The 55361-nt window shown below is 69.2% G+C and carries 52 protein-coding genes, 1 tRNA gene and 1 other RNA gene (2 of these 54 cut by a window edge); 26 read left to right on the top strand and 28 right to left on the bottom strand.

The features are described 5' to 3' along the window. On the bottom strand, nt 1-1044 hold the 5' portion of the coding sequence (locus tag ML539_RS15715) for a nodulation protein NfeD (protein WP_243324320.1). The gene continues 285 nt to the left of window position 1, outside the view; 1044 of the gene's 1329 nt are visible here — the first part of the coding sequence; its start codon is at nt 1042-1044; its stop codon lies off the left edge, out of view. A gap of 83 nt (nt 1045-1127) precedes the next feature. Here ML539_RS15715 and ML539_RS12495 point away from each other — a divergent pair, with 83 nt between their 5' ends. Together ML539_RS12495 and ML539_RS12490 are read left to right on the top strand one after the other, a co-directional pair. Next, nucleotides 1128-1874 (top strand): hypothetical protein, encoded by a 747-nt coding sequence (locus ML539_RS12495; protein WP_243324318.1) that lies wholly within the window; start codon nt 1128-1130, stop codon nt 1872-1874. After that, nucleotides 1875-2747 (top strand): radical SAM protein, encoded by an 873-nt coding sequence (locus tag ML539_RS12490; RefSeq protein WP_243324315.1) that lies wholly within the window; start codon nt 1875-1877, stop codon nt 2745-2747. It abuts the gene before it with no gap. A gap of 4 nt (nt 2748-2751) precedes the next feature. Here the strand turns inward: ML539_RS12490 and ML539_RS12485 are convergent, their stop codons facing one another. Genes ML539_RS12485 through ML539_RS12475 form a run of 3 tightly spaced genes read right to left on the bottom strand, consistent with a single transcriptional unit; the run spans nt 2752 to nt 5319 of the window. After that, a complete protein-coding gene (locus ML539_RS12485) occupies nt 2752-2895 on the bottom strand; it encodes a hypothetical protein (RefSeq protein ID WP_243324314.1) in 144 nt (47 codons plus the stop codon). Between the two features lie 7 nt (nt 2896-2902). Then, on the bottom strand, nt 2903-5074 hold the full coding sequence (gene feoB, locus ML539_RS12480; RefSeq protein ID WP_243324312.1) for a ferrous iron transport protein B: 2172 nt from the start codon (nt 5072-5074) through the stop codon (nt 2903-2905). Next, nucleotides 5074-5319 (bottom strand): FeoA family protein, encoded by a 246-nt coding sequence (locus ML539_RS12475; RefSeq protein WP_243295881.1) that lies wholly within the window; start codon nt 5317-5319, stop codon nt 5074-5076. The genes feoB and ML539_RS12475 overlap by 1 nt, the downstream gene beginning before the upstream one ends. Before the next feature lie 89 nt (nt 5320-5408). Between ML539_RS12475 and ML539_RS12470 the strand changes: the two genes are divergently transcribed. Genes ML539_RS12470 through ML539_RS12460 form a run of 3 tightly spaced genes read left to right on the top strand, consistent with a single transcriptional unit; the run spans nt 5409 to nt 8041 of the window. Next, on the top strand, nt 5409-5981 hold the full coding sequence (locus ML539_RS12470; RefSeq protein ID WP_243324309.1) for a CDP-alcohol phosphatidyltransferase family protein: 573 nt from the start codon (nt 5409-5411) through the stop codon (nt 5979-5981). Beyond that, nucleotides 5978-7012 (top strand): AI-2E family transporter, encoded by a 1035-nt coding sequence (locus ML539_RS12465; RefSeq protein ID WP_243324307.1) that lies wholly within the window; start codon nt 5978-5980, stop codon nt 7010-7012. The genes ML539_RS12470 and ML539_RS12465 overlap by 4 nt, the downstream gene beginning before the upstream one ends. A 42-nt stretch (nt 7013-7054) precedes the next feature. After that, nucleotides 7055-8041 (top strand): pseudouridine synthase, encoded by a 987-nt coding sequence (locus ML539_RS12460; RefSeq protein ID WP_243324306.1) that lies wholly within the window; start codon nt 7055-7057, stop codon nt 8039-8041. A gap of 7 nt (nt 8042-8048) precedes the next feature. Here ML539_RS12460 and ML539_RS12455 read toward each other — a convergent pair whose 3' ends face one another. The 6 genes from ML539_RS12455 to ML539_RS12430 all read right to left on the bottom strand — a co-directional run bounded on the left by ML539_RS12455 (nt 8049) and on the right by ML539_RS12430 (nt 13447). After that, nucleotides 8049-8840 (bottom strand): SDR family oxidoreductase, encoded by a 792-nt coding sequence (locus ML539_RS12455; RefSeq protein ID WP_243324305.1) that lies wholly within the window; start codon nt 8838-8840, stop codon nt 8049-8051. 55 nt (nt 8841-8895) lie between these two features. Continuing rightward, the gene (locus ML539_RS12450; RefSeq protein ID WP_243324304.1) at nt 8896-9348 is read right to left on the bottom strand and encodes a DUF2721 domain-containing protein; all 453 of its coding nucleotides are present in this window, start codon (nt 9346-9348) and stop codon (nt 8896-8898) included. Between the two features lie 102 nt (nt 9349-9450). Beyond that, nucleotides 9451-10110: a GTP cyclohydrolase II gene (gene ribA, locus ML539_RS12445; RefSeq protein WP_243324303.1), complete on the bottom strand. Its 660-nt coding sequence runs from the start codon at nt 10108-10110 to the stop codon at nt 9451-9453. A 107-nt stretch (nt 10111-10217) separates the two neighbouring features. Beyond that, complete coding sequence (locus ML539_RS12440; protein ID WP_243324301.1) at nt 10218-11213, bottom strand: bifunctional oligoribonuclease/PAP phosphatase NrnA; 996 nt, start codon at nt 11211-11213, stop codon at nt 10218-10220. 437 nt (nt 11214-11650) lie between these two features. After that, nucleotides 11651-12718: an adenosine deaminase gene (gene add, locus ML539_RS12435; RefSeq protein ID WP_243324300.1), complete on the bottom strand. Its 1068-nt coding sequence runs from the start codon at nt 12716-12718 to the stop codon at nt 11651-11653. Nucleotides 12719-12946: 228 nt separating this feature from the next. Beyond that, the gene (locus ML539_RS12430; RefSeq protein ID WP_243295872.1) at nt 12947-13447 is read right to left on the bottom strand and encodes a transcriptional repressor; all 501 of its coding nucleotides are present in this window, start codon (nt 13445-13447) and stop codon (nt 12947-12949) included. A 104-nt stretch (nt 13448-13551) separates the two neighbouring features. Between ML539_RS12430 and ML539_RS12425 the strand changes: the two genes are divergently transcribed. Together ML539_RS12425 and ML539_RS12420 are read left to right on the top strand one after the other, a co-directional pair. Next, entirely contained in the window at nt 13552-14103 is a 552-nt protein-coding gene (locus tag ML539_RS12425) for a hypothetical protein (protein ID WP_243324298.1), read from the top strand. A 110-nt stretch (nt 14104-14213) separates the two neighbouring features. Continuing rightward, nucleotides 14214-14930 carry a class I SAM-dependent methyltransferase gene (locus ML539_RS12420; RefSeq protein ID WP_243324297.1) on the top strand — a complete coding sequence of 239 codons (717 nt, stop codon included), beginning with the start codon at nt 14214-14216 and terminating at the stop codon, nt 14928-14930. Here ML539_RS12420 and ML539_RS12415 read toward each other — a convergent pair. The 7 genes from ML539_RS12415 to recO form a co-directional block, all read right to left on the bottom strand. Further along, nucleotides 14920-16074: an MFS transporter gene (locus ML539_RS12415; RefSeq protein ID WP_243324296.1), complete on the bottom strand. Its 1155-nt coding sequence runs from the start codon at nt 16072-16074 to the stop codon at nt 14920-14922. The two genes, ML539_RS12420 and ML539_RS12415, sit on opposite strands and share 11 nt — an antisense overlap. A 23-nt stretch (nt 16075-16097) precedes the next feature. Then, entirely contained in the window at nt 16098-16856 is a 759-nt protein-coding gene (locus ML539_RS12410; RefSeq protein ID WP_243324295.1) for a GNAT family N-acetyltransferase, read from the bottom strand. A 288-nt stretch (nt 16857-17144) separates the two neighbouring features. Next, nucleotides 17145-17507, bottom strand: an RNA gene (rnpB, locus tag ML539_RS12405) — RNase P RNA component class A. A gap of 45 nt (nt 17508-17552) precedes the next feature. Next, nucleotides 17553-17927 carry a biopolymer transporter ExbD gene (locus ML539_RS12400; RefSeq protein WP_243324294.1) on the bottom strand — a complete coding sequence of 125 codons (375 nt, stop codon included), beginning with the start codon at nt 17925-17927 and terminating at the stop codon, nt 17553-17555. Nucleotides 17928-17934: 7 nt separating this feature from the next. After that, entirely contained in the window at nt 17935-18687 is a 753-nt protein-coding gene (locus tag ML539_RS12395; RefSeq protein WP_243324293.1) for an energy transducer TonB, read from the bottom strand. A 199-nt stretch (nt 18688-18886) separates the two neighbouring features. Then, nucleotides 18887-21454: a methyl-accepting chemotaxis protein gene (locus tag ML539_RS12390; protein WP_243324291.1), complete on the bottom strand. Its 2568-nt coding sequence runs from the start codon at nt 21452-21454 to the stop codon at nt 18887-18889. A gap of 76 nt (nt 21455-21530) precedes the next feature. Then, on the bottom strand, nt 21531-22268 hold the full coding sequence (recO, locus tag ML539_RS12385; RefSeq protein WP_243324289.1) for a DNA repair protein RecO: 738 nt from the start codon (nt 22266-22268) through the stop codon (nt 21531-21533). Between the two features lie 39 nt (nt 22269-22307). Between recO and ML539_RS12380 the strand changes: the two genes are divergently transcribed. Further along, nucleotides 22308-24068, top strand: coding sequence for a transglutaminase-like domain-containing protein (locus ML539_RS12380; protein ID WP_243324287.1), 1761 nt, complete (start codon nt 22308-22310; stop codon nt 24066-24068). Here ML539_RS12380 and ML539_RS12375 read toward each other — a convergent pair. Further along, entirely contained in the window at nt 24038-24544 is a 507-nt protein-coding gene (locus ML539_RS12375; RefSeq protein ID WP_243316939.1) for a MarR family transcriptional regulator, read from the bottom strand. The two genes, ML539_RS12380 and ML539_RS12375, sit on opposite strands and share 31 nt — an antisense overlap. A 74-nt stretch (nt 24545-24618) precedes the next feature. Between ML539_RS12375 and ML539_RS12370 the strand changes: the two genes are divergently transcribed. The 3 genes from ML539_RS12370 (at nt 24619) to ML539_RS12360 (ending at nt 28506) form a co-directional block, all read left to right on the top strand. Further along, nucleotides 24619-26532, top strand: coding sequence for an ABC-F family ATP-binding cassette domain-containing protein (locus ML539_RS12370; protein WP_243324286.1), 1914 nt, complete (start codon nt 24619-24621; stop codon nt 26530-26532). An 80-nt stretch (nt 26533-26612) separates the two neighbouring features. Further along, nucleotides 26613-27617 carry a DUF3450 domain-containing protein gene (locus ML539_RS12365; protein ID WP_243324285.1) on the top strand — a complete coding sequence of 335 codons (1005 nt, stop codon included), beginning with the start codon at nt 26613-26615 and terminating at the stop codon, nt 27615-27617. 31 nt (nt 27618-27648) lie between these two features. Beyond that, on the top strand, nt 27649-28506 hold the full coding sequence (locus ML539_RS12360) for a hypothetical protein (RefSeq protein ID WP_243324284.1): 858 nt from the start codon (nt 27649-27651) through the stop codon (nt 28504-28506). A 60-nt stretch (nt 28507-28566) separates the two neighbouring features. On the opposite strand, the gene ML539_RS12355 is transcribed toward ML539_RS12360, so the two are convergent. Continuing rightward, nucleotides 28567-29217, bottom strand: a complete 651-nt coding sequence (locus ML539_RS12355; protein ID WP_243324283.1) for an outer membrane beta-barrel protein — start codon at nt 29215-29217, stop codon at nt 28567-28569. Between the two features lie 210 nt (nt 29218-29427). On the opposite strand from ML539_RS12355, the gene ML539_RS12350 reads away from it, so the two are divergent. From ML539_RS12350 to ML539_RS12340, 3 genes are read left to right on the top strand one after another with little or no spacing between them, the layout of a single operon-like run. After that, nucleotides 29428-30204, top strand: a complete 777-nt coding sequence (locus ML539_RS12350) for a Smr/MutS family protein (protein ID WP_243324596.1) — start codon at nt 29428-29430, stop codon at nt 30202-30204. A 37-nt stretch (nt 30205-30241) separates the two neighbouring features. Further along, complete coding sequence (locus ML539_RS12345; RefSeq protein WP_243324282.1) at nt 30242-31153, top strand: PfkB family carbohydrate kinase; 912 nt, start codon at nt 30242-30244, stop codon at nt 31151-31153. A 31-nt stretch (nt 31154-31184) separates the two neighbouring features. Next, nucleotides 31185-32345: a LysM peptidoglycan-binding domain-containing protein gene (locus ML539_RS12340; protein WP_243324280.1), complete on the top strand. Its 1161-nt coding sequence runs from the start codon at nt 31185-31187 to the stop codon at nt 32343-32345. Nucleotides 32346-32388: 43 nt separating this feature from the next. On the opposite strand, the gene ML539_RS12335 is transcribed toward ML539_RS12340, so the two are convergent. Beyond that, complete coding sequence (locus tag ML539_RS12335) at nt 32389-32973, bottom strand: RsmG family class I SAM-dependent methyltransferase (protein WP_243324278.1); 585 nt, start codon at nt 32971-32973, stop codon at nt 32389-32391. Between the two features lie 233 nt (nt 32974-33206). Here ML539_RS12335 and ybeY point away from each other — a divergent pair, with 233 nt between their 5' ends. The 3 genes from ybeY to ML539_RS12320 all read left to right on the top strand — a co-directional run bounded on the left by ybeY (nt 33207) and on the right by ML539_RS12320 (nt 35591). Then, on the top strand, nt 33207-33935 hold the full coding sequence (ybeY, locus tag ML539_RS12330) for an rRNA maturation RNase YbeY (RefSeq protein ID WP_243324276.1): 729 nt from the start codon (nt 33207-33209) through the stop codon (nt 33933-33935). Between the two features lie 85 nt (nt 33936-34020). After that, nucleotides 34021-34740, top strand: coding sequence for a hypothetical protein (locus ML539_RS12325; protein ID WP_243324265.1), 720 nt, complete (start codon nt 34021-34023; stop codon nt 34738-34740). 119 nt (nt 34741-34859) lie between these two features. Further along, nucleotides 34860-35591, top strand: a complete 732-nt coding sequence (locus ML539_RS12320; RefSeq protein WP_243287541.1) for a YebC/PmpR family DNA-binding transcriptional regulator — start codon at nt 34860-34862, stop codon at nt 35589-35591. 51 nt (nt 35592-35642) lie between these two features. On the opposite strand, the gene ML539_RS12315 is transcribed toward ML539_RS12320, so the two are convergent. Next, nucleotides 35643-37292 carry a M14 family zinc carboxypeptidase gene (locus ML539_RS12315; protein ID WP_243324263.1) on the bottom strand — a complete coding sequence of 550 codons (1650 nt, stop codon included), beginning with the start codon at nt 37290-37292 and terminating at the stop codon, nt 35643-35645. A 3-nt stretch (nt 37293-37295) separates the two neighbouring features. Then, nucleotides 37296-37766, bottom strand: coding sequence for a hypothetical protein (locus ML539_RS12310; RefSeq protein ID WP_243324261.1), 471 nt, complete (start codon nt 37764-37766; stop codon nt 37296-37298). A gap of 67 nt (nt 37767-37833) precedes the next feature. Between ML539_RS12310 and ML539_RS12305 the strand changes: the two genes are divergently transcribed. From ML539_RS12305 to ML539_RS12290, 4 genes are all read left to right on the top strand, one after another. Next, nucleotides 37834-38799 carry a Gfo/Idh/MocA family oxidoreductase gene (locus ML539_RS12305; protein ID WP_243324260.1) on the top strand — a complete coding sequence of 322 codons (966 nt, stop codon included), beginning with the start codon at nt 37834-37836 and terminating at the stop codon, nt 38797-38799. Beyond that, nucleotides 38796-39752, top strand: a complete 957-nt coding sequence (locus ML539_RS12300) for a serine hydrolase domain-containing protein (RefSeq protein WP_243324258.1) — start codon at nt 38796-38798, stop codon at nt 39750-39752. The genes ML539_RS12305 and ML539_RS12300 overlap by 4 nt, the downstream gene beginning before the upstream one ends. Further along, a complete protein-coding gene (locus ML539_RS12295) occupies nt 39749-41854 on the top strand; it encodes a SpoIID/LytB domain-containing protein (protein ID WP_243324256.1) in 2106 nt (701 codons plus the stop codon). The genes ML539_RS12300 and ML539_RS12295 overlap by 4 nt, the downstream gene beginning before the upstream one ends. 77 nt (nt 41855-41931) lie before the next feature. Beyond that, the gene (locus ML539_RS12290; RefSeq protein ID WP_243324255.1) at nt 41932-42885 is read left to right on the top strand and encodes a hypothetical protein; all 954 of its coding nucleotides are present in this window, start codon (nt 41932-41934) and stop codon (nt 42883-42885) included. A gap of 29 nt (nt 42886-42914) precedes the next feature. Here the strand turns inward: ML539_RS12290 and ML539_RS12285 are convergent, their stop codons facing one another. The 3 genes from ML539_RS12285 to ML539_RS12275 are packed head-to-tail and all read right to left on the bottom strand — an operon-like array spanning nt 42915 to nt 46764. Beyond that, complete coding sequence (locus ML539_RS12285; RefSeq protein ID WP_243324253.1) at nt 42915-43577, bottom strand: DUF2238 domain-containing protein; 663 nt, start codon at nt 43575-43577, stop codon at nt 42915-42917. Between the two features lie 8 nt (nt 43578-43585). Continuing rightward, nucleotides 43586-46276: a formate dehydrogenase subunit alpha gene (gene fdhF, locus ML539_RS12280; RefSeq protein ID WP_243324251.1), complete on the bottom strand. Its 2691-nt coding sequence runs from the start codon at nt 46274-46276 to the stop codon at nt 43586-43588. A 56-nt stretch (nt 46277-46332) separates the two neighbouring features. After that, nucleotides 46333-46764 (bottom strand): deaminase, encoded by a 432-nt coding sequence (locus ML539_RS12275; protein WP_243324249.1) that lies wholly within the window; start codon nt 46762-46764, stop codon nt 46333-46335. 169 nt (nt 46765-46933) lie between these two features. Between ML539_RS12275 and ML539_RS12270 the strand changes: the two genes are divergently transcribed. Beyond that, complete coding sequence (locus ML539_RS12270) at nt 46934-48025, top strand: hypothetical protein (RefSeq protein ID WP_243324247.1); 1092 nt, start codon at nt 46934-46936, stop codon at nt 48023-48025. Between the two features lie 97 nt (nt 48026-48122). Here ML539_RS12270 and ML539_RS12265 read toward each other — a convergent pair. Then, nucleotides 48123-48199: transfer RNA gene (locus ML539_RS12265), tRNA-Arg, on the bottom strand. A gap of 162 nt (nt 48200-48361) precedes the next feature. Between ML539_RS12265 and ML539_RS12260 the strand changes: the two genes are divergently transcribed. The 3 genes from ML539_RS12260 to ML539_RS12250 all read left to right on the top strand — a co-directional run bounded on the left by ML539_RS12260 (nt 48362) and on the right by ML539_RS12250 (nt 51369). After that, a complete protein-coding gene (locus ML539_RS12260; RefSeq protein WP_243324244.1) occupies nt 48362-49690 on the top strand; it encodes a hypothetical protein in 1329 nt (442 codons plus the stop codon). A gap of 222 nt (nt 49691-49912) precedes the next feature. Then, nucleotides 49913-50626, top strand: coding sequence for a TatD family hydrolase (locus ML539_RS12255; RefSeq protein WP_243324242.1), 714 nt, complete (start codon nt 49913-49915; stop codon nt 50624-50626). After that, complete coding sequence (locus ML539_RS12250) at nt 50623-51369, top strand: tRNA threonylcarbamoyladenosine dehydratase (RefSeq protein WP_243324241.1); 747 nt, start codon at nt 50623-50625, stop codon at nt 51367-51369. The genes ML539_RS12255 and ML539_RS12250 overlap by 4 nt, the downstream gene beginning before the upstream one ends. Here ML539_RS12250 and ML539_RS12245 read toward each other — a convergent pair. Beyond that, nucleotides 51360-52895: a PAS domain S-box protein gene (locus ML539_RS12245; protein ID WP_243324239.1), complete on the bottom strand. Its 1536-nt coding sequence runs from the start codon at nt 52893-52895 to the stop codon at nt 51360-51362. The two genes, ML539_RS12250 and ML539_RS12245, sit on opposite strands and share 10 nt — an antisense overlap. 277 nt (nt 52896-53172) lie before the next feature. Between ML539_RS12245 and ML539_RS12240 the strand changes: the two genes are divergently transcribed. Then, nucleotides 53173-54051 carry a DUF817 domain-containing protein gene (locus ML539_RS12240; protein ID WP_243324237.1) on the top strand — a complete coding sequence of 293 codons (879 nt, stop codon included), beginning with the start codon at nt 53173-53175 and terminating at the stop codon, nt 54049-54051. 16 nt (nt 54052-54067) lie between these two features. On the opposite strand, the gene ML539_RS15570 is transcribed toward ML539_RS12240, so the two are convergent. Continuing rightward, a protein-coding gene (locus ML539_RS15570) for an ATP-binding cassette domain-containing protein (RefSeq protein WP_279341641.1) crosses the window boundary here: on the bottom strand, nt 54068-55361 show its 3' portion. Its footprint extends 332 nt past the window's final position; only the last 1294 of its 1626 coding nucleotides appear in the window; its start codon lies off the right edge, out of view; it ends in the stop codon at nt 54068-54070.

The raw sequence follows: 55361 nt of genomic DNA, 5'->3' as shown, positions 1-55361 counted from the left end.
CACCAGCCACATCAGCGAGAGCCGCAGGAAGGGCTCGCTCCGGTCGAACAGCATGAACAGCCCGAGGAAGAACGCGATCACCCCGCCCCCCGTGAGCACCCCATGGGTCGGCGCGAAGGCGTCGATGGTGAACAGCACAAGGGCCACGGCGACAAGCGCCAGGCCCGTGATGTTCAGCGGCAGCACCGAGGACAAGTACAGCAGCAGGAGCAGGGCGATCACGCCCACCACGCCGGGCAGGATCGCGCCGGGGCTGGTCAGCTCCCCGATGATGCCGTACACCACGACCAGCATCAGGATCAGCATCACCTGGGGATGCGCGAGGCCCTGGAAGGCCCTCTCCCGCAGCGAGAGGGGGATCTCGACGACGGTCGCCCCGGCCGTCTCCAGCCGCCGGGCCCCGACCTCCCGGCCATCCAGCCGCCGCAGCAGGTCAGGCAGGTCCTCGGCGATCAGATCGACCACATTCAGCTCCAGGGCCTTGTCGGCGGGGATGGCGGCGCTCTCGCGCACCGAGGCCCGGGCCCATTCCATGTTGCGGTGCCGCTTGCCGGCGATGGCCTCCAGGTAGCTGGCGGCGAAGTTCTCCAGCTTCTGCTTCATCACCTCGTCCTGCTTCTCGCCCCCGCCGATCCCCACGGGATGGGCCGCGCCGATGCTGGTGGAGGGCGCCATGACCGCCACGTCGGCGGCCATGGTGATGAAGCAGCCCGCGCTGCCGGCCCAGGCTCCCTGGGGGGAGACATAGACGACGGTGGGCACCGGGGATCGCAGGAAGCTCTGGATGATCTCCTTCGTGGAGTCCAGGAGCCCGCCGGGCGTGTCGAGCTGGAGGACCAGGCACTGGGCCTCCTGGCCCGCAGCCTCACCGATGGCCCGCGCGACGTAGGTCGCCGTGGCCGGCCCGATGGTGCCCTGGATCCGGGCTACGCAGACACGCCGCTCCGGCGCACCGGGAGCCCACAGCATCGATGCGGTCAGGGCGACGAGCGCCGAGGCGGCCACCCGACGGAGCCGGGCCGCCAGGCACGCCGGGGATCTCACCCTTCCGCGACCAGTTCGCACAGCGACCTCGCGGGAACGCATCCAGTTTATCAACCGGGTCCAGCCGGCCTCATACTCGTCCCATGTTCGTGGCGGTGGGTCGGATTCCTGGAACTCCCGAGGCCGTGGCCCGGGCGGCGCGCCTGGCAGGCCTCGCCCTGCCGGACGCGGCGCGGATGCTGGCGGGCACCCTGCCCCGGATCCTCGCTCGGGCCACGCCGGACGGCGAAGGCCTGGCGGCGGCCCTCGTGGCGGAGGGCTTCCTTGCCTGGGCGGCCGAACCCTCCGCCGTTCCCACGGACGGAACCCGCCTGGTGGTGCGGAGCCTGGACTGGGAGCCGGGCGGCTTCCGGGCCGTGGATGCGAAAGGCCAGACCCACCCCTGCCCCCTGGACGCGGTCCGCCTCCTGCAGCGGGGAGCCCGGACCCAGAGCACCACCGAGGTCCTCAAGACCAAGGAGAGGCGCTTCGACCTGGGCAAGGCCGTCCTCAGCGGAGGGCTCCTGCTGACCAAGAAGGTCGAGAAGGTGGAGGAGCGCACCACCCACGCCAAGGAACCCTTCCTCCTGGTCCAGCGCGGGGATGGCCACCCGGACCTGATGGTCTACGAACACGGCATGGACTACCGCTGCCTCGGCGCGGACATGCGCCCCGCGACCCTGGCCAACCTCGCCCTGCTCTCCGCCCGGTTCCAGGCCCTCTGCCCGCAGGCGCCCCTCGATGACCGCGTGGGCCGCCCGGGCTTCGTGGCCGGCCTGCCCCACCTTCCCGTGGACCCGGTGGACCTGGCCCTGGACCTGGTGTCCGAGGCCCGGCGGAGGGGCTGCTGAGTGCGCTACGACGAGCCCCTCTTCCGCCCGCCCAGCGAAGCCGAGTCGTTCATTCTCCAGGCCACCCTGGGCTGCTCCTGGAACGCCTGCACCTACTGCGCAATGTACCGCGGCAAGCGGTACCGGGAGCGGCCCCTGGAGGATGTACTGGCCGACATCTCTGAGGCCGGGGCCCGCTTCGCGGAGGACGTCCGGCATGTCTTCGTGGCCGACGGAGATCCCCTGGCCATGGACATGGACTACTGGGAGCCCATCCTCCGGGCCCTCGCCGCGGCCTTCCCCCGCCTGCGGCGCGTGAGCACCTACGCCACGGCGCGTAACCTGCTGGAGAAGTCGCCCGGTGAACTGACGCGGCTCCGGGAACTGGGCCTGTCCCTCCTCTACCTCGGCCCGGAGTCCGGCGATGACGAGACCCTCCGCCGCATCGCCAAGGGGGCCACGGCAGAGGAGCACGCCGAGGCCGCCCGCAAGGCCCGGGAGGCGGGAATGGACCAATCCCTGATGTTCCTCCTGGGCGCGGGTGGACGCGAACGCAGCGAGGCGCACGCCCGCGCCTCGGGCCGCCTGGCGACGGCCATGGACCCCCGCTTCCTCTCCACGCTGACCCTGGCCGTGGTCCCCCACACCCCCCTCGCCGCGCTGGAGGACCAGGGACGCTTCGAACTCCCGGACCTGCCGGGGCTCCTGAGGGAACTGCGCTGGTTCCTGGAGGAGGCCCGCCCCGGCAACGCCATCTTCCGGTCCAACCACGCCTCGAACCACCTGCCCATCGGCGGCCGCCTGCCCCGGGACCGGGAGGCCATGCTGGCCGCCGTCGACGCCGCGCTCGAAGGCCACATTCCGCTCCGGCCCGAATGGGCGCGAGGACTCTAGCCCCTCAGTGCCGCCGGGCGGCGGGACAGCCGCCGGAGCTGCAGTGGGAGCACGCGTTTCCCGCCTTCAGGTCCCGGTAGGCGCCGCGCAGGAAGTAGAAGGCCGACCAGCTGACGGCGGAGGCGACGAGGACGAGCTGGAGGTTCATGGGCACCTCACGCGAAGCCGAGGGCGCGGCCGGCGACCACGGTGACCCAGGCCAGGCCCCAGCCCAGGACCAGGCCATAGGCGATGGTGAAGCCCGCCCAGCCCCAGCTGCCCGCCTCGCGGCGGATCATGGCGACGGTGCCCAGGCAGGGCGTGTAGATGAGCGTGAACACCATGAAAGCCAGGGCCGTGAGGGGGCTCAGGCCCGAGTTGTCGCGCAGGGACACCTGGAGCGGGCTGAGGCGCTCGCCCGCCTTGGGCTCGTCGCTGGCCTGGTGGATGACCGCCATGGTGGAGACCACGATCTCCTTGGCGACGAAACCGGCGGTGAGGGCGATGACATCCTTCCAGGCCTCGGCGCGCTTGTGCTCCGGATCGAGGATGGGCCGAAGGAGGGGGGAGGCCTTCTGGCCCAGCCGCGCGGCCAGGCTCGTGTTCACGATGCGGCTCTCGTGGGCCAGCTGGAGGGCCCGGAGGCGGTCCTCCTCCTCGGCCCCGGGCAGCTTCAGGGCGGCCACGGCCTGCCGCTGCTCCTGGTACTGGGCGGTCCACTCCTGGTTGGCGATGCCGGGATAGCGCGAGAGGAACCAGATCAGCGTGGCGCCCGCGAAGATGGTCGTGCCGGCGCGGGTGAGGAAGACCGAGCCCTTCTCCCACATGTGGATGAGCGTGGCCTTCAGGACCGGCAGCCGGTAGGGCGGCAGCTCCATCACGAAGGGTGAACTCGGGCCGGCGAACAATGCGCTGCGCAGGATGCGGCCCATGAGGACAGCCAGGCCCAGGCCCAGGAAGTGCATGGCGATGATGGCCAGGGCCGCCTTGAAGGGCGTGAAGAAGGTCCCCGCGATGACGATGTAGACCTGGAGGCGCGCGGAGCAGCTCACCAGGGGCGTGACGAGGATGGTGATGAGACGGTCCTGCCGGCTCTCGATGGTGCGGGCGGCCTGGATGGCCGGCACGTTGCAGCCGCTGCCCATGATGAGGGGGATGAAGCTCTTCCCGTGGAGGCCCATGACATGCATGAGGCGGTCCATGATGAAGGCCGCCCGGGCCATGTAGCCCGTGTCCTCCAGGAAGGCGATGCAGCCCATGAGGATCATGATCACGGGCACGAAGACGATCACCGCGCTCACGCCGGGGATCACGCCATCCACCAGCAGGCTGGTCAGCTCGCCGGCGGGCAGGTGGGCCCCGGCGAAGTCGGACAGGGCCTTGAAGCCCTCGGCGATCCAGTCCTGGGGGATCTTCCCGAGGATGAAGGACACCGAGTAGACCAGGGCCAGGATGCCCACGAAGATGGGGATGCCCAGCCAGCGGTGGGTGAGCACCGCGTCGAGCCTCGCGGTGGGAGTCCTGCCCTCGTCCGGCGCCGTGGCCACCTCCTTCACCAGGCCGTGGGCGAAGCCGTAGCGGCGCTCGGCGATCAGCGTCGCGCCATCGGCGCCCAGGTGGGGCTCCAGGAAGGCGAAGCTCTTCGTGAGCTGCTGGCTGATGGCTTCGCTGGCGTGGCTCTCCGCCACCCGCCGCTTGGCCTCGGCATTGTTCTCCAGCAGCTGCAGGGCCAGCCAGCGGGGCGGCATGGCTTCCTCGAGCTTCTCATCGCGGCAGATCTCGGTCTCGAGCTTGGCCAGCTCGCCCTCGATATCGTGGCCATAGTCCACAGTGATGCGGCGGCAGCGGGTGGACTCGCCGCGGGCCAGCACCGCCAGGAGGGCCTTGAGCTCGGGGATGCCCTGGGCCCGGTTGCCCACGGTGGGGATGACCGGGCCGCCCAGCAGGGTCTCCAGGGCCGCCACGTCGATGTGGACGCCCCGGCTTTCAGCGTCATCCACCATGTTGAGGACGAAGGCCACGGGCTTGCCCAGCTCCAGGAGCTGAGTGCTGAGGTAGAGGTTGCGCTCCAGGTTCGAGGCGTCCAGCACGTTCAGGACCAGGTCCACCTCCGGGGAGGCCAGGAACTGGGCGGCAACCCGCTCATCCTCGCTGCGAGCCGCCAGGGAGTAGGTCCCGGGAAGGTCCACCACCTCCAGGGTCAGGCCGTCCTGCTCGAAGGCGCCGCTGCGCCGTTCCACCGTGACGCCGGGCCAGTTGCCCACGTGATGGCGGGACCCGGTGAGGGCATTGAAGAGCGTGGTCTTCCCGCAGTTGGGATTGCCCGCCAGGGCGATGGTGAGGGACATCAGGCCACCCGGTGCACGAGGATGCAGGCGCTCTCGTCCCGTCGCAGCGACAGGTGGTAGCCCTTGATCACGAGTTCCATGGGATCGCCCAGGGGGGCCAGCTTCTCCACCCTCAGGCGCGCGCCCCGGATGAAGCCCATCTCCAGCAGGCGCTGACGGATCTGACCCTGCGCCTTGACCTGGATCACCTCCCCCTGGTCCCCCGGTTGGAGGTCGCTCAGCGGGATTGATAGATTCTGAGTCATAATCTCAACTCCAGACCATAGTCTAACTCCCCATTAGGGTGCTACAAGGTCTAAGTCAAAGGATGTGATCTCCGTCTAAACTGGATCCGATGCCCACGACCAGCCCCCTGACCCTGCCCAATGCACTGACCCTGCTGCGGATCCTGGCCATCCCCTTTTTCGCCATCGCGGTCTGGTACGGACACCACTGGCAGGCCTTCATCATCTTCGGGGCGGCGGGGCTCACGGACCTGCTGGACGGGCTCATCGCCCGGGTCTTCGACCAGGGGTCGGACCTGGGCGCCGTGCTGGATCCGGCCGCCGACAAGCTGCTCATGACCACGGCCTTCGTGCTTCTGGCCTGGCGCACCCAGGGCATGGCCGCGCCCATCCCCGTGTGGGTGGCGATGCTGGCCATCACGCGGGACCTGGTGATCTCCTTCTACGCCTTCGCCTCCGTGGACCGTCTCAGTGACAGCAAGTTCCACCCCAGCCTCCTGGGCAAGGTGAGCACGGCGGCCCAGCTCGTGGCCGTGTCCCTGGGCCTGCTGTTCAATGCCCTGGGCTACCGGCCCTGGATGGACCCCTTTCTGCCGGAGATGTACTGGGTGGTGGCGGGCCTGGTGCTGGCCTCGGGCATCCACTACTTCGTGCGGGCCACCCGGACCGCCGCCGCGGGATGACGGACCGGGGCCGGATTCCCCTCCGCTTCGCCCTGGCCGCGGCAACGGCCCTGCTGGCCCTCTGGCTGCTGCGGCGGGCCCTGGCCCCCTTCTTCTTCGCCATGGTTCTGGCCTACCTGCTGGGCCCCCTGGTGGACCGCCTGGCCGGGCGCCTGGGCCGACCCTGGAGCGTGGTGGCGGTGCTCAGCGGCTTCGTGGTCGTGGTCGGTGGCCTGTTGATGATCCTGTTGCCCTGGCTGGCGGACCAGGGCGAGCGCCTCGCCACCTCCCTGCCGGGCTGGAAACAGGCCCTGGAGGCAAGGCTGCTGCCCTGGTTCCAGGCCCACCCGGCCTGGCAGGCCCGCCTGGAGCGCGGCCTGGAGGGCCTGGATCCGGGACTGCTGCTCCGCGGCCTCCGCGCTACGGGCGGCGGCCTCCTGGGGTGTTTCCTCGACCTGCTGGCCCTCATCCTCGTCCCCCTGATCCTCTACTACCTGCTGCTGGAGGGTCCCCGGCTCGTCGCCAACCTCCGGGGCCTGGCGCCCCCGCGGCACCGGGAGCGCATGGACCGTATGGCCGGAGCCATCCACCAGCGCCTGGGCGGCTACATCCGCGGCCAGGCCGCCGTGGCCGCGGCCATGGCTCTCCTCCAGGGAACCGCCTTCGCCCTGCTCGGCGTGCCCTACGCCTGGCTGCTGGGCCTGGTGGCCGGCGTGTCCAACGTCGTGCCCTACTCACCCTACCTGACCGCCCTGCCGCCGGCCCTGGTGCTGGCCTACCTGGACGGAGGGCGCACGGGGCATCTCGTGACCCTGGCCCTCGTGTTCATCGCCGTGCAGAAGGCCGAGGCCTTCTACTTCACGCCCGTCTGGGTGGGGCGCGCCAGCCGCCTGCATCCCCTGGAGGTGCTGCTGGCCCTCACGGCCTTTGGCTTCTGGTTCGGTGTGCTGGGGCTCATCTTCGCGGTGCCCCTGGCGGTGGTGCTGAAGGTGGCGGCCGAGGAGCTGCTGGCGGACTACCGGGCCCATCCCTGGTTCGGCGAGGAAGCCTGATAGACTGGGCCTTCCGCGTCGGGAGACGCCGAAGGAGCCGCCATGAGAAAGCCCGCCCCGAAGGGGCCCCGCACCGCGCCCGCCACCCGCAAGCCCGCCGCTGGCCGGCCAGCCCGGCCCTCAGCGCCAGCCCGGCCGGCCGCAGGTCCCAGCCGGTCTTCGTCGACCGTTCGGTCCGCCTCGGGCCCTGCCGGCCGTTCCGCTTCCGGCGCTCCCACGCGCAGGCCGGCCAACGACAAATCCCGGCCCGCGGCCAAGCAGGCCCCGCGCAAGGCCGTGGCGCCCCGCGCCGGCGGCGCTTCACGCCGCCCTCCGCAGGCCGGCCAGGAGCGGCTCCAGAAGATCCTCGCCGCCGCCGGCATCGACAGCCGCCGGGCCTGCGAGCAGATCATCCTCGACGGCCGCGTGCAGGTGAACGGGAAGACCGTCGCTGAGCTGGGCGCCCGCGCCGATCCGCGCCGGGACGAGATCACCGTGGACCTCATCCCCATCCACAAGGAGGCCCCGGTCTACATCCTCATGAACAAGCCCAAGGGCTACGTCACCACTGTGAAGGACGACCAGGGCCGGCCCACGGTGATGGCGCTCCTCAAGGGCGTGCCGGGCCGCCTCTACCCGGTGGGCCGCCTGGACTTCAACTCCGAGGGCCTGCTGCTCATGACCAACGATGGCGCCCTCGCCCAGGTGCTCATGGGCCCCGAGCACGAGATCCCCAAGGTCTATCTGGTCAAGGTCCACCGCACCCCGAAGCCCGAGCTGCTGAAGGAATTCGAGGCCGGCTTCCTGCTCAGCGGGCGCCGCCTGAAGCCCTGTCACATCGAGATCGCCGAGAAGGGGGACAACCCCTGGCTGAAGGTGACCCTCACCGAGGGCAAGAACCAGCAGATCCGCCGCATGTTCGCCGCCGTGGGCCATCCCGTGAGCAAGCTGCGCCGGGTGCAGTTCGGTCCCCTGGCGGACCCGCTGCTGAAGCCCGGCGCCTGGCGCTTCCTGAACCCGCAGGAGATCGCGGCGATCAAGAGCCTGTAGGCCCGCTCTACAGCAGCGAGGAGATCGCCCCGCCATCCACGGCCAGGGTGCTGCCGGTGATGTAGGAGGCCCCGGGTCCCGCCAGGAAGGCCACGGCCTCGCCGAATTCCCTCGGCTCGCCGTAGCGTCCCACAGGGATGCGGGCGCCCTGCTCCGCCCGGATGTCCTCCATGGTCTGCCCGCTGGCCTTCGCGGCTTCGCCGTCGAGGAAACGGACCCGGTCCGTGAAGATGCGCCCCGGAGCCACGCAGTTCACAGTGATGCCATCCTTCGCCACCTGCCCGGCGAGGGTCTTGGCCATGGCCGTCACCGCGGCCCGCAGCGAGTTGGAGAGCACCAGCGCGGGAATGGGCTGCTTGACCGCGCTGGAGGTGACGAAGAGGATGCGGCCCCAGCTCCGTTCCTTCATGCCAGGCACGACCGCCCGCGCCAGGCGCACGGCGGGCATGAGCAGGCTGTCGAAGGCCCCCTGCCAGGCGGCGTCGTCGAAGGCCATGAAAGGCCCCGGCTGCGGTCCACCTGTGTTGGAGACCAGCACGTCCACGTGGGCGTAGGCGGCCAGGGTGGCCTCCACCAGCCGCTGGATGTCCTCGGCGCGACCCAGGTCCGCCACCACCGGCAACACCGCGCGCCCGGTGGCCCGACGGATCTCCTCCGCCGCCTTCTCCACGGCTGCCTGATCCCGACCGCAGATGGCCAGGTCGCAGCCAGCCCGCGCCAGGGCCTCGGCCGAGGCCCGGCCCAGGCCCCTGCTGGCCGCCGTCACGAGCGCCACCTTGCCTTCCAGTTCCTGCCCCATGGGTGCCCTCCTGCGGGGCATTGTGGCATCCGGGAGCCGGGGAAAGGTCAGCGAATCAGGCCAGGTGCAGGCTCCGCACTGCCAGCAGGATCTCCCGCAGGAAGAACACCAGGGCCGCCACGAAGGCCGCCATGGCCAGGATGAAGAGCAGGGCCACGGGCACCGCCACGCTGGCCTTCAGCACGGCCCCCAGGAACACGGTGGCGATGCTGACGCAGACCAGCAGTGCCGCGGTGGTGCCGGAGGTGATGGCGAAGTTGATGAAGCGCCGCCGCCGGGCCAACGTCTGCATCTCGTCGTGGATGGCGGAGTGCCGACGTTCCGGTACCTCCTCCAGGAGGTCCTTCAGCGCCCGGGCCCGGTCCACAATGCGCGCCAGCCGGGTGGACAGCACGCCGAGGATCGTCCCGATGGAAGTGAGCAGGAAGACCGGCGCCACCGACAGCTGGATGACGTGGGAGATGTCAGTGATGGTCTGGGCGGAAACGGGGGGCGCGGGGGCGGGCATGGCTTTATTGCTATCAGCTCTCAGCTGTCGGCTGTCAGTAAAAAAATGCCGTGCCCCCCTTGAGCTGAAAGCTGAGAGCCGACAGCCGACAGCTGACAGCTCCTACAGCGCCTCTTCCTCGAAATCCAGCATGTGCCCGCTCTTGCGGGCCTTGGTCTTGAGGTAGCGCAGGTTGTGGGGGTTGGAGGCCAGCTGGTGGCGCTCCCGCTCGACCTCAATGCCGGCGGATTCCAGAGCCCCGATCTTGCGGGGATTGTTGGTCAGCAGCTTGACCTTGGTGATGCCGAAGAAGTTGAGCATCTCCACGGCACAGTCGTAGGTGCGCAGATCGTCCGGGAAGCCCAAGGAGTGGTTGGCCTCCACGGTATCGAGCCCCTGCTCCTGGAGGGCGTAGGCCTTGAGCTTGTTCAGGAGTCCGATGCCGCGGCCCTCCTGGCGGAGGTAGAGGACGATGCCGCCGTGCTCGGCCACGTGGCGGAGACCCTCCTCCAGCTGCTGGCGGCAGTCGCACCGGAGGCTGCCCAGCACGTCGCCCGTCCAGCACTCGGAGTGGATGCGCACCGGAATGCGGCGGCGGGCATCGATCTCGCCTGCCACGATGGCCAGGTGCTCCTTGCCCGTGGCGTGCTCCAGGAAGCCGTAGACCGTGAACTTGCCGAAGATCGACGGCACGTTGGCCTTGGCGATGAAGGGCACCTTCTCCGCCTGGAGCTTGCAGAACAGTTCGAGTTTCGGGGCGCTGCTGGGTTCTTTGGGCGACATGGGGGTCCGGGAGAAAGTGCGGCTGATCCATTGGATGCCGCCCGGGAGGAAAATGAAGTCTGGGACCTGGATCTTTTCGGGGCAACCGGTTCCCGGCCCGTCCTGCACTAGACCATATCGCGTTCCATCTGGGCCAGCACCGCCGTCTCCACCTGGGTGATGAAGGCCTCCAGCGGCAAGGAGGCCTTGGCGCCGGACGCGAGACGGTGGCCCCCGCCCCCGAACAGGCGGCAGACGGCGTTCACGTCCACCTTCTCGCGGGAGCGGAGGCTGACCTTGGCCCGGCCGTCCGCCGCCTCCGAGAACAGGGCGGCCACCTCGACGCCCTTCAGCTTCCGCGGTTCCTCCACCAGCTCGTCCAGGTCCTCGTGGGTGGCGCCGCAGGCGGCCAGGTCGGCCCTGGTCACGGCCACGTAGGCGAAACGACCGCCATCCCTCATCTGGAGCCCGCCCATGGCCCGGCCGAAGAGCTTGAGCTTGGCGGGCGTGGCGGTCTGGTAGAGGGCGTTGTAGGTGCGCGCCGGGTGGACGCCCTGGGCGATGAGGTCGGCCGCCGCCTGGTGGATCTTGGGGGTGGTGTTGGAATGGCGGAAGTTGCCCGTGTCGCTCACCATGCCCGCGTAGAGGGCCTGGGCCATCACCGGCGGCAGGTCCCCGCCGATGCGGGGCCGCACCAGGTCGTAGACCAGCTCCGTGCTGGCGCTGGCGGTGGGATCCGTGAACTCATCGTCGAAGCCGTGGGGCGCGTCCTTCAGGTGATGGTCCAGGCAGGCCCGTTCGGCCTTCGTGCCCTCGAAGGCGGCGAAGAGCGCCCCCATGCGGTGGGGCTCGGACGCATCGATGAGGAGCCAGGCGTCCGGCCAGGCGGCGAGGTCCGCGTGGACGCCCGCGGGATCGTAGGCCTCGATCCAACCCTCAGGATCCAGGAACCGCAGGTTCTCCGGCAGGACGGGCGCCACGACGATGCGCGCCTCCTTGCCCTGCCCTTTCAGGTGGCCCGCCAGGGCCACCGCGGCCCCCACGCCATCCCCGTCCGGGTTCTCGTGGGTGGTGAGAAGGACCTTGGCGTGGCCATCGAGAAAGTCGGCAAAGCGATCGAGCATGAATCCTGACCTCGGTAGTCAGGATATCAGAGCTCATTCTTCTTCTCGGTATCGGCTTCGCCGATACGCGAGACCGCGCCGACCCATTGAGGCCTCACAGCTACGTCTTCTTCTCGGTATCGGCTTTGCCGATACGCGAGACCACGCCGACCCATTGAGGCCTCACAGCTACGTCTTCTTCTCGGTATCGGCTTTGCCGATACGCGAGACCACGCCGACCCATTGAGGCCTCACAGCTACGTCTTCTTCTCGGTATCGGCTTCGCCGATACGCGAGACCGCGCCGACCCATCGAGGCCTTACAGCTGCTGCTTCTTCTTCTCGGTATCGGCTTTGCCGATACGCGAGACCGCGCCGACCCATCGAGGCCTCACAGCTACGTCTTCTTCTCGGTATCGGCTTCGCCGATACGCGAGACCGCGCCGACTCATCGGGGCCTTACAGGTGCTCCTTTTTGCTCTCCAGGCTGCCCGGCTTGAAGGCCTTCAGCTCGTGGACCACCTCCGCCAGCAGGGCCCGCTTGAGGGCATAGGGCAGGAAGGCGCTCTTGAAGCCCATGATGATCAGGTCCTTGATCTCCTCAAGGCTGAAGCCCAGGTCCTCGTGGATGACCTGGAACTCGCGGCTCACGGTGGTGTTGGTGACCATGCGGTTGTCCGTGTTCACGGTGACGCGCAGGCCCAGGTCGTAGAACAGGCGGATGGGGTGGTCCGCCATCTTCTTCACGGCCTTGGTCTGCACGTTGCTCGACGGGCAGCACTCCAGCGGGATGCGGTGGTCGTTCACGTAGTTCAGCAGGTCGCCGTCCTCGATGAGCCGCACGCCGTGGCCGATGCGGTGGGCGCCGCAGAGGTGGATGGCCTGGTGGATGCTCTCCGGGCCGTAGGCCTCGCCCGCGTGCAGGGTGCAGTTGATGTTGTTCTGGAGCACGCGGCCGAACGCGTCTTTGTGGCGCTTGGCGGGGAAGTTCTCCTCGGCGCCCGCCAGGTCGAAGCCCACCACGCCCTTGTTCTTGAAGGCCACGGTGAGGTCCGCCAGGCGCAGCGAGATGTCGGGCGAGATGTGGCGCATGCCGCAGAGGATGACGCCGGTCTTGATGTTGTACTGCCGTTCGGCCTGGGCCAGGCCCTCCAGCACGGCCTGGACGATGCCATGCAGCGTGAGCCCCTTCTGCTGGTGGAGGATGGGGCTGTAGCGCACCTCCATGTAGCGGACGTTCTCCTTGGCCGCGTCCTCCGCCAGCTCGAAGGCCGTGCGCACGAGGCTCTCATAGGTCTGCATCACCGAGAGGGTGACGTCGAAGGCCTTGAGATACTCGACGAGGGACTTGCACTCCTCGCCCACCTGGACGAAAGGCCGCAGGCCTTCAGGCGTGTCCGCGGGCAGCTTCACCTTCTGCTGCTCCGCCAACTCGAGGATGGTGGTGGTCCGGAGGCTGCCGTCCAGATGGACATGCAGATCCGTCTTCGGGAGGCGCTGGAGATCCTGGATCGTGAGTTTCGGCATGGCCTAGCCTAGCGCTTCGCGGGGCGGGCGACCATCCGATGAGGACGTTGGAATAAGCAGAAGCCCGGCTTCGCCGGGCTTCTGCGCGGGGGTCCGGGGGGAGGCTCCATCTCCATGAGCCCTGGAAGGGCGAATGGGAGCGGCGCCCCGCGCCGCATCAGATGGAGGGGCGCCGCTCGCCCTTAGATCCGCGCAACGCATGCGTTGCGCGGGGAACCCCGGAAAGCGTCATACGTTCAGCTGGCTCATCCGATGCGCCAGCGTCGGCGCGTCCGTCTCGCGGCTCTGGCACTCCTTGCACAGGCCGAAGATCTGGTGGCTGTGGTGCATGGGCCGGAAGCCGTACTCGTGGCAGATGGCCTCCTGGAGGGCTTCCAGGTCAGGGCGGAAGAATTCGATGATGGCGTCGCAGTTCAGGCAGATCAGGTGGTCGTGGTGCTCGTTGCTGCGCACGGCCTCGTAGTGCGCGTGCTGGTCGCCGAAGCTGCTCTTCCGCACCAGACCGCACTGCACCAGCAGATCCAGGGTGCGGTACACCGTGGCCCGGCTGATGGCCTTGCCCTTCTGCTTGAGCGCCATGTGCAGCTGGTCTGCGTCGAAGTGGTGGACCTGGCCGAAGACCTCCTCCACCAGCTCGAGGCGCTCACCGGTCAGCTTGAGCTGCCGCGATCGCAGGAAGGTTTCGAAGCGCTGCTGTTCCTCGGGGCGTTCGATCTTGGGTTTGCGCATGGAATCCTCGGTGGCAAGTCTAACCGGTCCAGTCGACAGATCGTATTTTACAGATGAAAACCCAAAGCGTATTATGTATCAACCGTATGCATACTGGAGCCCCTATGGCCATCGTTATTATCCAATCGCCCAATCTGTCGTCGGACCAGAAATCTCGCATCGGGGAGCGGGTCATCACGGCGCTCCAGCAGGAAGGCCTGCCGCCCGGCTCCGTGGTGGTGCTCTTCCGCCCCGAGCGCGGCGACATCTACCTCGATGGCCTGCTGGTGCAGGCCCAGGCGTCCGCGCCCGTCCAGGCCGCGGCCCCGCCGGCGCCCAAGCCCGCTGCCCCCGCGTCCGTGGCCGCTCCGCCGGCCTTCAAGACCAAGGCCCGCCGATCCAAGCCCGAACTGGAAGACCTGAAGGGGGACCTGATGCGCGCCCTCCAGGACAGGGGGTCCCTCAGCAGCTTCGAGGCCCAGGTGGCCCTGGACCTCAAGGATTGCGACTGGGCCCCGGCCACGCTCCGCCGCCTCTTCACCGAGCTGGAGGAGGCCAAGCTGATCACCAAGAGTGGCCAGAAGCGCGGGACCCGCTATGTCTGGAAGGGCATCGTCAACACGCCCCAGTCCACGCCCATCGTGAAGCTCGTGAAGGCGGACACCGACGAAGCGTGATGTTCTCCGGGGGGTCTCCGCGCAACGCCTGCGTGGCACGGATCCATGGGGCCGCTGCGCGCACACCCCCGGGCCTCTGCTTTTGCGCCCGAGCCCTGCCACACTCGGGCATGGACTGGTTCGCCTGGGACTTCGACCACCCCGCCTATTTCCAGATCTACGCGGACAAGGACGCGGAGGCCGCCGCCGAAGGGCCGGCGCTCGCGGCCTTGCTGGACCTGCCTCCGGGCAGCCGGGTCCTGGACCTGCCTTGCGGCTGGGGCCGCCTCCAGCCTCACCTGGTGGCCCGGGGCTGGGAAACTGTGGGGGGCGACCTCAGCCGGATGAACCTGGATCGCCACCGGAAGGATCACCCCGCGACCCTGGCCCGCCTCGACCTCCGCGCCCTCCCCTTCCGGGCGGGCTGCGCGGATGGCGTCTTCTGCGCCTACACCAGCTGGGGCTATTTCGCCACGGACGCGGAGAACCTCCGCCAGCTGGCCGAGTTCGCCCGCGTGCTCCGGCCCGGCGGCGCCCTGCTCCTGGACCTGGCCGGCCGCTCCTCCCTTCGGCGCACCATCGCGGAAGTCGAGGGGCAGTGGCTGGAATTTCCCGATGAAGGCTACGAGGAACGCGCCACCTGGAGTCCCGACGGCCGCCGCATCCGCACGGAGCGCCGCTGCCAGGGCGAGGCCTTCCGCCACGACATCTGGATTCCCACGGACACCGAGGTCCGGACCAGCCTCGCGGCGGCGGGCTTCGAAGTCGTGGCAGCCTATGGCGGCCTGGACGGCCGGTCCTGGTCGGAAGATGCGGAACGCTGGATCTACCGTGGGGTCAGGCGCTGAGGCTCCTCGTGACCAGCAGGTAGGCGCCGAAGCCGAGCCCCGAGAGCCCCATGGCCAGAGGCAGGCCCAGTCCCTGCACCAGGGCGCCGCCCACCAGGGGGCCCACCATCAGGCCCACGGAGTACGCCAGGTTCAGGATGGAGAAGGCGGAGGCGAAACTCTGGCTGCCCTGCCGCTCCACCTGGTCGGCCACCGCGGGGCTGCAGGGGCTCATGATGAAGCTGGCCGTGCTGCCCAGCCCCATCATCGCCAGTACCACCATCCAGGACCGGGGCAGCAGCACCGGCAGGGGGATGAAGACCACCGCCAGCACCAGCCCCATGCGGAGCACCCGCACCCGCCCGATGCGGTCCGAGAGGGCACCCATCAATGGCGAGGTGAAGGTGTGGGCCAGGGCCGCCGCCGCGAAACAGAGACCGATCTGGGTCGGCGACTGGCCCAGGCGCCGGTCCAGGTGCAGCGGCAGGGTGGATTCCAGCAGGGCCCACAGGCAGGAACCCAGGGCCATGGCGCCAGCGAAGACCCGGATGGTCGGATTGGACAGCAGCTGGCGGAAAGGCAGCTGCAGCCCCTGGCCGGATTCGGTCTCCGGCAGAAGGAAGGCGCGACCCGCCGCATCCAGGGCCACCAGGACCGCCCCCAGGACGAAGGGTGCGGTGGGGCCCGCGTGCTGATCGAGGAACCCTGAGAGCGGGGGCCCGATCAGCACGCCGAGGTTCGCGGCGGCGAACGCCGTGCCCATGGCCTTACCCCGGGATTCGCTCGGAAAGATGTCCGCCAGCAACGCCATGCCCGGAAGCCAGGTGGCCGCCCCCGCCACGCCCTGGAGGAAGCGGGCCAGCACCAGCAGCCAGTACTGCTTCGACACGGCGAAGACCAGCGTGGTGATCCCCAGCCCCGCCAGGCCCCAGAGCATGGGCGCACGGCGGCCGAAGCGGTCCGTGAGGCGGGCCACGGGGAAGGTGGCCGCCAGCAGGGCCACGGCGTAGCTGCCGAAGAGGATCCCCACCTCCATCTGGTTCAGATGGAGGTCCCGCGCATACCGGGGCAGCAGGGGCACCAGCAGGTAGTAGAGGAGCATGTCCACGTGGAAGGCCAGGGCCGTCACGAGGAGCGCGGCGGTGGGGGGAGCGGGACGGCGCATCCCCCCACTATCGCATCGGGCTCTCAGCCCCGCGCCATCTCAACCTTGGGGTAGGCGGCCCGGAAGCCGCAGGCCTCGTAGGACCGCTGGCTGGCGGTGCCCGGGGCCGTGGAGGCGCAGGCCAGGTCACAGGCGCGGACCCGCGCGAAGGCCAGCCGCGCAGCGATGAGGGCCTTCTGCAATCCGCGGGCCCGGAAGCGCGGCAGCACCGCATCGCCCGAGAGCAGGGCCACGCCCTCCACGACGCCCAGCAGGCCGCCTCCGGCCAGCTCTCCGTCCACGAAGGCCAGGAAGCCCCAAGCATCCGGCACCTCCAGGGACACCTCGAAAGGCGGCGTCAGGTCCCGCCAGTCATCGCGCTCGAGAAACCCTGCCGCGACCACGCGGTTGAAGATCCCGGCCTCGTCGAGCCGGGCTTGCCGGACCAGGCCTTCCGAACCTGCCGCAGGTGGGCCCTCCAGGGATCGCGCCCACAGCTGCTGGAAGGCGTGGAGGCGGTACCCCCGGCGCGCCAGCAGCGTCCAGAGCGATGGATCGGCGCCGGGACTGAGTTCCAGCACGGTGGGCACGCCGAGGAAGGCCTCGAGGGCCTCCAGCTCTGGTTCGGTGATCGGCTCGATCAGCCCCAGCGCCTGATTGAGGGGGTGGGCCTCGCCGCGAAGGTGCGCGAAGCCGCCGCCCACTGACAGGCTGCGGCCTCCGGCCGCCTGGTTGAATCGTTCGTTCTGGAGGGCCTGGGCGCGCTCGAGACGGCGCGCCAGGCAAGTCAAGTCGTGGAACATGGGAATCTCCGAAAAGGGGGGTCCGCCCGCCCGGAGGCGCGGCGAAAGACACAGGGTCGCGCCCTTGCGTCAGCCCAGGCGCGGGCTCCCGGCGCCAAGTCCAGGCGCGGAACAGGAGCGATGTCGGCAGCGGGTCAGAGGCCTATCCAGAGAAGTCACCAGGGTAGCCGAACCTTCGAGGAAATCGTCAAGCAGGGGCACGGCTCCGCCGAGCCTCTGCTCGGGGGTCCGGGGGTGTGCGCGCGAGCACGGGACCCCCGGTTTGAACCGGCGAAGCCCCCTTGCGGGGGCTCCGGTGGATCGGTAAGCCGGGTTCTGTCGTGGGACGTCATTCCTCTGGGATGGATGTCGCCATCCAACTCAAGCGACCTACCCGCCGGCTCGGTCGGGTCAACCCTCGCCGCTTGCGCGGTGCGCCGGCCTATTTGGTCTTGCTCCCTGGGGGGTTTACCGTGCCCGTCCTGTTGCCAGTCCGGCGGTGGGCTCTTACCCCACCGTTTCACCCTTGCCTGTGATCCGAAGATCCATCGGCGGTCTGCTCTCTGTTGCACTGTCCGTCGGGTCGCCCCGCCCTGGTGTTACCAGGCCCAGCACCCTGTGGAGCCCGGACTTTCCTCTGCCCTTGCGAGCAGCGACGCCCTGATCCACAAGGGTCGAGGCTAGCACGATCCAGGAGGTCGTACCAAAGACCCGCGGCTAGCTGCCCTCCGGCGTGGCGATCAGGGCCGGCAAGGCTTCCGGCCGGCCCGCCTTGACGGCGTCGAGGACGCCCGTGGCCCGGTGGAGGGGCAGCGAAGGGTGGACCCGGAGCACCACCTTCCCGGTCGTCGCGTGGATCCGCGCGGGCAGCTCAGCCAGCGTGACCTTCACGCCATCCAGGTCGAGCGAACCGTCCGCCCCGAGGGTGAGGCGGAGGATCGGTCCCGGGACCCCGGCCCCGGCGCCCCCGGGGAGGGAGGCGTCGAGGGCCCGGGGCAGGACCGGAACGAGGGTGATGAAGACGATCAGGAGCACCAGGACGATGTCCACCAGGGGCGTGATGTTGATGTCGCTACGGATCTTCGTGACCATGGCATCCTCACCTCAACCGGAAGTTCAGGGTGAGCCGGAAGCTCGCCGCCGCCGGGTGGCCATCCATCAGGGCGGGTTCGAAGCGCCACTGGCGGGCGGCCTGCAGCGCGGCATCCTGCAAGGCCGGGTGGCCGTCCAGGACCCGCACCTGCATGGGCACGCCACGTTCATCCACCACCATCATCAGAACCACCGTGCCCTGGACATGGGCCCGGCGAGCCAGATCCGGGTAGATGGGATCCACGCGATGGAGGATCGCCGGAGCGGTGGTGGTGAAGTCGTGGATCGCCGGGCCCGCTGCGGGACCTGCGGGGCCGGTGGCCGGGATGGCGGGGCCCGGAAGCGCGGGCCCTGCCCCGGGGACCTCCAGGTGGCGATCCAAGGTGGGAAGCCCCGCGGCGGGCTCCACCGGATCCGCCCGCGTGGGCGCCCCGGTGGTGACGGCGGCGCTGCCGCCTCCCACGCTCCCGGTGGCTGTGGGCGCCTGACGTTCGACGGGACGCGGGCGCGGAGGCCCGTCGAGCTCAATCGGTCTCCAGGGAGGGGCGGGCGGAAGCGCCGGCGCCAGGACGACCTTCGGCCCGAAGGACGCGATGGCCACGGCCCCGCCGGCGAGCAGGAGGTAGGTCAAGGCGGACAGCGAGGCCGCGCGGAAGGTGTCCGAAGGCGGCGCCGAAGCGAGGATGGCGTGGGGCTGCAGGGTGGGCGGAAGGTCCGGGAAGGCAGGCCCCCGGCCGCGCCGGAGCGCGAGGATGGACATGGGATCTCCTGTGGGTGGCGACTGTGGCCTTCCGCAGAACCCACGCCCACCGAAGGCGGCGGACATCAGGTTGGTGGCAATCCCGGGCCCTGGATCACACACCGTCTGGAGGAGGTCCAAAGATCGCTTGCATCAGGTATCGGCGGTGAAGCACCGCTGTCAAGGCACCTACCTGGATTAGGGTCGGGGATCTTCCAGATCACTCCGCGGAAGGCAGTGGCAGCACCCACCCCTTGCGCTGGAGATCCTCCAACAGCTGCCAGGCCGCGCGGTACGGATCGGGGCTCTGCCCGCCAAGCACCTCCGATTGAAGGCGGGCGCGGAGCGGGGCCAGATCCGGATGGGGCGCGCCGGCCATGCCCGCGCCAGCCTGGAAGAGCCGCAGGAGCAGAGCCTCCGGATGGTCGTGGCCCAGGGCCGCCGCGCAGAGGACCGCTTCCCCCTCTCCTTCCTGCGCCCCGGCCTGAAGCAGGCGGTTCAGGAACGGGCGGAGGCTTGTGGCGTCAGCCCCCAGGCCCAGGCATCGAACCTTCGGCTGGGCCTCGAGGCGCTCACCCGGGTCGCTCCCCGCGAGCCAGGGGCAGGGTGGCCGGTGCCCCTCATAGGGCAACCCCAGCAGGAAGGTCTCATGTTGCGGATCATCCCGGACCCAGGCATGGACCAGGCGCATGAGGCTGCTCCGCCGGACGGGCTCCATGCCCGGACCGCACCAGAAGAACCGCTGCACGGGGGCCATCCGCGGACCCATCTCGCGGAGCGGGGCTCGCCAGGCCGCGGGGTCCACGGTCATGTCGAGCCCGAGGCCTGCCAGGAAGCGGGGAAATCCCGAGTAGGGGAAGGGCAGCCGGACATCGACCCCCTCTGCGGAGACATGGACTTCCGTGCCCGGAAGGCAGGCTCGCAGGGGGCTCTCCCTGAGCGTCTCCTGCAAGGCATGTCGATGGTCCTCGGCGCCGAGGCCTTCGGCGAGGACGAGCCGCCAGGCCTGGCCATCGTCGTCGCAGGACCAATCCGCCACGGCGGAGGGTTCGGGACGTCCGAGGGCATCCAGCCCCAGGACGAGCATCCGGATCCCCCCGGTCGGGTCCGGACGGCCGAAGGGGCGTGCGCGCCCCATGCATTCCAGCAGGCGCGGGCGACGCTGGGCCCTGGCCCAGGCGACCCGGTTCCACGCGGGATCCGTCCGGTCTTCGGGTCCCAGGAGGCTGGCCAGGTCGCCGTGGGCAATCTGGCGGTAGGCCTCGCTCTGGCGGAGGGCCTGGTGGCCTTCGAGGATCCCCCAGATCTCCTCCATGTTCTTCTGGGCGATCCGGGAGAGGTCGCGGCCCGCTTCGGCCATGTGCCTGCCGGTCCTGACCAGCTGATCCATCTCGGCCGCCGCCTTGGCCTCCACGCCCCACTGGCGGCTCAGGGCCGATTGGAGGGCCGCCGAACACTCGCCGATTTGGAGAAGGGACTGTTCCGCGCGATCCGAGGCCTCCTGCACCTGCCCCACCAGGGCCACCTGGGCCTCCAAGGTCCGCTCCAGGTCCTGTCCCTGCTGATCCAGATGGCTTGCCACATGGAGGAGCTCCTGAATGCCCGAACCGAGGCGCTGCGTCACCTCCTGGAGGTCCCACAGTCCCGCGCTCTCCCGCTCCATGCCCTGCTGGTGCTCATCGAGGACCCGCCCCAGGTCCGCCGCCCCCTGCGAAGTCTGGTCGGCCAGGCCGCGGAGGCGCCCGCCGATGGTCTGCAGGCGGGGCCCGCCACCGCCCTGCTGGGCGAGGATCGCAGTGTTCACCGCCAGCAGGCCGGCCTGCTGGGCCGCCTGATCGATGACGTGGATGGCTCCCTGCGCGCCGCCGAAGGATTCGATCCGCCGCTGCGATTCGACTCTGAAGCCTTCGATGCGGCGGGCCAGGGCCTCCGCCTGGTCCCGCAGGTCATCCGCCGAGGTCCGGAAGCGCCGGAGCTGCTCCGCCCGGATCCGGGTCTCCTCCACGAGCCTCGGCGTGTGGGTCGCCAGGCCCTTGACCGCCAGGTCGAGACGCGCGCCCTGACGCACCCCGGCGTCCGCCAGCCGCCCCAGGGATTCCTCGCCTTCCCGCAGGCGGGGGAAGGTCTCCTTCAGGTCGTCCATCAGCCCTTCGACCTTTTCGAGCCGCCCCTGGGCCTGTTCCATGGCGGCCCTGAAAGCCTGTCCCTGGATGCGGTGCTGGTCCGCCCTGAGCCGCAGCTCCAGTTCGATCCGGTCGACCTTCACGGAGCGCTCCACCACGTCCCGGAGGTCGCGGCCGAAGGTCACCAGCCGTTTCCGGACCGCGACCTGCGCCGCCCGATCCTCGCCGGACCGCTGCTGGACTTGCCCCATCAGCCCATCCAGGTCTGCCCACTCGCGGAGGACGGCCCGGTGGAGGGACTCCAGGCGCCCGTCCATCAGGCGGCCTTCCTCCAGGAGGAGGTTGAGCGCCTTCGTCACCTCAAGGTCCCCCGGCTCCATGCCCGCGGGAGGAGCGAGCGGCGCGCGATCGCCCCGGAGGATGCGGCCGGCCCAGTCCGCCAGCAGACTCTCCGGCGCCAGGCTCCGCTGCCAGGCCAGCCACCGGCGTCCCAGCAGCACCAGCCCCGCGGCCGCCATCATCAGAACCGCGGCCTCCGCCGGCCGTAGCGACGCCGAGGCCGTGAAGAGGAGGTAGGCCGCGGCGCCCAGGAGGGGCAACACCGCGAGGTCCGCCAGCCAGGAGCGGATGCCGCCCAATCCCACGAAGACGCTCCCCAACCTCATGCCCATCCTCAAGCCATGAGTTCCCATCGGCCGGCGGCCCCGCCAAGGCAAATTTGGGCCAACAGGAACCGCGGCCTCAAATCGTCCGCCAGAGCACCTCATAGCTCCGGAGGCCGCCCCCCAGCTCCTGGATCAGGCGGGAGCGCAGCAGAGCCGTGACCGCCACCTGGGCCTCGTTCGCGGGATCCAGCCGCGGGGCCGCGTCGGCGCTGCCGGTGCGGAGGCGCCGCAGGTATTCGCGCGTCCCGGGAGGCAGGGCCTCGGCGGGATCCACCGGCGTGCACTCCGCACAGGACCAGCCATGCTCGGGGCTCAGGAGGACCAGCGGCGCCACCTCGTTCCCGCAGCGCCCGCAGACCCGCGGGTGGGGCAGCAGCCCCAGGCAGTGCAGCAGCCAGTGCTCGGCGTAGGCCAGGATGCCGAGGGCGTTGTCCGGGTCGGCCTTGAGGGCCCGCCCGCAGGCGCTCAGCAGCCGGTAGAGGCGGTCGTCCTCCACGCCCTCCTTGGCCACCCGGTCGAAGAGGTCCGCCAGGCAGGCCATGACGAGGCTGCACTCCAGGTGGCCGAGGGTCAGCGGGCTGAAGGCCAGCTCGCAGCGGGTGACCCGCTTCAGCTCGGTCTGCTCCTTGCCGAAGAAGCTCACCTTCACCATGCCCAGGGGTTCGAAGGCCGCCACCCACTTGGCCGTGGGCTTCTTCACTCCCTTGGCCAGGCCCGACAGCCGCTCCCCGTGCTCGGACAGGAAGGACACCACGGCCCCGCCCTCGGCGAAGGGCACGGCCTTGAGCACGATGGCGGCAAAGGTCCGGATCACCCTTCCAGTCTGCCCGGATTCAACCGGTAGACTGGGGAGATGCGCGCCTCCCTCCTTTTCGCAGCCGCCCTCGGCGGGGTCCTCCTCGCCCAGGACTGCCCGGTCCGGACCTACCGCCAATGGGTGGGCGGACAGGAAGTGGGCGGAGCATCCCAGGAGACGAAGACCCGAGGCGGCGTCCGCGAGGTGCGGAACCGCGAGTGGCTGTCCATCTCGCGCCTCGGCCAGGAGATCCGCCAGGAAGTGGACCAGACCGCCCGCCGCGGCACGGACGGCGCCATGACCTTCACCTGGCGGCTCCAGCTCTCCAAGGAGCCCTTCGAGGGCCGGGCGGAGTGGTCGCCGTCGGATCCACGTGCCTTGAACCTGCATCCCCTGAACGGGGCGGCCCTGCGCACCCAGGTGCCCGACGGCGCGCTGCTCTGGCCCGAGGATCTCGATGCCCGCCTCATGGAGGCCGCGCGGCTGCGCCGTCCCGTGAAGGCGATCACCTACTCCTTCCCGGTCCAGCAGTGGAGCACCCTCAGCCTCGAACCGGCGGGGGCGGTGCCGCTTCCCGGCTTTCCCGACGCCGTGCGCTTCACCGGCCAGGAGACCCAGGGCGCGTCGTCGGCGCCGGTGGAAGTCTGGATCTCGCCCACGGCGGGCGAGCTGCGCCAGAAGACCGACCTGGGCGGCCTCGCCATCCTGATGCAGCGTGCGGAGCTTCCCCCGCCCGAGGCCCGCGCCGGCGATGCCACGGGATTCTTCGAGCGCACCCTCCAGACCCTGCCGCCCCACCCCTTCCAGCCCTGGCTGCAGAGCCTGACGCTGCGGGCCGAGGGATCCCCGCCGTCCCTGCCCGAGGACGCCCAGCAGACGCGGCTCCCCGATGGCCGGTGGCGCCTCTCCCAGGCGGTGCCGCCCAGCCCCGCGGAAGCGGCCCAGTCCCCCGTGACGGGCACTCCGGTGCCGGAAGAGGCCCGCTACCTGGCCCCCAGCCCCCTGGTGCCCTTCCGTGATCCCGCCTTCGACGGCCTCCTTCGGCGCATGGCCCTGCCTCCAGGCCTGCCGCGCTGGGAGGTGGCGAAGCGCGTGACCGCCTTCGTCTTCGACTGGATCTCCGACAAGGACTTCACCGTGGGCTTCGCCTCGGCCCTGGAGGTCTGCCGCAACCCGCGGGGCGACTGCACCGAACATGGAGTGCTGGCTGTGGCCCTGCTGCGCCGCCTGGGCGTCCCCGCCCGCGGCGTCACCGGCTGGGTGGGCCTGGGCGAGACCCTTGGCCTGCACTTCTGGGTCGAGGTGAAGCTGAAGGACCGCTGGGTGCCCGTGGACCCCACCTTCGACCAGGCCCCGGCCTCGGCCCTCCGCATCAAGCTCGGGGACACGGATCTCTCCGACCTCGGCAGCGTGGGCTGGGAGGGCGCGGCCCAGGCCTTCTCAGGCGTCCGCTGGATCCCTGAGCGTGAAGGCTCAGCCCCCTGGGGCAAGGGCATCCGAATCGAAGGCGATCAGGTGGCGACCTCCGACGGAAGCGTCCTCCGGCTGCCAGGCGGGCGGTGGGACCTGCGGCAGGGCACCCTCAGTTTGAACGGAACCTGGAAGGTGGAGGCCGTCCCCCGCCCCGGGCAGGCCCAGCTCAAGGGGAACCGGCGGCTGGCGGGCGCCCGCACCTTCCGCCAGGGCTGGTGGGATCCCGCCTCGCGCCTCCTGTGGATGGACCTCGGACAGGGCCGCTGGCTGCGCCTGGACGGCGTGACCGAACCGGCCGCCTATCAGCTGCTGGATCAGTTGATGGCGCCCACCAGGTCTTCCTGAACCGTCTCCTCCTGGTGGAGGCAGTGCTCCCGCAGGCGCTCCAGCCAGACCGACATGTTCAGGCACTCCTGCTCGTCGCAGCAGCTGGTCATCTGGGCGGCCATGCTGCGCACGGGCTCGTCGAGGCGCTCCATGAGCCGCCGTCCCTTGGGCGTGATGACCACGCGGCTGACGCGCCGGTCCTTGGGGTCCGCCACCCGCTTGAGCAGCCCCTGCGCCTCCAGGCGATCCACCAGGCGCGTCACGTTCGCGAAGCGGTAAATCATGCGCCGCTCGATCTCGTAGATGGGGTGTCCCTTGGCCGGGCCGCCCCGGGCGATGCGCAGGACGTTGTACTGCTGGATGGTGAGGCCATGGGCCTCGAAGAGGCGTTCCTGGACCCGGACGACGGCCTCCCGCGTCAGCATCAGCTGCAGCACGAGCTGGACCCCCGGGGACGGGAGCTTCGACATCTGGAGTTCTTCCTGAAGGGACATGGCGACCTCACGGAATTCTTTGCGGGCAAGGATCTCCCCATCCATGGGATTCTGGAAGGTCTTAGGAGCCCTTCTTGCCTTCTATCGCCCTGAGTTTGATCAATGTCACGAAACGCTATGGCGCGACAGCCATTCTGGACGGACTGAGCCTCGGTCTCTTCCAGGGGGAGAAGGTCGGTCTCATCGGGCGCAACGGCGCGGGGAAGAGCACGCTCTTCCGGCTGCTGACCGGGGACGAGACACCCGATTCCGGCGAGGTGGTGATCACCCAGGGACTCCGCGTCGCGCGCTTGAGCCAGGAGCCTCATTTCGCCCCGGGCGCCAGCATCCGGCAGGCCCTGGAAGCCGCCCTGGCGGACCATGCGGCCCTGCTGGCCCGCCACCAGCGGATCCACGAGACGCTCCATGGCGCAACTGGCCTCGAGGAAGCAAGGCTGCTTGACGAACTGCAAAGCGTGGAACATCAGATCGAGCACTGGGGCTGGGATCTCGAGCCGCGCCTCAAGGCGGCGGCCACCACCTGGGGCCTGGAGGACCTGGACGCCGAGGTGGAATCGCTTTCCGGAGGCTGGCGCAAGCGCGTGGCCCTGGCCCAGGCCTGGCTCAAGGAGCCGGACGTGCTGGTGCTGGATGAGCCCACCAACCACCTGGACCCTGACCAGGTGGAGAAGCTGGAAGCCTGGCTCCAGGCCTTCGGGGGCGCCCTCCTCCTCATCACCCACGACCGCCACCTGCTGGACGCCGTGGTATCCCGGATGCTGGAGCTGGAGGACGGCGGGCTCCGCAGCTACGAGGGCGGCTACAGCGACTACCTGCTGGAGAAATCGGACCGGGAGTTCCGCGAGGCCCGCCTCACGGAGCACATGCAAAACCGCCTGCGGCGCGAGATGGCCTGGCTGAGGCGCGGCGCGAAGGCCCGCACCCGCAAGTCCAAGCTGCGCATCCAGGAAGTGCTCGACCTCAAGGACACGGTGGAGGACCGCACCCGCCTGGAGGCGCGCCAGGGGCTCGCCTTCGCCGCCGGCGGCAACCGCAGCGACGCCCTGATCCGCGCCGAGGGCCTGCGCTTCGCCTACCCCGGCGGACCCGAGCTGCTGGATGGCCTCGACCTGAGCCTCCAGCGCGGGATGCGGGTGGCCCTGCTGGGCCCCAACGGCTGCGGGAAGTCCACCCTGCTGAAGGTGCTGCTGGGAGACCTGGAGCCCCTCGAGGGCGAGGTGTACCGCCATCCGAAGCTCGCCACCACCACCATCTCCCAAGGGCGGGGTGAGCTCGACGGCGCCCGCAGCATCCTGGACAACCTGGCGGACCGCGCCGCGGTGGTGGACACCGGCAGCGGCACCCTGCTGGCCCACGTCTACCTCACCCGCTTCGGCTTCCCGGTGGACCAGCAGAACCGGAGCGCGGCCACCCTCAGCGGCGGCGAGCGCAACCGCCTCCTGCTCGCCAAGGCCATGCTCAGTCCGGCCGACCTGCTGGTGCTGGACGAGCCCACCAACGACCTGGACATCCCCACCCTCCAGAACCTGGAGGAGGCCCTGCTGGGCTTCCAGGGCACCCTGCTGCTGGTGAGCCACGACCGCTTCTTCCTGGATCAGGTGGTGACCCACACGCTGGCCTGGAACGGCGAGGGTTCACCCCGCTGGGAACTCTATGAGGGCGCGCCTTCCACCGTGCGCAGCCTGCGGGAGGCCCGGGCGGCCTCCCTGGAGGCGGCCCGCGCCGCGGTGAAAGCCGCGGTGCCGCGGGCCCGCAAGCCGGGGCTCTCCCAGAAGGAGCTGCGGCGTCTCGCCGAGGTGGAACAGGCGATGGACACCCTCCATGCCCGCCTGTCCGAGCTGGATGCGGCCCTGGCCGACCCATCGGCCTTCCTTCGGGCCGACAGCCCGGGCCATCAGGCCCTGAAGGACCGGGACGCGGCCCGCGCGGAATTGGAGGATCTCGAGATCGCCTGGCTGGAGCTGGAGGAAAAGCGGCAGGAAGGCTGATCCCATCACAAGTTGTCCTTGGGGCGGACAGGCCTTGGGCCTTTTCGCTACCCTGGAGCCTGGACTTTTACGGAGTGCCCATGCGCCCGATGCCTCTCATCCTCTTCCCCGCCGTGGCGCTGGTGGCCCAGGCCCCCGCCCCCATCGACCTGACCCAGCGGTTCAATGCCGAGCTGCCCGGGATCAACCAGATGCTCAAGACCTTCCAGGCCCAGGAGGCCATGAAGAAGGTGGAGGGCCTGATCCCCGCCGAGCGCCCCGCGTTCAACGGCGCCAACCTCCAGACCATCGGCCAGAGCATGGACAATGCCCAGGGTCTCCTCTCCTTCTATCGCCTCTGGGCGAACGCCGCCTCCGAGGCCGGCCAGTGGGAGAAGGCCCTGGAGATCCAGGACAAGCGGCTCAGGACCGCCCAGGCGATCAAGGCGGACCTGGAGAAGGCCCAGTCCCCCATCGCCGCCCAGTGGGACAAGGCCGCCAAGGATTCCCAGGAATACATCGCCAAGCACGCGAGCCGCCAGCAGGAGCTGCAGACCGGCCTGAAGGCCCTGCAGGACGAGATCGCGGCCGTGAACTCCAAGCAGACGAAGCTGGATGCCAAGGGCCTGGAAGACCTCAAGGCGCGGGCCGCGAAGGCCCCCGAACAGCAGCAGGAGCTCGACCAGATCAACGCGGCCCTCCCGGTCCACAAGCAGAACATCGCCAACGCCCCCAAGGTGATCAAGGTGCTCGCCGACAACCGCAAGGAAGCCGAGGGCATGGTGAAGGCCGCGGAGACCTCCCTCGCCAAGGCCAAGGAGGTTCTGGCCAGCCAGAACGACGAGATCACCAAGTTCAACACCGAGCAGGCGATGAAGAAGATCAAGATCGTCGGCAAGAAGAACTGGGTGGACGCGGTGCTCCGCAACCACGAGAACGTCACCAAGCTGAACGGCACGCAGACCCAGGCCGCGTTCCTCAACCGCCTGCTGGTGCTGGATCCCGGCAACGCCACGGCCACGAAGGCCCTGGACAACCTGAAGCAGGGCAAGGAACCCTTCGCCAAGGAAGCCAGGCCCACCAAGAAGGCCGGCAAGAAGAAGTGAGCACGCCGCGTACGACCTGGAGGGAGCGACCATGAGCCGCCTCGGAATCCTGTTTGCCTGCGCCCTGGCCGCCAGCCTGGGCGCCCAGAGCCTCACGGATCGGTTCAAGGAGGTCCGGGGCCCCTGGGAGCTCCAGCTGGAGCGGGGTGACGCCTCGACCGTCCGCCGCGGGGTGGAGGCCCTTCTCGGCCGGGAGGGCCTCACGGTCAATCCCTCCGACTACAACGACATGCACGCCCTCGCGGCCCTCCGCAGCCTGGCCGCCCGGGCCTGCGTGGCCGAAGGCAGCTGGGAGGAGGCGGTCCTCCATCTGCAGAAGGCGCAGGCCGCCGCCGAAGAGAACCTGGCGACTGCCGAGCCCCTGCTGGCCAAGACTCGCGCCGAGCATGAGGCCAAGCTCCAGGAATTCCGGAACGCCATGGACAAGCAGGCCCCGCGGCTCAAAGAGCTGGACGAGGCGCCCGGCCTGACCCAGGAACAGATGAAGCTCCGCCAGCAGCTCCGGATCTTCATGGACGAGCAGAAGGCCGCCATCGCCCACAGCGAGCGCGCCCTGAAGGACATTGACGGCATCCTTGAGCGGCTGCGCCAGACCAAGGTGAACACCACCAAGGCTGCCGAGGACTGGAAGGCGTTCCTGGATCGCGAAAAGGCTGAGATCGCCGAGGCCGGCGGCACCGCCCGCTTCGTGGCCGGGAAGGTGGAGCAGGTGAAGGCCGACGATGCCCGGCCCCAGCAGGAGCGCCTGGCCTATGCCCGCCGCCTCCAGAAGCTCGATCCCGCCAACAAGGATGCCACCCGCCTCGTGAACACCCTCCTGGGCAAGGACGAGCCGGCCGAGCCGGCCAGGCCCAAGGCCCGGAAGAAGAAGGCCGCTCCCAAGAAATGAGCCCTGCCCTGAATGAAGAAGCGGCCCGCGAGGGCCGCTTCTTCGTCGGTGGAAGAAACCCTAGAACACGAACCCGAACCCGACCTTCACGAAGTCGGTGGCGGGGGGATCGCCGGCATCCACGTCGTGGGAGGTGAGGGTCTTGTGGTAGGTGGCCTCCAGCGTGAACCGCAACCCCGCGTCATAGCCGAAGCTGTGGCCGAAGCCGAGGGAGCCGCCCATGCGGCTCTTGCGGGTGGTGTCAGTGTAGTCGTAGAGAGGATCGCCAAAGCTGCGATCGAACTGCTCGAAGTCCGCCGAGAGCCCCGCCACGAAGTAGAAGCCGCGGTGGCGGTAGGCGGTCCCCTCGGGGAAGATCTGCAGGTCCCCACCCAGGTTGAACATGGAATGGCGAAGGTTGATGGTGGTCTCGCCCGGGGCGCGGTTGGTCCCGTTCTCGGCGGATCCGCTGACGTTCAGGCGGATCGCCAGGCTGCGGTCGACGGGGAAGCTGACCGTGAAGCTGCCGCCGAGGCCCACGTCGTAGGTCTCCTTCTGGGGGGGGATCACGTAGCCCGCGGAAGGACTGTAGTAGGCCGGGTAGGTCTTGCTGGAGAACTCCCCGGTGGGGATGGTGAGGTTCAGGCTGAAGCCCATGTGCGGGGACTGGGCGTGTAGCGCTGCGCCCGAAGCGAGGAGCGTGGGCAGCAGGAGCATCGAGATTCGGCGCATAGGGCCTCCAATGGATGGTGCTGGAAAACTACGGAGCGAACGGCATGCCAGCTTAGGGCAAGCCCCGTCAATCCTTGGATCCAGCGCAGAATACTCCGGTTGAGGCCCTGGCGCGATCGCGGCGTTTTGCCTCGGTCGCGTGCCGGATTGCAACAGCAGGCTTTGGGCCGGGACCGCGATGGCCTACTCTGGACAGGACGAGGATGGTTCATGGCGTGGAAGCAGGATCTGGCGAAGTTGAAGCAGCAGCTGGGAGCGGAAGGGGTCCCTGCCCCTGCGCCGAAACCCGCTCCCAAACCCGCCCCGAAGCCATCGGCCCCCACCAGCCTGGATGACGAAGACGAGGTCTTCCTGTCGGCCATGGGCCTGAAAGCCAAGACCCCCCGCCCGGCCAAGGCCTCCCCCGAACCCCCGGCCGCGCCGTCCGAGGCCCCCGTCGCACCGCCTCCGCCCGAGACCTTTGAAGAAGCCCTCAAGGACCTGAAAGGCCTGAAGCCGATTCCGCGCGGGCCCATGGCCCAGGCTTCCCCAGCCCCAGCCCCGGTCACGGTCCCGGCGATCAGGCCAACTCAGGTTCCGCCGCCCCCCCCAGCGGAGAAGGCGCCCCCGGCTCTTCCCCCGGAGCCCCCCACAGCCATCGAAGCGGCCACTCCCGCCGGCACGCCGGAGGTGCCCCCGCCCTCTCCGATGCGGTTCCAGCTGGCGGCGGGGATGGCCATCGATGTGGACGGCGTGCTGGACCTCCGCGGCCACACGCTCCAGGACGCCATGGACCGACTGAAGGACCGCCTGGAGGACGGCCTCGTGCTGGGCTGGCGCAGCCTCCAGGTCATCCTGGGTCCGGAGCCGGCGCTCCATGAGGGCCTGCTGGCCCTGTTGGCCTCCGGCAAGACGCCCATGGTGGCGCGGTTCGCCCAGGCGCCGGTGCCCATGGGCGGCAGCCAGGCCTGGCTGCTCTATTTCACCCCATCCCAGCCCCAGTCCTGATCCGGTTGCCTGGTTCGAATCACATGGAGTTCCCCCGATGAGTCTGTTGGTGGTTGGCAGTGTGGCCTTTGATGACCTGGAAACACCCTTCGGCAGCCGCGAGCACGCCCTGGGCGGCTCCGCGACCTACTTCTCCCTGAGCGCCAGCCGCTTCCATCCCGTCCGCATCGTCGCCGTGGTGGGGGAGGACTTCGGCCCGGACCAGATGCGTGTCTTCGAAGGACGCCCCATCGACCTGGCGGGCCTGTCGAAGGTCAAGGGCCTGAGCTTCCGCTGGAAGGGGGCCTACGGCTATGACCTGAACGAGGCCCAGACCCTGGCCACGGACCTCAATGTCTTCGCCGACTTCAAGCCGGTCCTGCCCGGCGGCTACCGGGAGTGCGAGTACCTGTTCCTCGGGAACATCGATCCCGTCCTGCAGCTGGACGTGGTGCGCCAGATGGCGAAGCGGCCCAAGTGGATCGCGCTGGACACCATGAACTACTGGATCCGGGGCGCCCGTCCGGCCCTGGACGCGGTCCTGAAGGAAGTGGACATCCTCCTGGTGAACGACGCCGAGGTGCGGGAACTCACCCAGGAATACAGCCTCATCAAGGCCTACAAGAAGGTCCGGGCCCTCGGCCCCAGCACCCTGGTGGTCAAGCGCGGGGAGTACGGTGTGGCCCTCTTCACGCCCGAGGGGATCTTCGCCGCTCCGGCCTACCCCCTCGAGAACGTGTTCGACCCCACCGGGGCCGGGGACACCTTCGCCGGCGGCTTCCTGGGCTACCTGGCCTGGATCGAACGGGCAGATGTGACCGCCCTCAAGCACGCCACCCTGGTGGGCTCGGTCATGGCCAGTTTCACAGTGGAACAGTTCTCCACGGAACGCCTCGAGCAGATATCCCAGGATGAAGTTCGCAACCGCTTGGCATTATTTTCAGATATGATCCGCGTCGAAGACCTATAATCAGCACCACCTAATCCCCTGGGGGTCCCTGATGCACCAGCCCAATCGTCTGCCTGTCGGTCGGCGGCGCGCCCTCGCGCTGGCACCCGGTCTCTTCATGGCCCTGACCTTCGCTGTTCCCGCGCTTGTGGCCCAGGAGCCCGCTGGCACGATCAAGGTCGAGACCCACAGCTCGAAATGGGATTATCCCAAGGAAATCCAGGTGCCAGAAGGCTCCCGCACCCACACCGTGGAGAAGGGGGACACCCTCTGGGATCTGTCTGGGAAGTACCTGGGCAATCCTTACGCATGGCCCCAGATCTGGGAGCTGAACCAGTGGATCAAGGATCCGCACTGGATCTACCCCGGGGATCCCCTGATCATCGACCTGACCCGCGCCGTGGCGACCGCCGCCTCCGTCCCAGAATCCGTCTCCGGGCTCCAGCCCGACCGGCGCGGCTCCTACACGGCCGCCAGGCGGCCCGAGCTGGGCTTCGCCTTCCAGGACTTCATCCAGCTGCCCTTCTTCGCCCCCGACGGCGCCGAGGCGCACTACAAGAACCAGGGCGCCTTCACCCTGACCGGGAACCGCCGGGATGACCGCCAGCACCTCGCCGAGGGCGAGACTGTCTATATGAACGGCGGCAGCGAGCAGGGCGTGAAGGTCGGCGACCGCTTCCTCATCCTCAAGACCGTGGCCCGCAAGGTCAAGCACCCCACCACCAAGCACAAGATGGGCGACGTGGTGCAGCAGGTGGGCGTGCTCCGGGTGGTGACGCCCCAGCCCAAGGGATCCGTCGCCATCATCGAGCGCTGCCTCGACGGCGTGGAGGTGGGCGATCATCTGGTGCGCTTCACCGAGCCGGCGAACCTGCCCCTCCAGCTCCGGACGGACACCACCGATCCCGTGAAGATGGCCCCGAACTCGGCCGTGGTCGTCTTCGCCCGCGATGCCCACCAGCACACGGCCATCGGCGACATGGTGATCGTGGACAAGGGCACCAACGACGGCCTGAAGGTGGGCGACGTGCTGCTGGCCGTCCGCACCAAGACCTTCCCCGTGGGCCCGGACGACGACCGGAAGAAGGCCACGGAGACCACCACCCACTACATCGGCCAGGCCCTGGTGGTCCGCACGGACGCCCAGACGGCCACCTGCCGGCTGCTCAGGACCACCGAGGAGATCCTCCTCGGCGACACCCTCACCCGTTGAACCCTTGAACAGACTGGCGAAGACCGGGGCCCCTTCGGGGGCCTCAGTCGTTCCGGCGCTTCAGTTCCAGCACCACACGCCGCCCCCGGGTGGGCAAGGCATAGGGATGGGGGGTGGCCTCCCAACCGGGGGGGAGGACCTCCCCGGACCAGTCCGACCCCTTGAGCGCCAGAAACGGAGCGTCTGGTTTTCCGTGCCGGTCCCACCAGGCCGTCAGCTGCCCCAGGGATCCGAGGGCCTTGGCGGTCCCGAGGTCCGCCTCGAGGGGGGACAGGTCCTCCAGGCGGCCATGCACAGGCCGGAGGTTGGGCAACGGCAGCTCCAGGGCCACCTGGCGGACGAAAGCCAGCTTCTTGGCGGAGGCATCCACCGCGAGCACCTCCAGGTCGGGGCGGGCCAGGGCCAGCACCACCGCAGGGCAGCCCATGCCGGTTCCCAGATCCGCCACCCGGCCTCCCGGGGGGAGGGCTTCGAGGAAGGGAAGGAGCGCCGACGCATCCAGCAGCAGCTCTTCCCGCCGCTCGGATGGGGCGAGGGAGGTCAGGGCGTGCGTGCGGTTCCACCGCTCGAGCAGTTCCAGGTAGCGGCCCAGGGGCGCGGACAGGGAGGCGGGCAGGTGAGGCTCCATGCCTCAAGGATGCCAGGGATCGGCCCAGGGGATTGAATCCTTGCTGGGCCGATCACTTCTCTTTTATATTCAATATTTTTAAGACATTTTGGTTCAGCTTGGCCAACACCCCGGTCTATCATCTGAATGGGGAACATTGATGCATTTCATGCCTCTAGAATGAAAACATTGACGAATGGCTCAATAGCCCCCATGATGTATTCCCTTTGACTGATCTTCCACAGGAGCCGGCCATGACTGATACCAAGCTGCCCTTCCAGATCGATTGGTCGAGCCGGAGCAAAATGCGTGGGCCTGGCGAGCAGTCCCTCGGGAAGCTGCTTCATAGCCTTCGGGATCGGCTTGCCCCAAATGCTCAGGGCGTATCGCTGACTTATGTCGATGATCGCGGCATGAGAAAACTCAACCGAGAACATCGCGGGAAAAACATGACGACGGATGTGCTGAGTTTCCCCTCAAGCGCTGAAAAGGGGGCGTTCCCGCACCTTGGCGACATCGTGATCAGCCTTCCCACTGCCGAGAAAATGGCCAAGAAGTTCGGTGTCAGCCGGCGCCGTGAAGTCGAGACGCTGGTGATCCATGGCTTCCTTCATCTCTGCGGTCACGACCACGAAAAAGACCAGGGCGAGATGATGGCGCTCCAGGCCCAGCTTGAGCGCGACCTGCTCGAAACCGAGCCCCTGTCCATGAGCCTCAAGCGCGGCCGCAAGCCGGGCAGCAAGGTCAAGAAGCTCAAGGACGGCACTCGGGTGGTGGTGACGGGCCGGGCTGCCGCGGCCCTCGTCCGCCGCGAGCGGGTGAAGAAGGAAAAGAAGGTCAAGGTGCGCAAGGTGGCCAAGCCGAAAGAGGCCATCGCAAAGCGCGGCCCCGGCCGGCCCCGCAAGGAGGCCCCGGCGGTTCCCGCGAAGCGCGTGCTCCGCCGTCGCCGGCCAAGCCCTTCCCGGAGCGGCGTCATCGCGTAGCGTCCCAAACCTCTGCATGGAAAATGGGCTTCAGGGCCGATAAAATGGCCCTTTGGCCCGGTTCCGGGCCCCCATCGGAGCCCCTGTGATCAACCTCCTGCTCGGCCTGGGCGCCGCCCTCGCCGTGATCCTGCTGTCCACCTTGCTCAGCATCAAGCTGTGGATCAGCGTGCCCATCGGCATCCTCGCGGGTGCCGGCCTCTTCATCTGGCAGGGCCGCAAGGTCCAGCAGGAGCTCGAAAAGATCTTCACCCGGGCCGGCGACCAGCTGAAGAAGCAGCAGTTCGAGAAGGCCATCGAGATCATGAAGGAGGGCTACCGGTTCTCCTCCAAGCAGTTCCTCGTGAAGGGCAGCATCGACGGCCAGATCGGCGTGGTGCAGTACCTCCGCAAGAAGAACGAGGAGGCCGAACCCCTGCTGGCGTCGGCCTCCATGCAGCACTACATCGCCAAGGCCATGCTGGGCATCCTCCAGTGGAAGCGCGGCGAGAAGAAGAAGGCCAAGGAGACCTTCGCCCTGGCCCTCAAGACCGGCAAGAAGGAGAGCCTGCTCTACGCCGTCTTCGCTTACGTGCTGGTGGAGATGGGCGAGCGCGACAAGGCCATCGAGATCCTCAACCAGGGCCTCGGCGTCTGCAAAGGCGACGAGCGCCTCATCACCAACCGGAACCTGCTGCAGAACGGCAAGGCCCTCAAGATGAAGGTCTATGGCGAGCAGTGGTACCAGTTCATGCTCGAGCGCCCCATGATCCGCCAGGAGGCACCGGCCTTTGCCCGTGTCTCGCGCCGGGCGCTGCGAGGCTGAAGCCTGACGTTGGAATCGCCGCTGCGCGTCGATTTCAACGTATTGAAAAGAATCTTTTCACTCTTCGGCAAACGCGAAGCGGTTGCTGCACGGAACGAACGACTGAAGGAGCCACCCCCATGTCCGGCCACAACAAATGGTCCACCATCAAGCACAAGAAGGGCGCCGCGGACGCCAAGCGCGGCAAGCTCTTCACGAAGATCCTCAAGGAGATCACCGTGGCGGCCCGCCTCGGTGGCGGTGACGTGAACAGCAACCCCCGCCTTCGCCTGGCGGTGGACCAGGCCAAGGGCAGCAACATGCCCAAGGACAACTGGGAGCGCGCCATCAAGAAGGGCACCGGCGAGCTGGAAGGTGTGACCTACGAGGAAGTGGTCTACGAGGCCTACGGTCCCGGTGGCGTGGCGATCCTCGTGGAGGCGATGACCGACAACAAGAACCGCACAACCCCGGAGGTCCGCAGCTACTTCACCAAGTTCGGGGGAGAGCTGGGCGCGCAGGGCTCCGTGGCCTACCTGTTCACCAAAGAGGGCCAGATCGTCGTGGAGCCGGAAGTCTCCGAGGACAAGGTCATGGAAGTGGCCCTGGAAGCCGGCGCCGACGACGTGGCCAACGAGGGCGATGCCTGGGTCATCAAGACCAGCCCCGAGTCCTACCAGGCCGTGAAGGATGCCGTGGACGCCGCCAAGCTCCCCGTCATCGAGGCCAAGATCATCATGGCCCCCAGCACCAGCACCGCCCTCGAAGGCTCCAAGCTCACCAGCTTCCTCAAGCTCGTGGACCTGCTCGAGGACAACGACGACGTGCAGAACGTGTGGCACAACGGCGACTACGAGGAACCCGAGGACTGAGGTCCCAACCGAAGCTGCGTGCAGGCTCGGGGCGCTTTTCGGCGCCCCGAGTCATTCCTGCGCTTGTGGCGCAGGAGAATGCTGGGCTGTCACGAGGCCGGCATCTCCACGTCCCACCGCCAGGATCGGGAACCTGGGCGGCTCGCCCCACATGCCGTTGCCCCGGAGCAGGACCGTGTGGAAGAGGCCCCAGAACACCAGGCTGTCGGTGCTGCGGGGGTCCAGCAGGTAGAAGGCCAGGCGACCGAGGGGCTGGTCCATGGGCACGTAGAGCGCCCGGTCCAGGTCCGTGGGCGTCCAGGGCAACTCCATGGGCTTTGGTACCGTCCCCGCCTTCCAGGCGCCCTGGAGTTCCAGCGTGAAGACGCCTTGGTAGGCCGACGGGGAGAGCTTGCGACCTGTCTCCTCGAATCTGAGGACGGGCAGGGTCCGTGGCCGGGCGCGGCCTTCCAGCACCCTCAGGCCGTGGGCCTCGAGAAGGGGGCGGATCGCGGCGGCGAAGGCCGGGTCCACCAGGTAGCCGGCCGGCACGGGCACGAAGTCCCGCCCCTCGAAGCCCACGAAGCTGGGCAGCACCAGGTGGGTGCGCGACTTTTCGCCCACCAGGCGGCCCTTCGCGTCCCGGATGGGATCCACCCAGTCGAACGGCGCGCGCTCGACCTCTTTCAGCTTCGCGGAAAGCGGGAGGGACACAGATTCCTTCGTCCAGGCCTCGGTCCAGCGGGCCTGGGCCATCCGGATCTCGCCCCGGACCTCGCCGCGATGCTCCGCCATCCAGGCCAGGCAGGCCAGCACGAAGCGTCGCGTGTCGGAGATGCGGTCCGGCCAGGCCCGGTAGACGTAGCTCTCCGAGAGCACCGCCAGGCGGTTGCGCAGGGCCGGGTAGTTGGTCAGCAGCCGGGGGTGGGCATCGTAGGTCTCCCAGGCCGTGGGGGGCTTCTTCGGCGTGGGCTTGTAGGGCACGAAGTTGCCGTAGTCGTAGGTGGGCATGCCCTCGGCCTTCAGGCGCTCACGCACTTCCACCAGCATCTTCCGGTTGAAGGCCAGCAGGCCCTCGTCCGCACCCAGGGTGCAGGCGGGGCCGTGCGTGAGGTGGAAGCCGTGGGTGCTGCCGTTGGTGGTGTGGAGGTCCAGCACCGCCGCCGGGTCGAAGTCGCGGAGCATGGCCAGGAGCCAGCGGGTGTTCGGCGCGGCCGCCTTCATGAGGTCGCGGTTCAGGTCCAGGCCCTGGGCGTTCTCGCGCCGGCCCACGCCGCTCTCCGTGGGGTTGGGCTGCCAGGGCCGGATGGCGGGATCCAGCGCGTCCGTGCCATCGGCATTGTAGGCGGGCATGACCACCAGGTCGAGGTCACGCCGCAGCTCTGGATGCTTGCCCTGGAGCAGCTCGCGGACGATTTGCTGGATGGCCTCCTTGCCCTCCACCTCGCCGGCGTGGATGTTGGCGTTCACGTAGACGCGGAGCGGATCCTTTCCCGTGCCCCTCAGGCGCCAGGCCAGCAGGGGCTGGCCGGTCTCGGTGGCCCGCGGCGCGCCCTTGGGCAGGTAGGACTCCAGGGCCGGGGCCTGCTTCCGCAACGCCTCCATGAAGGCCTGGACCTCTGCCACCGTGGAGGTTCGCCGGAGCTGCGTGCGTTCAGGGACAGTCTCCGGCCACCCGGCGAGGAGGCTCGTCCCCGCCAGGATCCAGACCAGGCGCCGCATGGATCAGCGGGCCGTGAAGGTGGTGTCCGCCGTGGCGGGAATCACCGTGGCCGGGGCCGGGGAACCCCCGAAGAGGCCCTTGTTGTAGACGATGAAGCTCGAGGCCAGGAAGAACATCAAGACCAGCAAGGCGGACCCCCGCTTGCCGGCCGCCAGGGCCTTGGGCGTCATCTCGGACAGGCCCACCAGGACGAGCACCAGCAGGAGCTTGATGTGGAAGTAGTGACCGTGCTTCAGGGGATTCTGGCCGCCCTGGATCATCAGGACCAGGAGCCCGATGCCGGCGACCAGCGCCAGCCGGAAGGACCAGGCCACCACCTTCGCCCAGATCGTCGCGGCCAGGCCCCGGATCTCCTCGCGGCCCTCCTCGAATCCGGAGAGGAGCAGCGCCACCACGGCCGCTCCGCCACCCACGGCCAGAGTCACGAAGTGCAGCCAGCGGACAAGATTCACGGCCTCGAGCTTCAGGTTCATGGTCACCCTCGCGAAGAAGACCCCCAGGGTAGCAGCCCTGCTAGGCTCGATTGGTCAGGAGGCTGTCATGTCCAAGCTGCGCGTCGCCGTCGTCGGTGTGGGACACCTGGGCCAGCACCATGCGAGGATCGCCGCGGCCGCGCCGGACGCCGTGCTGACCGCCGTGGTGGATCCTGATCCGGTCCGGGGCCCGGAGATTGCGGGAAAATTCGGCGCGCCCTGGGCCGCCTCGCTGGATCAGGTGCTCGCGGAGGTGGACGCCGTCCAGATCGCCGCGCCCACGGGCTTCCACCATGCCCTCGGCGCCCAGGCCCTCAAGGCCGGCAAGCACGTCCTGATGGAGAAGCCCCTGGCCGCCTCTCTGGAGGAGGGCGCGGCCCTGCTGACGACCCTGGCCGAGGCCCGGACCGCCCGGCCCGGCCTCGTGGCCCAGGTGGGACACCTGGAGCGATTCAATCCCGCCGTGGCGGCCCTGCGCGACCGAGGCTTCAAGCCCCGCTTTCTGGAGGCCGTGCGCGTCTCGCCCTTCCCGGCCCGCAGCCTGGAGGTGGACGTGATCATGGACGTGATGATCCATGACCTCGACCTGCTGCGCGCCCTGGTGGGGCGTCCTGTGGTGGATGTGGTGGCCGTGGGCGTGCCGGTGCTGACGCCCTACGCCGACCTGGTGAACGCCCGCCTGAAGTTCGAGGGCGGCGCCTTCGCCACCGTCACCGCCAGCCGCGTGGCCCGCAAGAAGGAGCGCACCCTCCGCGCCTTCGGCGACAAGGAGTACGCCAGCCTCGACTTCGCCGCCCAGAAGCTGGAGCTGCTGCGCCTGGTCATGGGCCCGGACGGCCCCGAGGTGCGGCCGGAGACCGCCAGCATCGAGGAGGGCGAGCCCCTCCGCCTGGAGATCGAAGCCTTCCACGCCGCCTGCCTGGGCCGGGGCCAGGAGGGCGTCACCTGGGAGGAAGGCCAGGAGGCCATGCGCGTGGCCGACCAGGTGCAGAAGGCCGTGGCCAAGAGCCTGGCGGAGATCCGGCAAGCGTGAGCGGGTTCTACGACCTCGCCTCCCTCGCCAAGCCCCTGGTGACGGCACCGCTGGCGCTGGCCTTCCTGGATCTGGACGCGGACCGGCGCTGGGCCCTGGGCTTCCAGGACCGCGACACGCCGCTCACGGCGCGGCAGCTGCTGTCACACAGCTCCGGCCTGCCGCCCTGGCGGCCCTTCACGGGCGAGCCCCTGGCCGCCCAGCTGCGGCGCCCCGTGCCGGACCATCCCCTGCTCCGCCCCGCCACGCCGGGACTGGCCACCTACTCGGACCTGAACTACCGCCTGCTGGCGGAGCTGGTGGAGGCCGAGACTCGCGTTTCCTTCCGGAGGCTCGGCGCGACGTCGGGCCTGTCACCCGCCCCCTGGCGTGACGCGCCCATCGAGCTGCCGGACGCCCCCGACGCCGAGGCCTGGCGGCTGGCCACGGATCATCCCCTGCCCCCGCGGGATCCGTGCCTGCCCCAGGACGCCAACGCCCGGGCGGGCATGCCCGGCCACGCTGGGTTCGGCGCCACCGCGCCACAGTTGGAAGCGGCCCTGGCGCGCTGGGTGGCCGCGGGCTGGCCCGAACGCATGGCGGTCGGGACCACCAATGGAGAGAACGGATCCCGCTGGAGCCTGGGCCTCCAGGCGCTCTTCTCGGGCGGAGGCCGGTTCGGACAGTTGCTGTCCAGAATTCCCGCTGATGTGGGCCTCCATGTGATCGAGGATCCGGCGCTGGACATGCCGACCCCGGCGCCGCCCCTCGAACCCGAGCCGGGCCCTCCCTCAGGCTGGTGGTTCCACCTGGGCTACACGGGCCCCGCCCTCTTCTACCGGCCCGCGGACCGGACCTGCCTCGCCCTCCTGCTCCACCGCGGCGGGCCGGCCGGAACGATGCTCGACATGGAGGCGCTGCGGGCCAGGCGCTGGCAGGCCCTCTCCCGTTTCGTGGGACAATGCGGCGGATGAAGCCCTTCCTCGTCCCCGCCCTGGTCCTGCCGCTCGTCTCCGCCCCCGCCGCCCAGCCCCCGCTGAAGATCGGGCTCGACACCCAGGCCACGGAATGGATCGTGTCCCTGGAGGGCGGCGGCCAGATCTGCGACCGCGCGGGGAAGCCGGTCCTGCGGCTGGCGCCGGACGAGAAGGTCCGTATCTGGTGGGACAGCCGGGGGGTCTCGGACCCCACCAGCGAGTACCGCATCCAGGTGGGCCGGCCTCTCGGTGCTGACGACGCCGCGGCCCTGATGGCCCACCTCCGGAAGCTGGGGGAGCCGTCGGATCGCGTGAAGGTGCCGGACGCCGACACCTGGCGTGTGCTGGTGGGGCACTTCCCCGAGGCCGTCAAGGCCGAGCCCCTGCTCCAGAAGCTCCAGGACCTGGGCTTCGAGGAGCTGTGGGTGGCCACGGAATCCCGGAGCGCCCAGCCGCGCAAGGGTCGCGCCCTCTACGCCGTCACCGAGCGCTACGAGCGGCGAGCCCTGCCCCTGGGCGGCGTGTGGCTGAAACCCGCGGGCGAGCTCACCAGCCTCAACGGCAAGGGCCGCTACCGCGGCAAGGTGGAGATCTTCCCCAACGCGCAGGGCCGCCTGACCGTCGTGAACACGCTGGACCTGGAGACCTACCTGCGCGGCGTGGTGCCCAAGGAGATGGGCGCCTGGGAATTCCCCAGCCTGGAAGCGCTGAAGGCCCAGGCCGTGGCTGCCCGCACCTATGCCGTGGCCAACCGCGGCAAGCGCGCGGCGGACGGCTTCGACATGGGCGATACCGTGGCCGACCAGGTCTACGGCGGACGCGACGGCGAGCAGGCCCTCACGGACCGGGCCATCCAGGAGACCGAAGGCCTCTTCGCCACCTATGGCGGCAAGCCCATCCTGGCCCTCTTCATGGCCAACTGCGGCGGCCACACCGTGGACGTGTCCGAGGTCTTCGGCGGCGACGCCCCCTACCTCAAGGCCGCCACCTGCTATCCCGCCAAACCCCTCACCCTGCCCTTTGCCTCCGGCGTGTCCGTGACGACGGAGGCCCAGCAGCCCTGGCTCACCTGGGACCTGCTGAGGCTGGCCGCGGACATCGTGCCGGTGGACTGGCTGAGCGGCGAGCGCCTGGCCCGCCCCGCCACCGCGGACGATCTGGCGGCTCCCGTCCTGGCCCTCCAGCGGCGCCTGGGCCTCGAGCCCGCGCCCCTGTCCCGTCAGCGCCCCCTCATGCTCGCCCTGGCGCGCGCCCTGGGCCTGGAGCAGGTGGTGGCGGGGCAGGAGCGCCCCCAGGACGCGGCCTACTTCCTGCCTTCCGAGTTCCCCGCCGCGGATCGCCTCCTGGCCACCTTCCTCACCCGGCGCGGCCTGGTGCCCGCGGCCGCCTGGGCCGCCCCGGAGCCGCCCACCCTGCGGCAGGCCCTCGCGGCCCTGGGCCGGATCTGGCAGGACCTGGAGCCCCTGGCGCTGGGCGAGGGCAGCCTGCTGATGGACCGCCAGGTCCGGCGGAAGCGGGGCGGCCCCGAGCCCCTGGCCCTCTCGCCCCGGCTGCTCCTCGCGGAGGAGGCGCCGGACGGGAGCCTGCGCCTGGTCCCGAAGGCCGACATCCAGGTGGGGGACCGCCTGAAGTGGATCCCCGACGGCGGACCGGCCGCCGTGCTGGTGCGCCGCCTCGATCCCGACGGCGCCGCCTGGGATCGCTATAGCCCCACGGCCCACTGGCGGGTGGAGTACACCGAGGCGGATCTGCTGGCCCTGGTGCGCAAGCGCATGAAGGTGCCCGGCATCCGCGAGCTCCGGGCCCAGCACAACCAGGAGGGCCGGGTGCTGGACCTGACCCTGGTGGACACCCAGGGTGCGGTCCATCGCGTGCGGGGCATGCACATCCGCGGCCTGCTGGGCCTCAAGGACAACGTCTTCCGGTTCCTCACGCTCGGCCAGGGCACGCAGCGCCGCTGGGTGTTCTACGGGCGCGGCTGGGGCCACGGCGTGGGCCTGTGCCAGACCGGGGCCTACGGCATGGCCCTGGAGGGCGCCACTTTCCAGCAGATCCTCCAGCACTACTACCCCGGGACCGAACTCCGGAAGGTCGATTGATTTTCGACCATGAAATCCCATTCTGGGATTGACGGAATGCCATGGTGACCCCAGGTTAGCCTCCCCGGGAGGTGGTGATGTCCATGGACGCCTGGATCCTCGGCGCGCCGCTGAAAGTGCTGCGGCAGGAGGACCATCCGTACCGGGAGACCACCCTGGCCACCCTGGGGCGTCATGAGCTGGGCCTGAGCCGCCGGCGGTCCGCCCTCGGCCTCCCGGCCTGCGAGATCTTCCTGGACGGCCGGTCCATCTATCTGCCCGGGGCCGCGGCGCCGGACCGCGCCTGGTTCGACCTCTGCCGCGAGCTGGGCTACGAGCCCGCCCGCCACTGGGACTGGGATCCGGCCCTGATCCTCTTCCAGCAGGTGCTGCCGGCCCTCGCCGCGGATTGGCACGAATCGCCCCTGGCCCTCGACGCCCAGGGCCTTCCGGAGGGCGTCCTCAGCCTGGCCAGCCTGCGCCAGACCTTCGCGGAAGCCGTCGCCGACCTCCGCCGGGACAGCCTTGGTCCCGTGGGCGCCAAGGTGGCCGAGACCTTCGAATGGCTGCCCCTCCGTGCTGTCGTCTTCCATGACGATGCCCAGCTTCCCCTGGACTTCGAGGGCGCCGGCGCCTGCGGGCGGGTCTCCCTCTGGCTGGGGATCCACCGGGACCGGGCCGTGGCGCTGGATGGACCCGCTCCCTATGGGCGCGGCCTCCGGCGCTGGGTGGCCGGAGGTTCCGGAGACATCCCGCCCATGGAGGCCTTCCTCCGGGCCGCCGGCCTGGACCCCGAGCCGCCCAAGGGCTTCGAGGCCGCCTTCGACGCCGCCCTCCACCGCCTCTGCCACCAGCTCGAAGGCCCCCTGGACGCCTACCGCCGCACCTATCCCGTGGGCATCCCCTGGCAGCGGGACCACCACGAGCGCCTCCTCGGCCGCACCATCGTCGACCTCCGGCTGGGGGATCCCCCTGTGCTCATCCTGGACGACGGCACCGAAGTGGCCCTGGAGAACAAGCCCCTGCCCTCCTGGGAGCACGGCGGAATCTGAGCTCCGCAGAGGGCGCCGGGAACCCCAGCTCAGGCGCCGGGTTCGGGTGAGGGTTCCGGCATCCGGCGCATCCACCGCACCAGCGCGACCACCAGCATGGTGAGGATGGCCCCGAGGGCGGCGGCCGACATGTCCTTCTGGGCGTCCCAGATGTCCCCCTGGGTGCCGAGGAAGGCGTCGCCCAGCTCCGGGGCGGCGAGCCGGGCCGTGAGGCTCTCGATGATCTCGTAGACGGCGGAGGCCGCCAGCACCACATCCAGCGGCAGGTAGTAGTTCCAGAAGCCCCGGGTTCGGGCCACCCGCATGAACACCTCGCGGACGGGGTAGGCCATCAGCAGGCCGAAGCTGAAGTGGACGATGCGGTCGAAGGGATTCCGCGCCAGGCCCCAGTGGGCCTTCATCCAGAAGCCGAGGGGAACGTTGGCGTAGGTGTAGTGGGCCCCGACCGCATGCAGGGCCAGGAACACGGTGATCAGCAGGTAGCTGAGGTCCGACAGGGGGAAACGACGGCAGGTGCCAGCAAGCCCGATCACCGCGATGACCACCAGCAGGTTCTCCATCCGCCAGTCGCTGGGATAGAGGGGCCGGATGGCCGTCACGATCCAGACGAGGGCGTAGAGCAGGCAGAGGACCTGGAGGACCCGGTTCTCGCGGAAGGGGCGCGGGTTCGGCTGGGCGGCATGGCTGAGCATGCCCCAGGTTACCGGACCTTCGAGTCGGCGGTAGGGTGCAGACTCACCGCCGTGACCTTGTATTCCGGCGTCCCCGTGACCGCGTCTCGGCCCGGGCCCGTGGCCAGGTTCACGTAGGCGGCCACTGCGTGGAAGGTGGCGAAGGGCTCGCCCCGCCGCACCCGGTCCGTGGGGCGGACGCGAAGGGTGAAGGCCCCATGGCGGCTCCGCACCTGCACCGGATCCCCCGCCGAAAGCCCCAGCTCCGCGGCGTCGTCGGGGTGGAGTTCCAGCTCATCGTCCGCCCGAAGCTCGTGGTTCCGGGTCCGCCCCGTCATGGTGGCGGCATTGAAGTGGAACAGGCTGCGGCCCGTGTTCAGCAGGAAGGGGAACTCGCGGTCCGGAGCCTCCGGCGAAGGGGTCCATGCCAGGGGGCGGAAGGAGGCGCGGCCTTCGGGGAAGGACCCCGCGTGAAGCACCGGCGTGCCGGGGTGGTCCTCGGCCGGGCAGGGCCACTGGAGACCTCCTTCACGGTCCAGCCGCGCATGGCTGATCCCCGTGATGGCCGGCCAGACCTGGCGCGCCTCCTCCCACACGGCCGCCGCATCTGGATGCGCGAACTGCGGAGCGGCGCCCAGCCGTTCCGCCAGGGCGGCCAGGATCGCCTGGTCCGTGCGGCTGTTCCCCTTCGGCGGCAGTACCCGGCGGACCCGCTGGACGCGCCGTTCCCCGTTCATGAAGGTGCCCTCCTTCTCGAAGGGGCTGGCGGCGGGCAGGAAGACCGTGCCGAAGGCCTTGGCCGTCTCCGTGAGGAAGAGGTCCACCACGATGAGGGCCTCCAGCCCATTCAGGTTCTCGGCGGTCTCCCGCGCCCCGGGATGGCTCAGCAGCGGGTCATAGCCGATCACCAGCAGGGCCCTCAGCCGACCCTCCCCCGCTGCGTCGATCATCTGCAGGGCGTTGAGACCCGGCGCCTGCGGCAGGTCGGCGCCCCAGACCTGCGCGTGGACTTCCTTCGCCTGCTCCAGCTTCTGGTAGCCCGTCAGGCGGGAGGGCTCGCAGCCCATCTGGGCGCTGCCCTGGACGTTGTTCTGGCCCCGCAGGGGGTTGACCCCGCCACCTGGAATGCCCACGTTCCCCGTGAGCAGCGCGAGGTGGGCTAGGGCCGCCACCCCATCCGTGCCCTGCCGGTGCTCGGTGACGCCCAGGCCGTGGAAGATCATGGCGGGTCTGGCAGTGGCGTACAGCCTGGCCGCGCGCCGGATGGCCTCCGGCTCGATCCCGCACAGAGCGCCCGCCCGCTCCGGAGTCCACGCACGAAGCGAATCGGCGTAGGCCTCCAGGTTGCGGGTGCGGGCCCCCAGGAAGGCCATGTCCGCGAGGCCCTCGAGAAGGATCACGTTCGCCATGGCCTGCAGGAGGGGCAGGTTCGTGCCGGGCCGCGGGGCCAGATGGTGCGTGGCCATCGCGGCCAGCTCGGTGCGGCGGGGATCGATCACGATGAGCGGCACGTCCGTCCGCGCGCGCTGGCGGATGCGGGCGCCGACGATGGGGTGGTTCTCCGTGGGATTGGCGCCCACCACCATCAGCAGGCCGGCCCGCTCGATGTCGGCATAGCTGTTGGTGGCCGCCCCCGTGCCGAAGGCCTGGCCCAGGCCCGCGGCGCTGGGGGCGTGGCAGACGCGGGCGCAGCAGTCCACGTTGTGGGTGCCCAGCGCCACGCGCGCGAACTTCTGCGCCAGATAGTTCTCCTCGTTGGTGGCGCGGCTGGAGGCCAGCACGCCCACGGCTTCCGGCCCGCCCGAGGCCTGCGCGGCCCGGAGCGCGGAGGCGGCGGCCTCCAGCGCCTCCTCCCAGCTCACGGTCTCCCAGACGCCGTGGCGTCGGAGCATGGGCTCGGTGATCCGGTCCGGCGCCTCGTTGAAGCCCCAGCCGTAGCGCCCCTTCACGCAGAGGTGCCCCCGGCTCACCGGCGAGGCGATCACCGGGCGGACCTCGGTGATGCGTCCCTCCGCCACGCCCACGTCCAGCTCGCAGCCGGTGCCGCAGTAGGGGCAGGTGGTGCGCACCCAGTGGTCCGGAAGCCCCGCGGCCAGGCGGGAGACATCCTCGATGGCCCCCGTGGGGCAGGTGTCGGCGCAGGCGCCGCAGCTCACGCAGGCGCTCTCCCGCAGGCCGGGCGACAGTTCCGGCGCCAAGGCCAGGTCCCCGCCGCGCCCCGTGAACGTCCAGATGTTCTGCCCCTGCACCTCGTCGCAGATTCGCACGCATCGGCCGCAGGCCACGCACCAGGACAGGTCCACGTCCAGGTAGGGATGCTCCGGATGCCTCGCCCCGGGCCTGCGCGCGCCCGATGGCGCCACGCCATAGGCGTCCAGCAGCTTCCGGAAGGGCTTCCCCGCCAGGCGCGCCGGGTCCTCCACGGGGATGCGCCCGGCCAGGCGCGCCAGCATGGCCCGGCGGAAATCCTCCAGGGCGGGCGTGTGGGTCTCCACCACCATGCCTTCCTCGGCCAGGGTGGCGCAGGCGCAGGGCGGGCGGTCGCGGCCTTCCACCTCGACCTCGCACAGCCGGCAGCTGGAGGCTGGCTTCAGCCGCGGGTCCGAACAGAGGGTGGGGATCTCAATGCCGTGTTGCCGACAGGCCTCCAGCAGCGTGGTCCCCGGCTGCGTCGCGACGTCGCGGCCATTCACCCGCAGGCGGATGGGGGTTCCGGTCACCAGCTTGTCTCCTGAAGGAAGGGGCGCTCAGCAGTATGCGCCGCCTGCCCTGGAGTTCAAGGCTGGCCGTGCTGTTCCCACTTCACGCCGAAGTGTTCGAGGATGTGCTGGCGCTCGACGCGTTCCTGCTCGGCGATGCTCGCGTAGGGATGGCGGAACACCACCCGGCGCACGCCGCGACGCACCAGGGCGCGGCAGCAGGTGAGACAGGGCTCGTGGGTGACGTAGGCCGTGGCCACGGGGCCGTCGCAGAACCCCAGGGCGTTCTCCTCCGCGTGGCTGGTATGCAGGCATCGCTGGCCTGGCTTGCAGGTGTCCGGCGTGCAATGCGGCATGCCGGGCAGCGCCCCGTTGAAGCCCGCCGCCGCGATGCCGCCATCGCCCCGCAGCAGGACCGCGCCCACCTGCAGGCGGCAGCAGGTTCCCAGGCGGCTCAGTTCCAGTGCCATGTTCATGAAGACTTCATCCTTCAGCCGGGATCGCGTCACGTCAGCCCCTCGGGAAACCTCCATCATCGCAAGAAGTGCGGGATACCGGGGCCTGTCTGGGTCTCTCAACAGATCTGAAGGTCTTTGGAATAAATCGTGCGCTCCGTCACAGGGAGATGGGTTTGACTGAAGTCGCGAATGGGCATAATAAAATATAGGCAGGTAATTTATGAGACTCCGCCTTCTGACACTCTTTGCCACGCTGGCCCTCTGCGGCCCCGTTCCCCTGGACGCCCAGGCCCGGGCTTCGGCCCAGGGCTGGGATCCCGCCCGCGCGACGGGAGGATGGGCCTTCCAGGAAGTCGACGGCTCGCTGGTCTTCTTCGACCCGCCCACCCGCTCCCTGCGTTCCTGGATGAAGGGGAACGGCCTCCTGTCCACGCTCCAGGTCACCCTTCCCGAAGTCAGGAAAGTCGCCGCGGCGCCGAAACCGGCGCCGGTCGAGAGCGGCCGCGCCGCCACCGACTATGACGCGGCCGGCGCCCTCCTCTACGGAATTCCGCAGCGCCAGCGGCCCCACGCCGCGTCCACGAAGCCGGCCCCGCAACCGGCCCCGGAGACCGCCTGCGAGGCCGTGCCCGAGCGCTGGGTCATCGACTCCTACAGCCGGACCTGGATGGCCTGCGACGGCCGCCTGGTCATCCTCAACAAGGACGGCCAGATCGAGAACGCCTTGGCGGTTCCCGCCGCCATCGAGGACATGGCCGTGGGCCGCGAGGGCATCCTCGTCCTCTACCGGACCCTGAAGCCCTACCTCGAGAAGCGCGACCTGAGGACCGGCGCGGTGCTCTGGTCCTACGGCGACCGATCCCAGGTGAGGGATGCCGCGGCCCAGCCGCTGCTGGTCCCGCTCAACCGCATGGCTCTGGGAACGGACGGGACGGTGTACCTCGCGGAGGGCGCCAGCCTGGCCTTCACGGTCCTCGATCCCGCCCGGGGCCCCAAGGAGCCCGGCCAGACCTTCTTCACCTGCCACGAGGCCCTGCCCGGCCGCGCCTTGCTGGGCTCTGTGGGCCGCGGCCCCATGCTGTCCTGGGCGGGCAAGGACGTGATCTTCAGCGTCTTCACGCCCAGCCAGATCAAGTCCTGCGGCGCCCCCGAATCCAAGGGCCTCGTGCTCGCCCGCTTCGACCTGCTCAACGGCGCCCTGGAGTGGATCCCGACCGAGCTGCCCGAGGGACACCGGCTGGTGGGCCTCCTCGATCACGAGGCCGTCTTCCTGGCCCCCGGCGGAGGGCTGGCCTACGCCCCCATCCGGTGATCGGGCAGGGCTTCCGCCGCCGTCCTGACATTCGAGCAGAAGCTCCACAGGTGCTTCTGCTCACTTTCGGAATGCCCTGGGCGGGCCCTGGCAAGAATGGTGGCCCCGATGCGATTCGAACGCACGACCTGCTCCTTAGGAGGGAGCTGCTCTATCCAGCTGAGCTACGGGACCCACGCGGGTTTGCGAGGCTCCCAGTCTAGCAGTTGTGCCCATGTTGTGGCGCCCCACTCCCCGGGCTGACGCCATGGCGGCACCCGGGTCTCCCGACGCAGACGGAGGCATGGAGGGATTCGGGGTAGGCTCATCCCATACCCCCGACTCACAGGACCTCCCGTGCCGCGCGCCAAGATCCCTTTCCTCGCCTTGATCCTGCTGTTCGGATGCCCGGTAGGGCTCGCCGCGCAGGCGACCCGGGCAATCCCCGGCAAGCCGGTCCAGAACAAGCCGGTTCCGACGGAGCTCATCACGACACCCTGGATCCTTGGGGCGGAGACTGCCGATCACTGGACGGGACTGCTGCCTACGGTGAACGCGCCGAAACCGCGCGCCCGGGCCTACCCGGGGCAGCACCTGACCCTGGCCATCGGGGCCCGGGGTTCGGACCGCGACGTGCTGCTGAAGGAGGGGACCTATGCCTTCACCGTGACGTTCGGGGGTTCCGCGACGACCTTCAACGGCCTCCATCCGTCGCAGATCCGGGGCATCAAAGCCGAAGGGGCCGACTTCGCCAAGTACGTGATGGAGCAGGCCAAGCTCGAAACGAAGGGCCTGGAAGATGCCTTGTCCATGGTGAGCCTCGCGCTCTTCGACCTTGACTGGCCGGTTCCCGCCGAGGCCAGGGACGGTGACGCGATCATCCAAGGCACCGTGACCACCCCGGGGGGGAAGGTCACGCAGCTCAAAGCCGCCCATCTGGAGATCTGGTCCTCCGACCGGGCGGTCAAGGAGGGGGCCTTCCGGGACCAGGAGGAGGCCGGCGCGTGGACGATGACGTACTACCAGGCTCCAGAACCCTTCCGCCTCCTGCACGCGTTGAGGCTGTCCAAGGATGACAAATCCGGCCCGCGGCCCAACGTGATCACGTTCTACGTCCAGGTCCTGAAGTCCTCCCCGCTGGCCGCGCAGGACCTGATGCGGCGGCTCTCCCGCGAGGACCGCGTCACGCGCATCTATGCCCTTCTCCTGCTGAGTGAGGCCGGCTACGACTTGTCTTCCTGCCTCACGACCCTCCCCGTGGAGGACCACCAGGCCTTCCAGCATGTGCGGACCCAGGCGGTGAGCCTCCCGGACCCGTACGATTTCAGCGTCAACCTGGACGACCCGTACCAGATCACCACCCGCATGGACATGCTGTGGAGCATCTTCCTCGCCACGGGGGACCAGAAGCCCGTCCGCGCCATCGCGGACACCCTGGCCTGGCGGGAGGAAGGCAAGGCGGTCCTGGACCTGCGCAGATCCGGAAAGAAGATCGAGGGCATCACGCCGGGTCTCCTTCATGGGCTGGCCTATGGGGCGGGCGGCTGGTCCCTCGGCTCCTTCGTGCGGAACCATGGGCTCGTGGCGGACTTCGTGGAGGCCTGGAAGCGGGATCCGAAGATACCTGCCGTCATCAAAGAGGAGCTGGGGACGCTGATCACCAATGAGGCGTTCAAGCCCAAGTAGCCTCCGCGGGTTCCAGAGACCTGGACGCGGCGGGAGCTCCCCCGGCACAGGTGCCCGGACCAAAGCCGCCCCGGGGGCAGAGCAATTTATGCCATGTTTTTGACAATCCATCTTCAATCCGGCTGCACCGATGCAGCGACATCATTCCATCCACGCTCCTCGATCCGGCTTATCATGGGGGAAGGAACCCGGATCGCCCGATCCATCCGCCGAGCGAACGTCATGCCCCCTCTCTTCGATGCCCACAGCCACCTGCCGAAGGTCGGTGCGCCGGAGCCTGTGGCGCACGGCCGGGACCACCGACGCGTGGTCTGCGGAACCTGCGAGGCGGATTGGCCCGCGGTGCTGGCCCACGCGGCCTCCCAGTCAGAGGTTCTCCCGATGCTGGGCCTGCATCCCTGGTTCGTGAGGGATGCGGCGCAAGGGTGGGAGGCGCGGCTGGAGTCCCTGCTCCGTTCCCATCCCGCCGGCGTGGGGGAGTGCGGGCTCGACTTCGCGCGCAAGGAAGCCGACCGGATCGGACAGGAATCGGCCCTGCGCCTCCAGTTGCGGCTGGCCCGTGTCCTGCGCCGGCCCGTGGCGATCCACGTGGTCAAGGCCTGGGGGACGCTGCTGGAGGTGCTCCGGGAGGAAGGGGTGCCACCGGCCGGCGCCCTGGTCCATGCCTTCTCCGGAAGCCCGGAGACCGCCCGGGCGCTCCAGGCCATGGGCGTCTTCCTGTCGTTTTCCGGCGCCCTCCTGAAGCCCGAACAGGCAGGCGTGCGGGAGGCTCTGCGGTCGGCTTCACCCTCCCGCCTGCTCCTGGAGACGGACGGCAGCGTGGAGCTGGAGCGGGTGATGGAGGCCGCCGCGGCGATCCGCGGGATCAGCGTGACGGATCTCGAGCTCCTGGCCTGGGAGAATGGGGGCCAGTGTTTCAAGGAGCTCATGGCATGAGGTGGTATTCCCGGAGTGAACTGCTGCTCGGAGAAGCGGCCCTGGATCGGCTGCGCGCGGCACGCGTGACGGTCTTCGGCCTGGGTGGCGTGGGCTCCTTCGCCGTGGAGGCCCTGGCCCGCGCGGGCGTGGGGCACCTGCGCCTGGTGGACCACGACGTGGTCGGCCCCAGCAACCTCAACCGCCAGCTCTTCGCCCTGCGCTCCACGATCGGCCAGCCCAAGGCCGAGGTGGCCGCCGCCCGGGTGCGGGACATCAATCCCGACTGCGACGTGGAAGCCCGCATCACCTTCATCCACACGGACACGCTGCCGGAGCTGCTCACGCCAAGGCCCGACGTGATGATCGACGCCATCGACTCCATGTCCTGCAAGGTGGCCCTCATGCGCACCGCGCACGAGCAGGGCCTGCCCATCATCTCGGCCATGGGCGCCGGCGGGCGCACGGACAGCAGCCAGGTCCGCGTGGGCGACCTCAGCCACACGCGCCTCTGCCCGCTGGCGGCGCGGGTGCGCAAGGAGCTCCGCAAGGTGGGCATCACCCAGGGCATCCGCTGCGTCTACTCGCTGGAACCCGCCGACAACAAGCGCCCCGCCAACCCCGTCGACATCGAGCCCCATCGCGGCCCCGGTCGCCAGCGCCGACCCGTGGGCACCATCTCGTACATGCCCGCCATCGTGGGGATGAAGGTCGCCGAGGAGGCGCTGCGTCTCCTCCTGGCCCGAGAGGGCGCTCAGGACTGACGCCCCTCCACCGCGCGCCGGATCACCGCCTGGAACTGCCCGCTCTGATAGGGCTTGGCCAGGAACCCCGCGAGACCCCGGCCCAGGAAGTCCGCCACCACGTCCTCCTCGCTGTAGCCGCTGGTGAGCACCACGGGCACCCGGGGATCGATCTCGTGCATGCGGAGGAAGGCCCGTCGCCCGTCCAGGTGGGGCATGGTCAGGTCCATCAGCACCCCGGCCAGCTCCTGGTGCCGGAGCTCGAAGAGCCCCAGGGCCTCCTGGCCATCCGCCGCCTCCAGCGCCTGGAACCCGTAGGCCTCCGCCAGCTCCCGCGCCACCGCCCGGGCCGCCGGCTCGTCATCCACCACCAACAACAGGCCCCGGCCCCGCCATCCCGGACCGATGAGCCGAGGCGGCCGGTGCTCCTCACCCTGGACATGGGCCGGGAAGAAGAGCTTGAAGACCGAGCCCCGGCCCACCTCGCTGTAGACCTTGAGGCTGCCGTGGTGGCTGCGGAGGATGCCCAGCATGGCGGAGAGCCCCAGCCCCCGGCCCGTGAACTTGGTGGTGAAGAAGGGATCGAAGATGCGCTCCCGCACCTCGGCGGACATGCCGCAGCCGGTGTCGCTCACCTCCAGGGTCACGTAGTGGCCCGGGGAGAGCGGCAGGGCCGGCAGCAGGCCCACATTGGTGGCTTCGTCCACCGCCTGCAGGCCCGTCCGCAGCGTGATGAGGCCACTGACCTCCTCGCCGATGGCCTCCGAGGCGTTGGTGACCAGGTTCATGACGAGCTGCTGCATCTGGGAGGGGTCCCCGGAGATGCGGGGCAGGTCCGGCGCCAGGTCGTAGCGCACCACGGCCTTCTTGGAGATGGAAACCGCAAGCAGCTGGGTCATCTCCGTCACCAGGCGATTCAGGTCCACATCGATGACCTGCAGGCGGCCCTTGCCGGCATAGGCCAGGAGCTGGCGCGTGAGGTCCGCGGCCTTCAGGGTGGCCTGCTCGATCTGGTGGAGGTAGGGCAGCGCCGGGCTCTCCGGCGGCAGGTGCATGGCGCCGAGGTTGGCGTTGCCCAGGATGGTGGTGAGCAGGTTGTTGAAGTCGTGGGCGATGCCGCCGGAGAGGACGCCCAGGCTCTCCAGCTTCTGAGACTGCCGCAGGGCCTCCTCGGCCTCCTTCCGCTGGGTGATGTCCGCTCGGATGGCCACGAACCGTTCGGGTCGGTTGTGCTCGTCCAGGAAGGGGACGATGGTGGTGTCCACCCAGTAGAAGGATCCGTCCTTCGCGCGGTTCTTGATCTCGCCCTTCCAGACCTTGCCCGCCAGGATCGTCTTCCACAGCCGGGCCATGAAGATCCTGGGGTGGTGGCCGGAATTGATGATCCGGTGGTCCTGGCCCAGCAGCTCCTCGCGATCGTACTTGGAGATGGCGCAGAACTTGTCGTTCACGTAGGTGATCCGGCCTCGCGAGTCCGTGACCGCCACAATGGCATGCTCGTCCAGGGCCTGCTTAAAATGCTCCAGCTCCCGCAGCAGGCGCGCCATCCTCGGGCTGGGATGGCTCTCTCGATGGGGCTCATCGCCTCCCCCTGCCGCCGGTCCGTTCGTGCCTTGCTTGAGTGTCACTGGACGCCCCTGTGCCGGAAGCACTGAATGGAATGGGTCTCAATATAGGCTTCTACAGCTACCAGGCAAGATAGACCTAAAGCACGAGGCCAAGCCATCCCGGAAGGGGGATCGCCCCATGCGTTCCCCTCCCGGCCTCCTGGGACCGACAGGGAAACTGATATGGTTCAAGGTCCATCAGCCGAGCCCGATCCTCATGCCCTCCTCGTACTTTCCCCGCCTGCGCTTCCCCGATCTGAAAGAGCTGGACGAGCGCCTGATCCATCCCGCCGATCGGCCTGACCTGGAGGGTCCCAGACGATTCCTGGCGGAGTTCTGGTCCTTCGGGCTCAAGGAGGCCCGGGCCTGCCTCTTCGCCGGGCTCTTCTTCGGTGCCGTGTTCTCCATGCCGAGAGGCGGCCTGATGGGTCTGCCCCGCTACGACCTCCTGCTCCTCGTGGCCCTCGGCATCCAGGGATGGATGGTCTGGTCCCGGCTCGAGACCCTGGACGAGCTCAAGGCCATCACCCTGTTCCACGCGATCGGATTCGCGCTGGAAGCCTTCAAGACCTCCCAGGGCATACGGTCCTGGTCCTATCCGGACGCCGCCTACACCAAGGTCCTTGGCGTGCCCCTCTTCTCGGGGTTCATGTACGCGGCCATCGGCAGCTACCTCATCCAGGCCTGGCGCCTCCTCCACGTCCGGGTGGTCCACCACCCGCCGTACTGGATGGCCTGGGTCCTGGCCACCCTGGTCTACGCCAACTTCTTCACCCACCACTTCATCGGCGATGTCCGCTGGTACCTGGCCGCCTGCGCGCTGGGCCTCTATGCTCGGGCCACCGTGATCTTCCGTCCCCTGGACCGGGAGCGGAGGATGCCCCTGCTGCTGGCCTTCGTGCTCATCGGCTTCTTCATCTGGCTGGCCGAGAACGTCAGCACCTTCCTGGGCATCTGGAGATACCCCAACCAGCTCGGCGCCTGGTCCCGGGTGCATGTGGGCAAGTGGAGCTCCTGGTCGCTCCTCATCATCATGACCTTCACCATCGTGGCGAACCTCAAGCACATCAAGGAACGGATCCACGTGCCCGAGTGAGCCCGGGGGGGACGGCTCACCTTCCTGTGGGCGCCATGTACTCGGCGTAGGTCCCCTGGAAGTCCTCGATGCCGTCGTCCGTGAGGTGCCAGATGCGGGTGGCCACTTCGTCGATGATGTCCTCGTCGTGGGTCACGAAGAGGATGGTGCCCTCGTAACGCTGGAGCGCGTCGTTCAGCGCGATGACCGCCTCCAGGTCCAGGTGGTTGGTGGGCTCGTCCAGCACCAGGATGTTGGGCTTCTGCAGCATGAGCTTGCAGAACAGCAGGCGGCAGGACTCGCCGCCGCTCAGTACGTCCGTCATCTTGTTGCCCTCTTCGCCGCGGAAGAGCATCTGGCCCATGACGCCGCGGATCTGCTCCTTGGTGGCGTCCGGGTCGAACTGGTGCAGCCAGGTCACCAGGTCGTAGCCCTTGGGGATGCTCTCGGCGAAGTCCTGCGAGAAGTAGCCCACGTTGGCCTCGTGGCCCCACTTCACCTCGCCCGCGTCCAGCTTCAGGCCGCCTTCGGTCACCTGGGGCGCATTGGCCAGCAGCGCGTTCAGGAGCGTGGTCTTGCCGATGCCGTTGCGGCCCATGATGGCGACCTTCTCGCCGCGCTGGACCATGGCGGTGAAGCCCTTGATGACCTCGTGGCGCCCGCCCGTCCCGTCCTTGGCTGTGTCGTAGCCCTTCTTCACGCCCTCGAACTCCAGCGCGTAGCGGCCGCCCGGCTTGCCTAGGTTGAACTTGATGAAGGGCCGCTGGATGTTGCTGCGCGCCAGGTCGCTGGGCTGGAGGCGCTCCACCTCCTTGCGGCGGCTGTTCACCTGGCTGCTGCGGGTGCCCGCCGCGAAGCGCTGGATGAACTCATTGAGCTGGGCGATCTTCTTCTCGCGCTGGGCGTTCTCGGATTCGATGCGCGAGCGGATCTGCATCTTGGCCATGACCATGTCGTCGTAGCCGCCGGAGTACTGGATGATCGTCTGGTAGTCGATATCGGCGATGTGGGTGCAGACGTTGTTGAGGAAGTGGCGGTCGTGGGAGATCACCACCACCGTGCCCTTGTAGCGGTCCAGGAATTCCTCCAGCCAGTGGATGGAGTCCAGGTCCAGGTGGTTGGTGGGCTCGTCCAGGAGCAGGGCCTCGGGGTTGCCGAACAGGGCCTGGGACAGCAGCACGCGCACCTTCTGGCCGCCCTGCAGCTCGCCCATCTTCCGCTCGTGGAGCGCCTCGGGGATGCCCAGGCCATCCAGCAGCACCGCGGCATCGGCCTCGGCGGTATAGCCGTCCTCGTCGGCCACGATGCCCTCGAGCTCGGCCACACGCATG

It is taken from the genome of Geothrix sp. SG200, assembly GCF_022808935.1.
In the GTDB taxonomy this organism is placed as follows: domain Bacteria; phylum Acidobacteriota; class Holophagae; order Holophagales; family Holophagaceae; genus Geothrix; species Geothrix alkalitolerans.
The sequence above is the reverse complement of the archived record's forward strand: the minus strand, read 5'-3'. Positions and strand labels throughout refer to the sequence as shown.

What these genes read in the sequence shown, in the direction of transcription:
- ML539_RS12495 (WP_243324318.1), top strand. Translation starts at nt 1,128, where the DNA reads ATGTTCGTGGCGGTGGGTCGGATTCCTGGAACTCCCGAGGCCGTGGCC.
- ML539_RS12485 (WP_243324314.1), bottom strand. Translation starts at nt 2,895, where the DNA reads ATGAACCTCCAGCTCGTCCTCGTCGCCTCCGCCGTCAGCTGGTCGGCC.
- feoB (WP_243324312.1), bottom strand. Translation starts at nt 5,074, where the DNA reads ATGTCCCTCACCATCGCCCTGGCGGGCAATCCCAACTGCGGGAAGACC.
- ML539_RS12475 (WP_243295881.1), bottom strand. Translation starts at nt 5,319, where the DNA reads ATGACTCAGAATCTATCAATCCCGCTGAGCGACCTCCAACCGGGGGAC.
- ML539_RS12470 (WP_243324309.1), top strand. Translation starts at nt 5,409, where the DNA reads ATGCCCACGACCAGCCCCCTGACCCTGCCCAATGCACTGACCCTGCTG.
- ML539_RS12465 (WP_243324307.1), top strand. Translation starts at nt 5,978, where the DNA reads ATGACGGACCGGGGCCGGATTCCCCTCCGCTTCGCCCTGGCCGCGGCA.
- ML539_RS12460 (WP_243324306.1), top strand. Translation starts at nt 7,055, where the DNA reads ATGAGAAAGCCCGCCCCGAAGGGGCCCCGCACCGCGCCCGCCACCCGC.
- ML539_RS12455 (WP_243324305.1), bottom strand. Translation starts at nt 8,840, where the DNA reads ATGGGGCAGGAACTGGAAGGCAAGGTGGCGCTCGTGACGGCGGCCAGC.
- ML539_RS12450 (WP_243324304.1), bottom strand. Translation starts at nt 9,348, where the DNA reads ATGCCCGCCCCCGCGCCCCCCGTTTCCGCCCAGACCATCACTGACATC.
- ribA (WP_243324303.1), bottom strand. Translation starts at nt 10,110, where the DNA reads ATGTCGCCCAAAGAACCCAGCAGCGCCCCGAAACTCGAACTGTTCTGC.
- ML539_RS12440 (WP_243324301.1), bottom strand. Translation starts at nt 11,213, where the DNA reads ATGCTCGATCGCTTTGCCGACTTTCTCGATGGCCACGCCAAGGTCCTT.
- add (WP_243324300.1), bottom strand. Translation starts at nt 12,718, where the DNA reads ATGCCGAAACTCACGATCCAGGATCTCCAGCGCCTCCCGAAGACGGAT.
- ML539_RS12430 (WP_243295872.1), bottom strand. Translation starts at nt 13,447, where the DNA reads ATGCGCAAACCCAAGATCGAACGCCCCGAGGAACAGCAGCGCTTCGAA.
- ML539_RS12425 (WP_243324298.1), top strand. Translation starts at nt 13,552, where the DNA reads ATGGCCATCGTTATTATCCAATCGCCCAATCTGTCGTCGGACCAGAAA.
- ML539_RS12420 (WP_243324297.1), top strand. Translation starts at nt 14,214, where the DNA reads ATGGACTGGTTCGCCTGGGACTTCGACCACCCCGCCTATTTCCAGATC.
- ML539_RS12415 (WP_243324296.1), bottom strand. Translation starts at nt 16,074, where the DNA reads ATGCGCCGTCCCGCTCCCCCCACCGCCGCGCTCCTCGTGACGGCCCTG.
- ML539_RS12410 (WP_243324295.1), bottom strand. Translation starts at nt 16,856, where the DNA reads ATGTTCCACGACTTGACTTGCCTGGCGCGCCGTCTCGAGCGCGCCCAG.
- ML539_RS12400 (WP_243324294.1), bottom strand. Translation starts at nt 17,927, where the DNA reads ATGGTCACGAAGATCCGTAGCGACATCAACATCACGCCCCTGGTGGAC.
- ML539_RS12395 (WP_243324293.1), bottom strand. Translation starts at nt 18,687, where the DNA reads ATGTCCATCCTCGCGCTCCGGCGCGGCCGGGGGCCTGCCTTCCCGGAC.
- ML539_RS12390 (WP_243324291.1), bottom strand. Translation starts at nt 21,454, where the DNA reads ATGAGGTTGGGGAGCGTCTTCGTGGGATTGGGCGGCATCCGCTCCTGG.
- ML539_RS12380 (WP_243324287.1), top strand. Translation starts at nt 22,308, where the DNA reads ATGCGCGCCTCCCTCCTTTTCGCAGCCGCCCTCGGCGGGGTCCTCCTC.
- ML539_RS12375 (WP_243316939.1), bottom strand. Translation starts at nt 24,544, where the DNA reads ATGTCCCTTCAGGAAGAACTCCAGATGTCGAAGCTCCCGTCCCCGGGG.
- ML539_RS12365 (WP_243324285.1), top strand. Translation starts at nt 26,613, where the DNA reads ATGCGCCCGATGCCTCTCATCCTCTTCCCCGCCGTGGCGCTGGTGGCC.
- ML539_RS12360 (WP_243324284.1), top strand. Translation starts at nt 27,649, where the DNA reads ATGAGCCGCCTCGGAATCCTGTTTGCCTGCGCCCTGGCCGCCAGCCTG.
- ML539_RS12355 (WP_243324283.1), bottom strand. Translation starts at nt 29,217, where the DNA reads ATGCGCCGAATCTCGATGCTCCTGCTGCCCACGCTCCTCGCTTCGGGC.
- ML539_RS12350 (WP_243324596.1), top strand. Translation starts at nt 29,428, where the DNA reads ATGGCGTGGAAGCAGGATCTGGCGAAGTTGAAGCAGCAGCTGGGAGCG.
- ML539_RS12345 (WP_243324282.1), top strand. Translation starts at nt 30,242, where the DNA reads ATGAGTCTGTTGGTGGTTGGCAGTGTGGCCTTTGATGACCTGGAAACA.
- ML539_RS12340 (WP_243324280.1), top strand. Translation starts at nt 31,185, where the DNA reads ATGCACCAGCCCAATCGTCTGCCTGTCGGTCGGCGGCGCGCCCTCGCG.
- ML539_RS12335 (WP_243324278.1), bottom strand. Translation starts at nt 32,973, where the DNA reads ATGGAGCCTCACCTGCCCGCCTCCCTGTCCGCGCCCCTGGGCCGCTAC.
- ybeY (WP_243324276.1), top strand. Translation starts at nt 33,207, where the DNA reads ATGACTGATACCAAGCTGCCCTTCCAGATCGATTGGTCGAGCCGGAGC.
- ML539_RS12320 (WP_243287541.1), top strand. Translation starts at nt 34,860, where the DNA reads ATGTCCGGCCACAACAAATGGTCCACCATCAAGCACAAGAAGGGCGCC.
- ML539_RS12315 (WP_243324263.1), bottom strand. Translation starts at nt 37,292, where the DNA reads ATGCGGCGCCTGGTCTGGATCCTGGCGGGGACGAGCCTCCTCGCCGGG.
- ML539_RS12310 (WP_243324261.1), bottom strand. Translation starts at nt 37,766, where the DNA reads ATGAACCTGAAGCTCGAGGCCGTGAATCTTGTCCGCTGGCTGCACTTC.
- ML539_RS12305 (WP_243324260.1), top strand. Translation starts at nt 37,834, where the DNA reads ATGTCCAAGCTGCGCGTCGCCGTCGTCGGTGTGGGACACCTGGGCCAG.
- ML539_RS12295 (WP_243324256.1), top strand. Translation starts at nt 39,749, where the DNA reads ATGAAGCCCTTCCTCGTCCCCGCCCTGGTCCTGCCGCTCGTCTCCGCC.
- ML539_RS12290 (WP_243324255.1), top strand. Translation starts at nt 41,932, where the DNA reads ATGTCCATGGACGCCTGGATCCTCGGCGCGCCGCTGAAAGTGCTGCGG.
- ML539_RS12285 (WP_243324253.1), bottom strand. Translation starts at nt 43,577, where the DNA reads ATGCTCAGCCATGCCGCCCAGCCGAACCCGCGCCCCTTCCGCGAGAAC.
- ML539_RS12270 (WP_243324247.1), top strand. Translation starts at nt 46,934, where the DNA reads ATGAGACTCCGCCTTCTGACACTCTTTGCCACGCTGGCCCTCTGCGGC.
- ML539_RS12255 (WP_243324242.1), top strand. Translation starts at nt 49,913, where the DNA reads ATGCCCCCTCTCTTCGATGCCCACAGCCACCTGCCGAAGGTCGGTGCG.
- ML539_RS12250 (WP_243324241.1), top strand. Translation starts at nt 50,623, where the DNA reads ATGAGGTGGTATTCCCGGAGTGAACTGCTGCTCGGAGAAGCGGCCCTG.
- ML539_RS12245 (WP_243324239.1), bottom strand. Translation starts at nt 52,895, where the DNA reads ATGGCGCGCCTGCTGCGGGAGCTGGAGCATTTTAAGCAGGCCCTGGAC.
- ML539_RS12240 (WP_243324237.1), top strand. Translation starts at nt 53,173, where the DNA reads ATGCCCTCCTCGTACTTTCCCCGCCTGCGCTTCCCCGATCTGAAAGAG.